Source organism: Paenarthrobacter sp. DKR-5 (genome assembly GCF_018531425.1).
GTDB lineage: Bacteria > Actinomycetota > Actinomycetes > Actinomycetales > Micrococcaceae > DKR-5.
This window is the reverse complement of sequence record NZ_JAHBOI010000002.1, coordinates 169665-224551: the sequence shown is the minus strand read 5'-3', so window position 1 is coordinate 224551 and position 54887 is coordinate 169665. Positions and strand designations below refer to the sequence as shown.

Below are 54887 nucleotides of genomic sequence, written 5' to 3'. Positions count from 1 at the left end.
GCTGACGGCGATCAGCGCCGCGAGGACGTTCTTGATCACGTCCCCGGGAAGGAAGACCGCGTCCTTCACGATCGCGGTCGCGCCGTCGAGCTTGGCATTGAGGACCATGCCGGCCACCCCGAGGGTGTGGATCAGCAGCAGGCTTGCGGCCATGGCGCAGACGAAGAGCAACACACCGCGTGCCCGGCGTGTCCGGCGCAGCACAACGGCCGCGAGCCACCCGGCGAGGGCCGCGGCCAGCGGGAACGCGATGATGTAGCCGGCGGAGGGGCCGGCGAGGATGCCAAGGCCGCCGCGGAAATTGCTGAAGATCGGCAGGCCCGCGAGGCCGAGCAGGACGTAGAGTCCGACGGCGGCAGCCGCACGGCCCGCGCCGAGGACGAGCCCGGTCAGCAGCACAAACAGCGTCTGCAGGGTAATGGGCACGCCGATGTTGCCGACCGGGATGCCGGGCACGACAGCCGACCCGGCCACCAGCGCTGCGAACACGGCGATCAGTGCGAGGTCGGTGGAGTTCCAGCGGCGCCGGCCGGCAGCCTGCGGCTTCGCGTCGGAGCCGCCGGGCCCGGGCGATGCCTGCGTCGTTGCCGGCTCTTGCTTCCCGTCGGTCTTAGGCATCGGAGCCCTTTCGTTCTGGAGGTAACCAACAATTCAGGCTGGCTATGGATCGAGAATAGCGCCAGCAGGCGGGCAAGTGTTTGTCGTGTTTCTACGAAAGCGGCTGCGGAGGATTGAAAGCGGCCGCCGCCGGGCGTTGCCGTAGAATAGACAGGTTGCTCACCCACTGAAAGGCCCTTCCTGTGATCACTGTGTCCAATCTCGAGCTTCGCGCCGGCGCGCGCCTGCTGATGGACGGGGTGAGCTTCCGCGTCGACAAGGGAGACAAGATCGGGCTCGTGGGCCGTAACGGTGCAGGCAAGACGACCCTGACCCGCGTGCTCGCCGGTGAAGGCCTGCCCGCCGGCGGCGAGGTCATCCGGTCCGGGGAAATCGGCTACCTGCCGCAGGACCCGCGCACCCCGGACATGGAGCAGCTGGCCCGCGACCGCATCCTCTCCGCCCGCAACCTCGACATTGTCTCCCGCAAGCTGCACCAGACGCAGACCGAGATGGCGAGCGACGACCCCGAGGTCCATGCCAAGGCCATGCGCCGCTATGACCGGCTCGAAGCCGAGTTCCTTGCCAACGGCGGGTACGCGGCCGAGGCCGAGGCGGCAGCCATCTCCTCGAACCTGGCGCTGCCGGACCGCATCCTCGCGCAACCGCTGCGCACTCTCTCCGGCGGTCAGCGCCGGCGCGTCGAACTCGCGCGCATCCTGTTCTCCGGCGCTGAGACGATGCTGCTGGACGAGCCGACCAACCACCTCGACGCGGACTCGATCAGCTGGCTGCGGGACTTCCTCAAGAGCCACCAGGGCGGCTTGATCGTGATCAGCCACGACGTCGACCTGCTGGAGGCGACGGTGAACAAGGTGTTCCACCTGGACGCCAACCGCGCGTCAATCGACCAGTACAACATGGGCTGGAAGCGCTACTTGATGCAGCGCGAGACCGACGAGCGGGCGCGCAAGCGTGAGCGCGCGAACGCCGAAAAGAAGGCGCAGGTCCTGATGGACCAGGCCAACAAGATGCGCGCCAAAGCCACGAAGGCCGTGGCCGCCCAGAACATGGCCAAGCGCGCCGAACGGCTGCTCAGCGGTCTTGAGGCGGTCCGCGCGAGCGACCGCGTGGCGGCGCTGCGCTTCCCCGAGCCGGCACCCTGCGGCAAGACCCCCCTGACGGCCGAGGGCCTGAGCAAGTCGTACGGCTCGCTGGAAATCTTCACCGACGTCGACCTTGCGATCGACCGCGGTTCCAAGGTCGTCATTCTCGGCCTGAACGGCGCCGGCAAGACCACCTTGCTGCGCATGCTGGCCGGCGTGGACAGGCCCGACACGGGCGACGTCGTCCCCGGCCACGGACTCAAGATCGGCTACTACGCCCAGGAGCACGAAACCCTTGACACCGGCCGCACGGTGCTGGAGAACATGCGGTCGGCGGCGCCGGACCTGAAGGACGCCGAGGTGCGCGGCATCCTGGGCTCGTTCCTGTTCTCCGGCGACGACGTCGACAAGCCGGCGGGCGTCCTGTCCGGCGGCGAGAAGACGCGTCTGGCCCTGGCGACCATCGTGGCGTCCTCGGCGAACGTGCTGCTCCTGGACGAGCCGACCAACAACCTGGACCCGGCCAGCCGCGCGGAGATCCTCGGCGCCCTGCGCAACTACACGGGGGCGGTCGTTATGGTGAGCCACGACGAGGGCGCTGTCGAGGCGCTCAACCCGGAGCGCGTGGTGCTGCTGCCCGACGGCGTCGAAGACCTGTGGAACGAGGACTACCTGGACCTGGTCACCCTCGCCTGACCCGCGCAATCTGACCCCGCAACCTGACCCTGCGTTAGCAAGGCGGACCGGCGATAGGGAACTTTCCCTATCGCCGGTCCGCTTTGCTATCCGGGGTGTCCGGGCCGCTCACCGGACCTCCATCACCGTGGCCCCCGTGATGCGCCGGAGCGTGTCAAAGCTGATGGAGAACATCGACCGGTGGTCGCCTGCCCCTGCCCAGAGCACCTGGTGTGCCGCCAGGCTGGCGTCCAGGAGCGTGCGCAGCGCAGTCGGGTGGCCGACGGGCGCGACACCGCCCACCTGCTGCCCGGTGTGCTCGAGGACGAAGTCCGCGCTCGCCCGGCGCACTCTGCGGGCGCCGAGGCTCGCGGCGACGAGGCGGGTGTCGATGCGGGCTGCTCCGCTGGCGAGGACCAGCAGCGGCTCCCCGTCGAGTTCGAACACCAGGCTGTTCGCGATGGCGGCCACGTCACAGCCCAGTTCGCGGGCGGCGTCCGCCGCTGTGGGGACGTCGTTGCTGAAGCGCTGGACAGTGTCCTCGGCCCCGAGGGCGGCCAGCGCGCTGCGGACCCTGTCGACCGGGTCCGGCTGCCCCGTCACAGGCCCTGCGCGTCAAGCAGGGCGTCTTCCTCTTCCTCGGCAGTGGGGCGGCGACGACGGCGAACCGGGCGCGGACGGTCCGGCCGCACCGCCGCGTACTGCACCTCGTCGTCCTCGGCATCCTCGTCCGCGTAGAGCCGGTCCGAGATGGCCTGCTGACGCGCGGCGTAGCCGTAGCCGACGAAGAACAGCACGCCGAACGCGAACCACTGCATTGCATAGGACAGATGCGGGCCTTCGTCCAGCGAGGGCATCGGGAACTGCACCGGCATGGCGGAAGCGGCCGGAGACTCGGAGGCGAGCAGCCCGTACGCGCCGGTCATGAGCGGGTAGCCCAGTTCCTTGCCGTAGGCCGGCAGATTGATGGAGGCGAGCTGGCCGGCGGGAGCACCACGGTCAATGACCGGTTCCCCGGGCTTGAGCCGCGCGGTGACGGTGACCTGGCCTGCCGGGGGAGCCGGCACGCTGTCCGGCCGGCCGGCCTGCTGGTTTCCGATCGGCAGCCAGCCGCGGTCGATGACCACGGAGTCCCCGTTCACGAGCCGCAGCGGAACCAGCACCTCGTATCCCGGCTGGCCGTTGAACGGCCGGTTCCGCACGATCCGCTGGCCGGCGACGTCGTAGCGCCCGACCAGGCGGACCTGGCTCCATTCCCTGGACGCGTCGAGCGACTGGAACTCGCCGCGTGCCTGCTCGTAGGGGACGGGCGCAGCGGAATAGTTGCTTGTGATCCTGTTGATGTCGGCCAGCACCTCGCGGCGCCGGTCAAGCTGCCACATGCCCAGGCCGGCGCACACGAGCGCGAAAAGTGCTGTCAGGAGCAAATAGCCGATCCATTTGCCGCTCAGGAGGAATCCGTACATCGGTCGGTTACTGCTCCTCAAGGGGAAGGGTCTCGCGCCACAGGTTCCTCGTCTGGAGGTAGTCCTGCAGCCAGGCCACATGTTCGTCGCAGGCCAGCCAGGTTTTGCGGCGTTCGGGCGTGTGGATCTTCGGGTTGTTCCAGAGCAGCTTCCAGCTGGCGGCCTCACGGCAGGCCTTGCGGGAGCACATCGTGCGCGCAGGAGCGGCGTCGCCGGCAGTCCCGGGCGCACTGCCGCCGAGCATGTCGAAGAGGTTCATCGGGGCTCCCCTCCGTTCGCCCCGGGCTTTTCCTCCTCCTGGATGATCTCGCCCTGGAGCACCTCGCTGTCCGCCGGCGGAGCAGCAGGCTCGGGCCCGGCAACGGGCAGCTCGGTCAGGGGCGCTGCGTCGAGCAGGGCGTTGCTGTGTTCGTTCATGGTGTCGCTGCCTCCGTTGGCGATGATGACCGCAACCCATGGCAGGAAGACGGCGCCGGCCACGGCGATCAGCTTGAACCACCCGGGGAGGACGAAGATCAGCACCAGGCAGACCATGCGGATGCCCATCGCCACGGCGTACTTGATCATGCGCTGACGCATCTCATCCGTGTGGGCGGTGGGGGCGTCGGTGATGTTGTGCACATCGTGGGGGACTGCTGATTGCTTCTTCATTCCACTCCAAAGGCCTCCGCCAATTCTGTCACTTTCTACGGAGTAACGAAAAAGCCGGCGCCGTGGTGCCCTTGGCCGGTGCCGATAGGATGCTGTGCTGGAGACTCAGGAGGAAAGAATGACAAACGAAGCGAACCCTTCCGCGCCCGCACCGCGCAGCGTACTGGTCACGGGCGGCAACCGGGGGATCGGGCTGGCCATCGCCAAGGCCTTCCTTGCCAACGGCGACAAGGTGGCCGTGACCTACCGCAGCGGTGAGCTGCCCGAAGGGATCCTCGGGGTCAAGGCGGACGTGACCGATATGGCCTCGGTCGATGCGGCCTTCACCGAGGTGGAAGCGGCGCACGGGCCGGTCGAAGTGCTGGTGGCCAACGCGGGCATCACCCGCGACACGCTCCTGCTGCGGATGTCCGAGCAGGACTTCACCGACGTCGTCGACACCAACCTCACCGGCGCCTTCCGCGTCATCAAGCGTGCCTCCAAGGGAATGATCAGGCTGCGCAAGGGCCGCGTTGTGCTGATTTCCTCGGTCTCCGGCCTTTACGGTGCACCCGGCCAGATCAACTATTCCGCGTCCAAGGCGGGCCTGGTCGGCATCGCACGCTCACTCACCCGCGAGCTCGGCTCGCGCGGCATCACCGCCAACGTCGTGGCCCCGGGGTTCATCAACACTGACATGACCGCCGAGCTGCCCGAGGAGACCCAAAAGAGCTACCTCGCGTCGGTTCCCGCCGGCCGCTTCGCCGAGCCCGAAGAAGTGGCCAACGTGGTGCGCTGGCTCGCCTCCGACGAGGCAGCCTACATCTCCGGGGCCGTCATTCCCGTCGACGGCGGCTTGGGCATGGGCCACTGATTTTCCGCTTCACTGCAGCAACAGAAAGAGATTCATATGGGAAAGCTTGAAAGCAAGACAGCGATCGTCACCGGTTCCTCACGCGGAATCGGTGCCGACGTCGCGAAGCTCCTCGCAGCGGAGGGCGCGGCAGTGGTCGTGAACTACCGCCAGAAGGCGCCTCGCGCCAACAAGGTCGTCGCTGAGATCGAGGGGGCCGGGGGCCGCGCGGTCGCCGTCGGGGCGGACCTGACGACCCAGGAAGGCGTCCAGGCTCTGGTCAGCGCTGCGATGGAGAACTTCGGCTCGCTCGATGTGCTGGTCCTGAACGCGTCCGGTGGGATGGAGACCGGCGTGGAGGAGGACTACGCGCTCAAGCTCAACCGCGACGCGCAGGTCAACATGCTCAACGCCGCCGTCCCGGTGATGCCGGAAGGCTCCCGCGTGGTCTTCGTGACCAGCCACCAGGCCCACTTCATTCACAGCGTTCCCACCATGCCCGAGTACGAGCCGGTGGCCCGGAGCAAGCGGGCCGGGGAGGATGCGCTGCGCGAACTGGTGCCCAACCTTCAGAACCACGGAATCTCGCTGGTGGTGGTCTCCGGCGACATGATCGAAGGCACCGTGACCGCCACCCTGCTGGACCGGGCGAATCCGGGCGCCATCGAGGCCCGTCGTGCGGAGGCCGGGAAGCTGTACTCGGTCAAGGAATTCGCGGCCGAGGTCGCCGCGATGGCCACCGCCGATGTGCCGACCGGCCACACCGAGTACGTCGGCGGCGCGGAGGACTTCCGGGCCGCGTCCTCCTAGGCTGCGGATACCCCGGCGATCGCCAGGGCCACGTCGAGGTAAGGGATGTCAACCGCCGCATCGGCGGCGGCGCGGACCGCGGGCTTGGCATTGAACGCAATGCCAAGCCCGGCCGCCGCGAGCATGTCCAGGTCGTTCGCGCCGTCGCCGACTGCCACCGTGTGCGCCAGGTCCACTCCCTGCTCGGCCGACCAGCGGCGCAGCGCACTCTCCTTCGCCGCGCGGTCCACCACGTCGCCGAGCACCCGCCCGCTGAGCTTGCCGTCGACGATCTCGAGGTCGTTGGCCAGCGCGTAATCCAGCCCCAGCTCCTCGGCCAGCGGCTCCAGGATCTGGCTGAAGCCGCCAGAGACCGCGGCGACCTTGTGCCCGGCCGCCTTCAGGCCGGCGACCAGCTCGGCAGCGCCGGGCGTCAGCAGCACCTCGTGGCGCACCCCTTCGATCACGCTGACGGGCAACCCCGCGAGCACCTTCACCCGGGCGTGCAGGCTCTGTGCGAAGTCCAGCTCGCCGCGCATCGCGGCTTCAGTCACGGCAGTGACCTCATCGCGCTTGCCCGCGTAGGCCGCGAGCAGCTCGATCACTTCCTGCTGGATCAGCGTGGAGTCGACGTCGAGGATGAGGAACTTCCTGCCGGCGGTTCGCAGCGCAGAGGGCACGACGGCGACGCCGGCGCCGGCTGGCAGCCCGTGGACGGCGCGGCGGAGGGCGTCAGGTCCTTCCGGAAGGTGCACGTCGATCTCATGCACGTCGAACCGCCCGTTGCCGGTGCTGCGCTCCTCGAGCAGCACAGCCCCGGCCGCCGCGGCGGCCGCCCGCAGCTCCTTCAGCCACGATTCCTCCAGCCGGAGCCCGTAGGCGACGGCGGTGAAGTTGGCGGCGGACAGGGCGGCATCAGGGGTGGAAGTCACCGCCTCAGTTTATCGGCCCGGATACTGTTCCCCGGCATGGCGTCCGGGGCACCGGCGAACCGCGCCGGGACGTGCCCCCGCGCCGGTTCGCGGCCGGTACGGCGCGTGGCTTAGGGTCTAGTTCCATGAGTGATGTTCTGGAATTGGCCGGGGTCAGTGTGGTCCGCGGCGGTAAAACGCTGTTGAACGGGATCAACTGGCAGGTCCGGGACGGGGAGCGCTGGGTCATCCTCGGACCGAACGGCGCCGGCAAGACGACCCTGCTCCAGATCGCGGGGGCCCGGATGCACCCCACCCGCGGCGTGGTCGGCATCCTCGATGAGGTGCTCGGAGCGGTCGACGTCTTCGAACTGCGGCCCCGCATCGGCCTGGCGTCCGCGGCGCTGGCCAACCAGATCCCGGAGCACGAAAAGGTCCTCAATGTCGTGGTGACGGCGTCCTACGGCGTCACCGGCCGCTGGCGGGAACAATACGAGCGTGCGGACGAACGCCGTGCCTTTGAACTGCTTCACACCTGGGGGATGTCAACCTTCATGAACCGGCCCTTCGCCTCGCTCAGCGAGGGCGAACGCAAGCGGGTGCAGATTGCCCGGGCGCTCATGACGGACCCGGAGCTGCTGTTGCTGGACGAGCCTGCCGCCGGTCTGGACCTGCACGGCCGCGAAGACCTCGTCCGCCGGTTGACCGAGCTCGCCCGTGATGAGGACGCGCCGGCCATCGTGCTCGTGACCCACCACTTGGAGGAAGTGCCCCCTGGCTTCACTCACGCCTTGCTGCTGCGCGACGGCGGCGTGGTGGCCTCCGGGCCGCTGGCCGAGGTGCTGACCGAGGAGAACCTGAGCGAAACGTTCGGTCTGCCCCTGACGGTCACCTCCACCAACGGCAGGTACACCGCCACCGCGCGGCAATAGCGTGGAGCCGCTGCACGCCGTCCTGATCCTGCTCGGCGGCCTCTGGGCCGGAGGCATCAACAGTGTGGTGGGGTCCGGCACCCTGGTGACCTTCCCTGTCCTGGTCGCCCTCGGCTATCCGCCCGTGACAGCCTCGGTGAGCAACGCCATGGGCCTGATCGCCGGCGGTGCCGCCGGGGTCTGGGGCTACCGGCGCGAACTCGAAGGCCTGGGCGGGCAGCTGCTGCGCCTGCTGCCGGCCTCCGTCCTCGGTGCGGTGACGGGGGCGTGGCTGCTGCTGCACCTGCCCGAATCGGTCTTCGGCGTTGCCGCGCCGTTCCTGATCGTCATCGCTCTGCTCTTCGTGGTGTTCCAGCCGCGGCTGCAGCGCTGGGTACGGCGCCGGGCTGAGCGGGCCGACGAAACCGACGGCCGCAGGACTTCGCACGCGGTGCCGCTCACCCTTCTGGTCTACTTCGCCGGCGTCTACGGCGGTTACTTCGTCGCGGCCCAGGGGATCCTCCTTGTCGGGATCCTGGGCGTCTTCATGGCGGGGACCATCCAGCAGGCGAACGCGATGAAGAACGTGCTGGTGCTCGGGGTGAACGTCGTGGCGGGCATCTCGTACATGTTGTTCGCCTTCAGCCGGATCAGCTGGCCGGCCGTCGGCTTGATTGCCGTCAGCTCGCTGGTGGGCGGCTACCTCGGCTCGACATTCGGGCGCCGGCTGCCGCCGAACATCCTGCGCGCCATCATCATCGTGCTGGGCCTGGTTGCGCTGTGGACCATGGTTTCCAAGCTGGTGGCCGCGTGAGCATCATCCGCCTCACCGATCCCGCGGACCCGCGGGTGGCCGACTACACCCGGCTGACCGACGTGCACCTGCGCAAGCTCCGCGAGCCGGCGGAGGGCATGTACATCGCCGAAAGCTCCCGGGTGCTCCGCCGTGCCCTCGATGCCGGGCACACCCCGCGCTCCTTCTTCCTCGCCGAGAAGTGGCTCACCAACCTGGAGGACGTGATCACGGCGCACCCGGAGGTGCCCGTCTTCGTGGGGGAGCCGGGCGTGCTCGAGGCGGTCACCGGATTCCATCTGCACCGCGGGGCCCTCGCCGCGATGAACCGGCCGGCTCCGGTGCCGCTGGACGAGCTGCTGGCGGGCGCCCGACGGATCGCCGTGCTCGAAGACATCGTGGACCACACCAACGTCGGCGCCATCTTCCGGTCCGCCGCCGCGCTCGACGTCGATGCCGTCCTGGTCTCACCGCGCTGCGGGGACCCGCTTTACCGGCGCAGCGTGCGCGTCAGTATGGGTACCGTGTTCCAGATCCCGTGGGCCCGGCTGCAGTCCTGGCCGGAGGACATGGCCGTGCTGCGCCGGCACGGCTTCACGACCGCGGCGCTGGCCCTTACCGAGCAGTCCGTCAGCCTGGACGAGCTCGCGGCCCGGCGGCCGGAGCGGCTGGCACTGATTCTGGGCACCGAGGGTGAGGGCCTGTTGCCGCGCACGCTCGCCGAAGCGGACCTGACGGTCAAGATCCCGATGCGCCGCGGTGTGGACTCGCTGAACGTCGCCGCGGCCAGCGCCGTCGCGTTCTACGCCTGCAGGTGAGCGTTTCGCAGATTCCGCCGGTTCCCGCTAGACTGAGTTGCTGGCGATTTCCGCCGCACCTACTTTCAGCCTGTGGCCACAGCCACTAAACGAGCTCCTGGCAAAATCCAGGAGCGGATCAAGGTAAAACTGTGAAGAGCGACATCCACCCGAAGTACGAAACCGTTGTCTTCAACGACCTGGCTTCCGGCACCAAGTTCCTGACCCGTTCGACGGTCGGCTCGGACAAGACCATCGAGTGGGAGGACGGAAACACCTACCCGGTCATCGACGTCGAAATCTCCTCGGAGTCGCACCCGTTCTACACCGGCAAGCAGCGGATCATGGACTCCGCCGGCCGCGTGGAGCGCTTCAACGCCCGCTTCAAGAACTTCGGCAAGAAGTAAGCGAGCTGCACACCGCTTCCGCGAAGGCGTCCACCCGTCCAGGGTGGGCGCCTTCGTCCGTTCCCGGGCGATTAGAGTACCCGGGCCGTTAAAGTAAAGGTATGGCAGTGGAGAACAACGGACGCCGGCACGGCGAGTACAAGGTTCCGGGCGGCAAACTGGTGGTGGTGGACTTCGACGTCGACGGCGGCCACCTCGCCAACGTCTCCGTCAGCGGAGACTTCTTCCTCGAGCCCGACGACGCCCTGCTCGACATCAATTCCGCCCTCACCGGTCTGCCGGTCGGCGCCCCGGCCGGGACAGTCACCGAAACCGTGTCCGCTGCCCTTGATCCCGCTGCCAGCCTCTTCGGCTTCAGCCCCGGGGCAGTGGCCATCGCCGTCCGCCGTGCGTTGGGGCGCGCCACCGGGTGGGGGGACCACGAGTGGGAACTGATGCTTCCGAAGACCCTGCCGACGCCGGTGAATGTCGCCCTGGACGAAGTGCTCACCGAGCAGGTTGGTGCGGGCGTCCGGAAGCCGACCCTGCGCTTCTGGGACTGGGAGGAACCGTCCGTGGTGATCGGCAGCTTCCAGTCCTACCGCAACGAGCTGGACCCTGCAGGGGTGCAGAAGCACGGGATCACCGTGGTCCGCCGGGTGAGCGGCGGGGGGGCGATGTTCATGGAGGCGGGCAACTGCATCACCTACTCCCTGTACTTGCCGCAGACCCTGGTGGACGGACTGAGCTTCGCCGATTCCTACCCTTTCCTGGACAGCTGGGTTATGGAGTCGTTGGAGAAGCTCGGCATCAAGGCCTGGTACCAGCCGCTGAACGACATCGCGACGGACCAGGGCAAGATCGGGGGAGCGGCGCAGAAGCGGTTCAGCAGCGGTTCGATGCTGCACCACGTCACCATGTCCTACGACATCGATGCGGACAAGATGGTCGAAGTCCTGCGCATCGGCAAGGAAAAGCTCTCCGACAAGGGCACGACGAGCGCGAAGAAGCGGGTGGACCCGCTCCGCCGGCAGACGGGCATGGCCCGCTCGGCCATTATCGCGACGATGGCCGAAACCTTTGCCGAGCGCTACGGCGCGGCCGCCGCCGAGCTGGACGCGGAGGTCCTCGATGCGGCCCGGGAGCGCGTGAACGCCAAGTTCGGCACCCCTGAATGGCTTCGCCGCGTGCCGTAGCGCGCTTCACCCGCTGCGCCGGCTCCGCCGCTTAGACCGCGGCGAGCTGGGCGCGCAGGGCCACCAGCAGCAGCGCCCGCTGTTCCAGCAGAATCCGCCGCAGGGCAGCCGGCGCGTCCGGGTGCGTCGTTAGCCAGTGGTCGGTGATGACCACCACCGGGTGGTCCTCCGCGGCCGTGCCGGGCCGCACGTCGGCGTCCGAGGGATAGAGCCCGCCCACGATGCGGCCTGCGATCTCAATACTGCGCGAGGCCCACACCGACTCCAGGGCCTCGAAGTACCGGCCGCGGAAGCCTTCCCTCAGCTCCGCCGGGCCCTGCCGGTAGCCCTCGATGGCCGCGCCCAGGAGCTCATTGGACAAGTCCCTCCCGTGCAGGATCCGCTCCCAGGCTGCCTCCTTGACGCTCACGGCGGGGCGCGCGGTCACCGCTGTCAGATGCCCGGCGCGCCCCGAGGCTGTTTGGTCGCGGGCCAGCTCGCCGTCGAGCTCGGGGACCTCTGCCCCGCCGTTCGCGGCCAGCGCCTGCCACAGCCGCCAGCGCAGGTCCGCGTCGACGGCGAGGCCGGAGGGCGTGCCCCGGCCCGCGAGCAGGTCCCGCAGGAACCGGTTGGCTTCGGGAGTGCGGCGCCCAACGGCGGCGACAGTCCGCGCCCAGGCCAGTTGCTGGTCGGAACCGGCGGCCGCGTTGCCGAGTTCGCGGACCGCCGCGGCGAGGAACCGGGCGCGCAGCTGTGCGCGCTGTACCGCCGGCGCATACCGTTCCACGGCCGATCCGGCCTGGTCGAGGATCATCTGCAGCACCCCGATGTCGGTCTCCGCCGCCGCGGCCCGGTCGACGGCGTCGACAAACGCCGCCGCGGGCAGCACGGCGTCGCGGGTGGCGTTCCACAGGGCCGACCAGACCAGGGCCCGCGCCATCGGGTCCCGCAGCGCGCCCAGCTCCGCGAGGGCCGTGGCGGCGGAGGCGTCGTCAAGGCGCACTTTGGCATAGGTGAGGTCCTCGTCGTTGAGGAGCAGCAGTGCCGGCCGCGGCAGCCCGGCGGCGCCGGGGACTTCCGTCAGTTCGCCGTCGACGTCGAGTTCGAGGCTGTGCGAGCGTTGCAGCGTGCCGTCAGCCGTGCGGTCGTAGAAGCCGATCCGCAGCCGGTGCGGGCGCAGGTTCCGGCCTCCGCCGAGCGGGTCCGGGGCTTCCTGGTGCACCGCCAGCGAGGTGATTGTCGCTCCGTCGGTTTCAATCACCGGCGTCAGCGTCGGCAGGCCGGCGGTCTGCAGCCACCGGGTGGACCACCCCGTCAGGTCGCGGCCCGAGGCGGCCTCCAAAGCGGTGAGCAGGTCCTGCAGGGTGGTGTTGCCGTAGGCGTGCCGCCGGAAGTACCCGCGGGCACCGGCGATGAACCCGTCAAAGCCGACATAGGCCACCAGTTGCTTGAGCACCGAAGCGCCCTTCGCGTAGGTGATGCCGTCGAAGTTCTGCTTAGCTGCCTCAAGGTCGCGGATGTCGGCGACCACCGGGTGCGTGGTGGGCAGCTGGTCCTGCAGGTAGGCCCAGGCCTTGCGCTGGTTGGCGAAGCCGACCCACGCGTCCTTCCACTGGGTGGATTCGGCGACGGCGAGGGTTCCCATGAAATCGGCGAAGGATTCCTTCAGCCACAGGTCGTCCCACCACTTCATGGTGACCAGGTCGCCGAACCACATATGCGCCATCTCGTGCAGCAGGGTGTTGGCTCGCCGCTGGTACTGGGCGTCGGTGGCCCGGGACTCGAACACGTATTTCTCGGTGAAGGTGACGAGGCCGGGGTTCTCCATGGCTCCGAGGTTGTACTCGGGGACGAACGCCTGGTCGTACTTGCCAAAGGGGTACGGGAACTCGAAGAGCTGGTGAAAGAAATCCAGGCCCTTGCGGGTGTGCTCGAAGATGCGCGCGGCGTCGAAGTGGGGCGCCAGGGACGCCCGGCAGAAGGCGGCCAACGGGACCTCGAGGCGCCCCGCGGGGAGGTCGGCCGTCCAGAGGTCCTCAGCGCGGTGGTAGGGGCCGGCCAGGACCGAGGTGATGTAGGTGGAGATGCGCTTGGTCCGGGCGAAGTCCCAGCGTTCCGCGCCGGCAGCAGAAGCACTTTTCGCCGCGAGCGTCCCGGCGCCGTTGGAAGCCACCTGCCAGCCGGCCGGGGCGGTGACATGGAAGGTGAATTCTGCCTTCAGGTCGGGCTGCTCGAAGTTGGCGAACACCCGGCGCGCGTCCGCGGGCTCGTACTGCGTATAAAGGTAGGTCTCACCGTCCGCCGGGTCCACGAACCGGTGCATGCCCTCGCCGCTGCTGCTGTACCAGGCGGTTCCGGTGACCGTGACCCGGTTGGAGGTCGCAAGGTCCCGCAGATGGATGCGCGGGCCGTCGACGACGTCGTCCACCGCGAGGTCCACGCCGTTGAGCACCACTGCGTGCACCTCGCCGATGAAGTCGAGGAACGTGTCCGCGCCCGGCTCGGCCGCGGTGAAATCCAGAGTGCTCACCGTCGCGAACCCCGGAACGCTGCCGTCCCGGGCACTGCTCAGGTCGAGGCTGACATCGTAGGCCGACACGCTGACGAGCAAGGCCCGCCGGGCCGCTTCGTCGCGGGTGAGATTCGCAGTGGACACCCCGATATTCAACCATGGTGGGGGGCTCCGGCCGTGCCTTCGGCCGAGGAGCAGGGCCGGTAACGCCCCGGCAATCAGCCCGTGATGTAATCGGGTGGAATCAATGAAAGGCTAAGGGAATGTCAGATCTCTTCGAAGACTATTCGCTGGCTGCCGGGCGCACCCGGGCGTTCGACGAGATGTTCGCGCCGGGCCAGCTCCCGCGCCAGTCCTACCGGCAGGTAGCCAACGCCCTGGGGGAGCTGACCCTCGCCGATGTGACGGCCCGCGCGGACTCGATGGCGCGCACCTTCCTGGACCGCGGCGTCACCTTCGACTACGCCGGCGAAGAGCGGCCGTTCCCGCTGGACATCGTCCCGCGCGTGATCGCGGCGGACGAGTGGAGCGACCTCGAGCGCGGTGTCGCGCAGCGGGTCCGGGCACTCGAGGCTTTCCTCAACGACGTGTACGACAAAATGGCAGTGGTCTCCGACGGCGTCATCCCGCGCCGGCTGGTGACTTCCAGCGCGCACTTCCACCGCCAGGTCTCCGGGTTCGAACCGGCCGGCGGGGTCCGGGTCCACATTTCCGGGATCGACGTCGTGCGCGACGAATCCGGGACTTTCCGCGTGCTCGAGGACAACGTGCGGGTGCCCAGCGGTGTCAGCTACGTGCTGGAGAACCGGCGGGCGATGGCCAAGGGCCTGCCGGAAGCCTTCGGCCAGCAGCGCATCCGGCCGGTGGAGGAGTACCCGCGGCGGCTGCTCTCGGCGCTGCGCAAGACCGCGCCCTCCGGCGTGGACGATCCCACCGTCGTCGTCCTGACCCCCGGCGTCTTCAACAGCGCCTACTTCGAGCACACCCTGCTGGCCGGCCTGATGGGCGTCGAACTCGTCGAGGGCCGCGACCTGATCTGCCGCGGCAACCGCGTGTACATGCGCACAACGGCGGGGGAGCAGCGCGTGGACGTGATTTACAAGCGGATCGACGATGAGTTCCTCGATCCGCTGCAGTTCCGCTCCGACTCCATGCTCGGCTGCCCTGGGCTGGTCAACGCCGCCCGCGCCGGCGGGGTCACGATCGCCAACGCCGTCGGCAACGGCGTCGCCGACGACAAGCTGGTCTACAGCTACGTGCCGGACCTGATCCGCTATTACCTGAGCGAGGAACCGATCATCCCGAACGTGGACACGTTCCGCCTCGAGGAGAAGGAAGCCCGCGAACATGTGCTGGACCGGCTGGACGAGCTGGTGGTCAAGCCGGTTGACGGGTCCGGCGGCAAGGGCCTGGTCATCGGCCCGGATGCCAGCAAGGAGGAGCTCGAAACGCTGCGCAAACTCGTCATCGCCGACCCGCGCGGCTGGATCGCGCAGCCGGTGCTGCAGCTTTCGACGGTGCCCACGATGTCCGGCGGGAAGTTCAGCCCGCGCCACGTGGACCTGCGCCCGTTCGCGGTCAACGACGGCGACGACGTCTGGGTGCTCCCCGGGGGCCTGAGCCGGGTGGCCCTGAAGGAAGGCTCGCTAATCGTGAACTCCAGCCAGGGCGGCGGCTCGAAGGACACCTGGGTGCTCTCCGGCTCGGCGCAGGGCCCGGTGGAAAACGTCCCGAGGCCCAGCATCAATGTCCGCGAACGGGTCTCCGTGTGGCCGATCGAAAGCAACTGGCAGGATCGCCAGGCGGAACAGCAGCAGCAATGACGGCCTGTTTCACACTCTTCAAGCCACGCTTCAAAGCAACGACAGGAGGGAATCTGAGTGCTTAGCCGGATTGCCGAATCCCTTTTCTGGATCGGCCGCTATGTCGAGCGCGCCGACGGTACCGCGCGCATCCTCGACGTTCACCTCGAACGCCTGAACCACCTGCCGCAGGACGAGCAGCGCAACGTCGCGCAGGAACTGCTCGCCGTGATGGGCACGCGGCCGCAAAGCGAGGAGTTCGGGCTGAACGAGCTGCTCCAGACGCTTGCCTACGACCGGCAGAGTGCGACGTCGATCGCCGGCTCCCTGGGGGCGGCCCGCGAGAACGCCCGGCGGGCGCGCGAGACAGTCTCCTCCAGCCTCTGGGAGTGCCTGAATACGACGTACTACGGGCTCAACCAGCACCGCAAGGACGTGGTGGGCACCTACCGCTTCTGCCAGTGGGTGCTCGAGCGCACCGCGATGGTCAGCGGCCTGGCCGACACCACCGTCAGCCACGACGAGAGCTGGCTCTTCCTCGTGCTCGGCCGCAGCCTGGAGCGGGCGGACATGACCGCGCGCATGCTCTCCACCCGGGACGTGCACACGGCCGGCATGTCATGGGTGAACATGCTGCGCTGCGCCGGCGCCTACGAGTCGTTCCTGCGCACCCGCCGGGCGGCCTTCGGGGACCAGCACGCCGCCGAGTTCCTCCTGCTGGACCGGCTGTTCCCCCGCTCGATTGTCTACGCGCTCCGCGACGCCGACGAGTGCCTGGCCAAGCTGGACCCCACGGCCCAGCGCGTGGGCTTCCTCAACGATGCGCGCCGCATCGTCGGTCAGGCCCGCACGTTCCTGGAGTTCCACCGCACGGACGACCTGATGTCCGAGCTGCCCGAGCACATGGAGCGGGTCCAGAAAGCCGTGGCCCAGGCCTCGGACGCCATTTCCCGCAAGTATTTCTCCCAGGCAGCGGACCTGTCCTGGGTTGGAGAGGTGTCATGACCCGCCTGCGCATCGTGCACAAGACCGGCTACAACTACAACAAGCGGGTCACTCTCTCCTACAACGAGGCGCGCCTGACGCCGCTGACGGACCCGTACCAGGTGGTCCTCGAGACCACCGTGAAGGTGCTCCCGTCGCAGGCGGCCGTCAGCACCTACCGCGACTACTGGGGCACCCGTGTGACCGCGTTCGACATGCAGATGCCGCACGACTATCTGGACGTGACCGCTACGACGACCGTGGAGGTGCACCGCGCGGACCGGACCGTCGTCAGCGACGAGGTGGTGGACTGGGAGACGCTGCGCTCCGACGAGGTGACCGACCGTTTCAGCGACTGGTTGCCGCAGTCGCAGCTCAGTGCCCCCGGCGAAGAGGTGCTGGCCATCGCCCGCGGCATCGCGCAGGGCCGCAACCCGCATGAGACGGCCATGGCGGTGTTCGCCTGGCTCCGTGAGGAGATGGAGTACGTCAAAGGCATCACCGGCGTTCACACCAACGCCGAGGAAGCCTGGCAGGAACGCAAGGGCGTGTGCCAGGACCTGGCGCATCTTGCGGTCGGTGCGCTGCGCGGCCTGGGCATCCCGGCACGGTACATTTCCGGCTACATCCACCCGCGGTCGGAGGCCGGCATCGGCGAGGTCGTGGCCGGGCAGTCGCACGCCTGGCTGGAGTGGTGGGACGGCGAGTGGCGCAGCTGGGACCCCACCAACCACAAGCCGGCAGGGGACTTCCATGTCTCAGTGGCCCGCGGCCGCGACTACCGCGACGTGCCGCCGCTCAAGGGAATCCTTTCCGGCGGCGGCGGGTCGGCCCTGAACGTCACGGTCGAGATCACCCGCCTCGCCTAAGGCCTGCCCCGGCACCACGCGAACGGCCAGGTACGGCGGCCTTTCCTCACGGAAAGCCGCCGTACCTGGCCGTTCGTCGTGCTCCGGACAGCGGGTTTGCTCCGGATAGCGGGTTACGGCATCACCACGGGCTGGGCTTGTAGTCCTTGAGGAAGCAGCCGTACAGGTCCGTGCCCTCTTCGCCCTGGACGATCGGGTCGTAGACCCGCGCGGCGCCGTCGACCAGGTCCAGCGGGGCGTGGAAGCCTTCCTCCGCCAGGCGGACCTTCGTGTAGTGCGGGCGTTCGTCGGTGATCCAGCCCGTGTCGACCGCCGTCATCAGGATCCCGTCCGTCGTGAGCATTTCCTCGGCGCTGGTGCGGGTCATCATGTTCAGTGCCGCCTTGGCCATGTTGGTGTGCGGGTGGCCCGGGCCCTTGTAGCGGCGGCTGAACTGGCCCTCCATCGCGGAGACATTCACCACGTACTTCCGGCGGGCGGCCGAACGCGCCATGGCCGGGCGCAGCCTGCTGACCAGCAGGAAGGGCGCGGTGACGTTGCACAGCTGCACCTCAAGCATCTCAAGCGGGTCCACCTGCTCTACCGCCTGGGTCCAGCTGTTGATGGTGTCCAGATCCGGCACGAGGCCGCCGGCGTCGATCGCGGTGCCGGCCGCGATGCGCTCCAGCGAGGCCGACCCGGTGGACAGGGCCAGCGCGGTGACCTCGTCGGCGGCGAGTGCCGGGTGCCCGGAGAGCGACCCGGCGATGGCGATCGGGTGCTTGTCGTGCGCGTGGCCGAACGTCACCAGCTCCGGTCCGCCGTTTTCGGCCCGGGCGACGGCGGGCAGCGGCGCGTCCTCGGCGTCCACCAGCGGCTGGTAGGCGTTGGGGGAGCGCCGCACCGTTTGGGCGGCGTTGTTGATGAGGATGTCGAGCGGACCGGCCTCGGCCACCGAGTCGGCCAGCGCGATGACCTGGGAGGGATCGCGCAGGTCGATCCCGACGATCCGCAGCCGGTGGATCCAGTCGGCGCTGTCCTCCATGGCGGCGAACCGGCGGGCGGCGTCCTTCGGGAAGCGGGTGGTGATGGTCGTGTGCGCACCGTCGCGGAGCAGCCGCAGCGCAATGTACATGCCGATCTTGGCGCGGCCGCCGGTGAGCAGGGCCCGCTTGCCGGTCAGATCGGTCCGGGCGTCGCGCTTGGCGTGGCTGAACGCGGCGCACTCAGGGCAGAGCTGATGGTAGAAGGCGTCCACGAGCGTGTAGTGCTGCTTGCAGATGTAGCAGGCGCGGGAGCGCTGCAGGGTGCCGGCGACCGCGCCGGTGGCCGAGGAGGCGAGCTTGTTGCCGCGGGTCTCGTCGTCTATCCGGTCCGGTGCGGCGGTCGCGGTCAGGGCGATTACGGCGCGGTCCGCCGCGGCCATTTCATCCCGCTTCGTGGTGCGGCGGTGCTTCTTGACGGCCTTGAACATCTTGCCGGTGGCGCGGCGGACGGCGACGTAGTCCGGGTGGTCCTCGTCCAGGACATGGATCTCGGACAGGACCCGCAGACAGGTCTGGATATCGTCGTCGGAAAGCTCGGAACTGTTGGTGCTGCTCATGGGTGCGTGGCCGCTTCTGCTGGAGTGCTCGTGGGGGCACGAAAAAGTGCCCCCACAATGTTACCGCTCCCCGGAGCCGGGCCGCCGCGTTAGAGCTGGTCGGGCGAGAGGACTTCCTGGCCCTTGCTCAGCACTGTCAGTCCCGAGTCGGTGACCTTGAAGCCTCGGCGTCGGTCCAGGTCGTGGTCGACGCCGATCTTGGCGTTCTCCGGCACCCGGACGTTCTTGTCGATGATGGCGTTCTTCACGACAGCGCCCTTGCCGACCTGCACGTTGTCCATCAGCACGGAGCCGGTCACCTGGGCTCCGTCGTCGACGAAGACATCGGTGGACAGGACGGACTTGTCCACCGTGCCCCCGGAGATGACGACGCCGCTGGAGACGATGGAGTCGTAGGCGGTCCCGTCCGAGTGGTGCTCTCCGCGGACCATCTTGGCCGGCGGCGAGTTGGTCTGCCGGGTGTAGATCGGCCACTCGCGGTTATAGAGGTTGAAAATCGGCAACGGCGAAATCAGGTCCATGTGCGCGTCGTAGAAGGACTCGATGGTGCCCACGTCCCGCCAGTAGGTGCGGTCCCGGTCGGTGGAACCGGGGATCTCGTTCGTGGTGAAGTCGTAGACGCCGCACTCCCCGCGCTCGACGAAGTACGGCACGATGTCGCCGCCCATGTCGTGCTTGGTGTCGAGCCGTTCGGCGTCGTGGTGCAGCGCCTCCACCAGTGCATCGGCGTTGAAAACGTAGTTGCCCATCGACGCCAGGAACTGGTTGGGGTCATCGGGAAGGCCCGGCGTGGTCTGCGGCTTCTCCACAAAGGCCTTGATCCGGCCGGGTTTGTCCGGGTCCGTCTCAATGACGCCGAACTGGTTGGCCAGGTTCAGCGGCTGGCGGACGGCCGCGACGGAGGCCAGCGCCCCGGAGTCCGTGTGGGCGTTCACCATCTGGGAGAAGTCCATCCGGTACACGTGGTCCGCGCCGACGACGACGACGATGTCCGGCTGCGCGTCGTGGATCAGGTTCAGCGACTGGTAGATGGCGTTGGCGCTGCCCAGGAACCAGCTCTTGCCGACGCGCTGCTGCGCCGGCACCGACGCCACGTAGTTGCCGAGGAGGGTGGACATGCGCCAGGTTTCCGAAATGTGGCGGTCCAGGCTGTGCGACTTGTACTGCGTGAGGACGACGATCTGCAGGTAGCCGGAGTTCATGAGGTTTGAAAGTGCGAAGTCGATCAGCCGGTAGCTGCCCGCGAACGGAACCGCCGGCTTGGCCCTGTCCGCCGTCAGCGGCATCAGCCGGTTACCCTCGCCACCCGCCAGAACAATTGCCAGGACATTTCTTCGCGCCATCGTCTATACCCCTGCCCGTTACTGCTCTGCTCCCACCGGCGCCCGCACCGGTGCCGTCATGTTCACACTAGAACACAACCGTTGCAAGCACTACCTTGAAGAAATGCGTATCGACATTGTGACCAAGGAGTTTCCGCCGGAGATCTATGGGGGAGCGGGCGTGCACGTCGCCGAGCTGTCGCGGGTGCTGGCACAGCACGTGGACCTGAAGGTGCGGGCATTCGGCGCGGAGCGTCCCGCGGACTACCACGGGGCGGACGTGAGCTCGTATTCGGTGCCGGAGGACCTTGGTGCGGCGAACGCCGCGGTCCAGACGCTTGGCGTCGACCTGCGCATCCTGCCTGACCTGGCCGGGGCGGACCTGGTCCACTCGCACACCTGGTACGCGAACATGGCCGGCCATCTGGGTTCCCTGCTGCACGGCATCCCGCACGTGCTCAGTGCCCACAGCCTTGAGCCGCTGCGCCCGTGGAAGGCCGAACAGCTCAAGGGCGGCTACGCGCTCTCCTCCTGGGTGGAAAAGACCGCCTACGAGGCGGCGGCGGCGATCATTGCTGTCTCCGACGGCATGCGCAACGACATTCTCCGCTGCTACCCGGAGGTGGACCCGGCCAAGGTCAGGGTCGTGCACAACGGCATCGACGTGTCCATGTGGCAGCGCGACGAGGACGATGCCCTGGTGCGCGGGCTCGGGATCGACCCGGAGCGTCCCAGTGTCGTCTTCGTCGGCAGGAACACCCGGCAGAAGGGCGTGCCGTACCTGCTGCGCGCTGCCGAGAAGCTGCCGCCGGAGGTCCAGCTCGTGCTCTGCCTGGGTGCCGCCGACACGCCGGAACTCGCGGCCGAAACCGCCGAACTGATCGCCCGGCTGCGGGCCGAACGGGACGGCGTCGTCCTGATTGAACGCATGCTGCCCCGCAACGAGCTCATCCAGGTCCTCAGCCACGCCACCGCCTTCGCGTGCCCGTCGATCTACGAGCCGCTCGGCATCGTGAACCTGGAGGCAATGGCCTGCGGCGCCGCCGTGGTGGCCAGTGCGACCGGTGGCATTCCCGAGGTCGTGGACCACGGCACCACGGGCCTGCTGGTGCCGATCGAGCAGGTCACGGACGGCACCGGAACGCCGCTGGACCCGGACAAATTCGTCTCCGACTTCGCCGCGGCCCTGGCGGAAGTGGTGGCCGACCCGGCCCGTGCGCGCACGATGGGGCAGGCCGGCCGGCGACGGGCCGAGGAGCACTTCTCCTGGGACTCGATCGCGCAGACCACCCTGGACGTCTACCGCTCCGTGCTCTGACGACGGCAGGGCGGCCGGCGGGGCGGCCGGAAGCCGCGGCGGGTCCGGGAGCCCGCAGGTTCCCGGGCCCGCCGGCGCACTACTTCCGCTTCGCCGCGGCCTTCTTGTGGGCCAGCGCAACCTTCTCGTCCATCGGGGCGGAGCCGCTGGCGCGCATCCGCCGGTTGTAGGCCGCCGCCTCGTCCTGCCGCTCTTTCTCGGCACCGGTGGCGATGGCGGCGCGCAGGTGCTCCTGTCCGTAGCCGAAGGCGTCGACCAGGTCCAGGGTGTGCGGGCGCAGTTTCGTCAGCAGCCGGTTGATGTAGCCGCCCACTGTGCGGGCCCGCTGCATGGAGAGCCGCCCGTTCATCAGGTACCAGGCCAGGTGCTTCTCGATCAGGGACAGGCCGAACAGGTCCCGCAGCCAGGTCAACACCTTGCGTGTCCCCGGGTCCTGAACCTCCCCGAGCGCAGCGGTGAACGCTTCCCACTGCAGCAGCTCGGCGTGCGCCTGGGCCGCCTCGATGAGCTCGTGCTGGTGCTCGTTGAACACGGCAGCCGCTTTGGCCTGGGGCAGCCTCGCCGCTCCGCGGAGGGCGTTGCCGGCTTCGGCGACCATCGTGGAGACGCGGTCTGTGAGCAGGGCGCGCTGCGTGTCCTGGTCCCGGAGGGCGACGGCGGACCGGCGGCCGGCCCCGGTGTCCCGGATGACCTGGCCCACGGACCTCAGCCCGGTGCGGTGCAGGGTGAGGTCCGCGGCCTGTCCCGCGACGTAGCGGGCCAGGATGCCGAAGTCCACCTTGCGGAACTCTTTGGCGTAGTCGGCCAGCAGACGCTTGGCCACCAGCTGCAGCAGGACCGTGTTGTCCCCCTCGAAGGTGACGTACACGTCCAGGTCGGCGCGCAGCGAGGCGAACCGGTTCTCGATCAGGAATCCGGCGCCCCCGCACGCCTCCCGGCATTCCTGCAGCGTCTCGAGCGCATGCCATGTTGAAAGGGACTTCAGCGCGGCGGCCAGCGTCTCCAGGTCCTGTCGGTCCTCGTCCGTGTCGTGAACGCCGGAGAAGACGTCGTCGAACTTGCGCAGCAGCTCCTCATGCGCGAACGAAGCCGCGTAGGTGGTCGCCAGGAGCGGCAGCAGCCGGCGCTGGTGGCGCTGATAGTCCAGCAGCACCTCCTCCTCGGTGTCGGACGCCGCGTTGAACTGCCGGCGCTCCGAGGCGTATTGGAGGGCGATTTTCAACCCGACCTTGCTGGCCGCCACCGCCGCGCCGTCGAGCGAGACACGGCCCTGCACCAGGGTGCCCAGCATCGTGAAGAACCGGCGTCCAGGGCTGGCGATCGGCGAGGAGTAGGAGCCGTCCTCGGCGACGTCGCCGTAGCGGTTGAGCAGGTTGCGGCGCGGCACGCGGACGGAGGAGAAGTGCAGCCGTCCGTTGTCGATGCCGTTCAAGCCGCCCTTGACGCCGTCGTCCTCCCCGCCGATGCCCGGGAGGAACTCCTTCGTGGCGGGGTCCCGCAGCGGCACGTAGAACGCATGGACGCCGTGGTTGATGCCCTTGGTGATCAGCTGGGCGAAGACGACCGCGGCGAGCCCGTCGACGGCCGCATTGCCGATGTAGTCCTTCCAGGCGGCACGGAACGGGGTGTTCAGCACGAACTCGCCCGCGGCTTCATCGTAGGTTGCGGTGGTGGCGATGCTGGCGACGTCGGAGCCGTGGCCGGTTTCAGTCATCGCGAAGCAGCCGGGCACGTCCAGGTCCATGATGCCGGGCAGGAACCGCTCATGGTGCTCGGCTGTGCCCAGGTGCAGCACCGCGGCGCCGAAGAGGCCCCACTGCACGCCGGCCTTGATCTGCAGGGACGGATCGGCAGTGACGAGTTCCTCGAACCCTGCAATGTTGCCCCCATGGTCGTTGGTGCCGCCGACCTCCTCCGGGAAGGCCCGGTGCACCGCCTTGTTCTCGACCAGGAACTTCAGCTGCTCAAAGGTCCGCGCCCGGTGTTCGGTGTGCGTCAGTCCTTCGATCTTATGGACTTCTTCGCGGCCCGCGAGCTCGCGGGCCGCCCGCCGTACGTCCGCCCATTTGCCCAGCAACTGCTCGCCCAGGGCGGCGACGTCGACTGTGGGTGCGGGCGCGTGCTGGGCGTGCTTGCCGGCAACGGGGGCGGGCGCTGCGGGGACGTGCCGGCGGGCGGCGAGATCGGTCATGCTGTTTCCTTCGTTTGAGTCAGGGTCGGGGAGGCGGGGGCAGCGATGTCGGGGAGGATCCCGCTCGTCAGCCAGTTCGTGATCAGTCCCGCCATGGCCACATGGTCGGGTTTGGCGGGGGAGGCGGGGGTGGCGAGCCAGAGTTCGCCGGCACTGCGGACCAGCCCGATGGCGGCGGTGGGCCAGTACATGACCTGCGGCGAGTCCGCGCTGCCCAGGAGTTCACGCATGGGGACGGTGATCATCGCGGTGATCTCATCGAAGAAGTTGCCCAGGGCGTTGCCTGCCGCAGCAGCGGAACCGGCGGCGTCGGTGCTGCGGGTGACGAACACGTACACGTTCGGAGAGGTCTCGGCCATCTGCAAGTAGGCGGACACCATGGCGGAGAGACCCTGCTTGGCCGTCGTCGCACTCTTGGCGGCGGTGAGGATCTTTTCCTGCATCTGCGCTATGACGATTTCACCGACCGCCTGCTGGAGCCCGGCCTTGTCCCCGAAGTAGCGGTAGAAGACCGACTTCGACGTCCCGGCTGCGGAGGCGATGTCCTCCATCGAAACGTCGGGGCCGAGGCGGTGCACGGCACGGCGCGACTGGCTGATCAGCTCGCGGCGCCGTTCCTCGCGGTGCACCTGCCACCGAGAGGAACGCCCGTCGAGCTGCTGGGTTGCGTTCACGATACCCAGCGTATCAGGTACGCTTGGTATCGGTAATGATCTTCTACGTCGAGGAGTACTGCTCATGGCGCCCCAAGGCTCGAACCCCGCTCCGCTCCCGCTGCGCAAGGCCGTGGTGGTCGGCGGCAACCGGATCCCCTTTGCCCGTGCCGGCGGCCCCTACACGCGCAGTTCCAACCAGGACATGCTCACCGCAGCGCTCGACGGCCTGGTGGCCCGCTTCGGCCTCCAGGACGAACGGATCGGCGAGGTGGCAGCCGGTGCCGTGCTGAAGCATTCGCGCGACTTCAACCTGACCCGCGAGGCGGTCCTGGGCTCGGCGCTGGCCCATGAGACCCCCGCCTACGACCTCCAGCAGGCCTGCGCGACCGGCCTCGAGACGGTCGTAGGGCTTGCCAACAAGATCAAGCTCGGGCAGATTGACTCTGCCATTGCCGGCGGCGTGGATTCGGCGTCCGACGCGCCGATCGCGGTGAGCGAGGGACTGCGCGAAGTACTCCTGGACCTCTCCCGGGCCAGGACGGCCAAGCAGAAGCTCGCGGCGCTCTCGCGGCTGCGGCCAAAGGACCTGGCCCCCAACGCTCCGTCGACCGGTGAGCCGCGTACGGGACTGTCGATGGGCGAGCACCAGGCGCTGACCACGGCCCAGTGGAAGATCACCCGTGAGGCGCAGGACGAGCTGGCGCTGGCCAGCCATCGAAATCTTGCGGCAGCATACGACCGGGGCTTCTTCGATGACCTGCTGACGCCGTACCGCGGCCTGACCAGGGATTCGAACCTGCGCGCGGACACGTCCGCCGAGAAACTCGCGAAGCTCCAGCCCGTTTTTGGCCGGTCCCTGGGCGCGGAAGCGACCATGACCGCGGGCAACTCCACGCCGCTCACCGACGGCGCCTCGACCGTCCTGCTGGCCTCCGAAGACTGGGCCGCTGCGCACGACCTCCCGGTGCTGGCCGACGTCGTCGACGCCGAAGCAGCCGCCGTGGACTTCGTGCACGGCAAGGACGGCCTGCTGATGGCACCCGTATTCGCGGTGCCGCGCCTGCTGGAACGCAACGGCCTGACCCTGGCCGACTTCGACTTCTTCGAGATCCACGAAGCGTTCGCCGGGACCGTGCTGAGCACCCTGGCCGCCTGGGAGGATGAGGAGTTCTGCCGGACACGGCTGGGGCTCGGCGGGCCGCTGGGCAGCATCGACAGGGCAAAACTGAACGTGAACGGCTCGTCGCTGGCGGCCGGCCACCCGTTCGCCGCCACCGGCGGCCGGATCGTCGCCACACTGGCCAAGATGCTGCACGAAAAGGGCAGCGGACGCGGCCTGATCTCGGTCTGCGCCGCGGGCGGCCAGGGCGTCGTCGCCATCCTGGAAGCGCGCTGAGGGGAGCACCATGACGGACACCTACACCCAACTGGTCAACAGCGGCCCCGGCCGGACCATCGCCCGCAGGCTCGGCCTGCCGCAGCCGGCCGTGCTGCGCCGCTACCGCCCGGGCGAGAAGCTCGCCTCCGCGCCGGTGCTCGTGCTGGGCGGCGGCTCCGGCGCAGACAGCGTTGCGGGCGCGCTGCTGGACTGGGACCTCGACGTGCGGCGGCACGCGGCCCCTAAGGAAAAACTCGCGGCGATCATCCTCGTCCTCGACGGCCTGACCCGGCCGGAGGACCTTTCTGCGCCCCTGCTGGCGGCCGGGGCGGCGCTCCGCGGCCTGGTGCCGGGGGGACGCGTGGTGACGATCTCGCGGCCGGCGGCCGCCTCCGACGCCCCGGAACTCGCCGCAGCCCGCCAGGGCGTGGACGGGATCCTTCGCTCGCTGGCCAAGGAACTGCGGGCAGGCGCCACCGCCAACGGCATCCTGCTCGGCGACGGCGTGGGAGCCGTGTCGCCGTCGGCGCTTGGAACCCTTCGTTTCTTCCTCTCCGGCCGATCAGCCTTTGTCGACGGGCAGTTCCTCGCGGTCTCCTCGGACGCCGGGCCGGCCCCGCAGCACTGGGACGCCCCGCTGGCCGGGAAAGTTGCGGTCGTGACCGGGGCGGCGCGCGGCATCGGCGCGGCAATTGCCCGCACCCTGCACCGCGACGGCGCGACGGTTATCGCCGTCGATGTTCCGGCGGCCGGAGACGCACTGGCGGCGGTGGCCAACGAGGTCCGGGGCACGGCCCTGCAACTGGACATCACCCGCGAGGACGCCGGCGAGCGGATCATCGAGCATGCGGTGCAGAGGCACGGCCGGCTGGACATCGTGGTGCACAACGCCGGCATCACACGGGACAAGCTGCTGGCCAACATGGACGCCGCCCGCTGGGACAGCGTGATTGCCGTGAACATCGCGGCGCAACTGCGCATCAACGACGCGCTCCTGGCGGCCGACAGCTTCCGTGAAAGCCCGCGGATCATCTCGGTCGCGTCCACGAGCGGGATCGCCGGAAACCGGGGCCAGACGAACTACGCTGCCTCCAAGGCCGCAGTGGTGGGCATGGTCCGGTCGACGGCGCCGCTGCTGGCCGCGCACGGGGGCACCGTGAACGCGGTTGCACCCGGATTCATCGAGACCGAGATGACGGCAAAGATTCCGTTCGCCACCCGCGAGGTCGCCCGGCGCCTGAACAGCCTGCAGCAGGGCGGACGACCGTCCGACGTCGCCGAGGCCATTGCATTCTTCGCCAGCGGACCGGCGGCCGGCGTCACGGGGCAGGTCCTGCGCGTCTGCGGCCAGAACCTGGTGGGGGCGTGAGCGGCAGGGAGGCCGTGCTGCTCGGGGAGATGCCGTCGCTGTCCAAGCTCTACCTCAACGCTGCGGCCGTCGCGGCGCGCAGCAGGGTGCTCGGGTCCGGTTCAGTCAAGACTCTGCCGGAGGCGGTCCACGAGGTGCGCGGGGTGCGGGCCGACGCCGAGAAGCTCACCGCTTTCCAGCACCTTCTCGGCCTACCGGCGCGTGACTGGATGCCAGCCGGCTTCGTGCACGTCCTCGGCTTTCCGCTGGCCGTGAGCGTGATGAGCCGGGAGGACTTCCCCCTGCCGCTGCTGGGGATGATCCACCTGAGGAACCGGGTGGAACAGTTCCGCCCGGTGCACTACACCCGGGACCTCACCCTCCGGTCCTGGGCCGACAATGTGCAGGGCCACCGCGTGGGAACCCAGGCGGACCTCGTCGTCGAGGTGCGCGATGGGACCGGGGGAGAACTGCTCTGGCGGGGGGTCTCCACTTATCTGGCGAGGGGCGTCTTCCTGCCCGGCGTGGATAAGCCGGCACCGCGCCGGGAACCCGACGACTTCAGCCCCCCGGACCCGACGGCGCTTTGGCGGCTGGGCCCCGGCACCGGTCGCGACTATGCAGCGGTGTCGGGCGACTTCAACCCGATCCACCTCAGCACCCTGACCGCCCGTGCCCTGGGAATGCGCGGAATGCTCGCCCACGGCATGTACCTGGCGTCGCGGGCGCTGGGCGAGGCGCTGCCGAACGACGAGCGAAGCTTCACCTGGGACGTGGACTTCGGGGCACCCGTCTTCCTGCCGTCAACCGTTGCCCTGCATTTCGCCGATGCAGAGGACGCCAGCGGCAGTTGGGTCCGCTCGGACTACGCCGCGTGGAACGCGCGCACCGGCCGGAAGCATTTCTCCGGCTCGGTGCTGCCGCTCGGGCCTGGGAGCGGCAGCACGGAATAGGCAGGCTGCCGGGGCCGTTGCCGCGAGTATGAGCAACCCGAACCGCCCTGAACCGTCGTCAACCCCAACCGGACGCACCGCCCTGGTCGTCGGCGCCAGCGGTATTGCGGGCTCGGCCCTGCGGGACCTGCTGTCCGCTTCCGGGTGGGAGGTCCTCGCGCTGTCCCGCTCAGCGGCAGCCGGGCAGACGAATGTTCGCCACCTCCAGGCGGACTTGACGTCGCCGTCGAGCCTGCGCCAGGCGCTCGCGGCCGAGAACCCCTCGCATGTCTTCTTCACGGCCTGGTCCCGGCAGCCGACGGAACAGCAGAACATCGAGGTCAATGCCGGCATGCTGCGCGATTTGCTGGCGGCCCTTGAGGGCAAGGAAGTGCAGCACGTCGCGCTGATGACCGGCCTCAAGCACTATCTTGGGCCGTTTGAGGCCTACGCAGCGGGCGAGATGCCCGACACTCCTTTCCGCGAGGAAGAGCCGCGGCTGCCGGTCGACAACTTCTACTATGCGCAGGAAGACGAACTCCGGGCAGCGGCCGAGAAAGCGGGCTTCACCTGGTCCGTGCACCGTGCCCATACAGTCATCGGGCACGCCGTCGGAAACGCCATGAACATGGGCCTTACCCTGGCCGTACAGGCAGCCCTGTGCCGGGAGCAGGGGCGGCCGTTTGTGTTCCCCGGATCCGAGACGCAGTGGAACGGTCTCACCGACATGACCGACGCCGGGCTGCTCGCGGAGCATATGCTCTGGGCCGCCACACACCCGGCCGGCGCCAACGAGGCGTTCAACGTGGTCAACGGCGACACCTTCCGGTGGCGCCGCATGTGGCCGCACCTGGCCGCATATTTTGGCGTCGAAGCCGAGGGCTACCGCGACGCCCCCAGGCCTCTTGAGGTTCAGATGGCCGGAATGGACGAGGTCTGGCAGCAGATGGCGCAGCGGTACGCTCTGGCCGAGAACCGCCTGGACCGCGTGGCATCCTGGTGGCACACCGACGGGGACCTGGGCCGCAACATTGAAGTCGTCACCGACATGAGCAAGAGCCGCCTGGCGGGCTTCTCCGGGTACCGGCGCACCGCGGACGCCTTCACGGCGCTGTTCGACCGGTACCGGGACGAACGCCTGATTCCCTGATTCCTGTCCCGGGTTTGCTCTGCGGCACGCCGGCGGCGGGAGGGCTACGCTGGTGCCCATGAACCATCCCGCAGCCCTCCTGGACCGCGCGCGCTCGCTCGACGCGGCGGACCCGCTCGCCGGCTACCGCGACCGCTTCCTCGGCGCCGACGATCCGGAAGTGCCCAGCTACCTCGACGGCAATTCGCTGGGCCGGCCGCTGAAAGCCACTCTCGAGCGGCTCTCGAGCTTCATCACCGAGCAGTGGGGCGGACGGTTGATCCGTGGCTGGGACGAGGGCTGGCTGACGCTCCCGGGCCGCATTGGAGATGAGCTGGGCCGGGTGATGCTGGGCGCCGCGCCCGGGCAGGCCACGATCGGCGATTCGACCACCGTGCTGCTCTACAAGCTCTGCCGCGCCGCGGTGGCAGCGCGGCCGGACCGTTCGGAAATCGTCATTGACCGGGACAACTTCCCCACCGACAGGTTCGTCCTCGAAGGGATCGCAGCCGAGTGCGGACTGACGCTGCGGTGGGTGCAGACGCCTTTCGACGGCGGTGTCACGGCCGAGTCCCTGGCTCCGGTGCTGGGCCCGGCGACCGCCCTGGTGGTCCTGAGCAACGTGGCCTACCGGTCCGGGTACCTGGCGGACGTGGCCGGCATCACCGCGCGCGTGCATGAGGCCGGCGCGCTGATGCTGTGGGACCTGTGCCACTCGGCAGGCGTCGTGCCGATGCAGCTTGATGCCTGGAACGTCGACCTGGCCGTGGGCTGCACCTACAAGTACCTCAACGGCGGCCCCGGTTCACCGGCTTTCGCCTACGTGCGGGCGGACCTGCAGGAGGTTCTGCGGCAGCCGATCCAAGGCTGGCTCGGCAGCGCCGATCCGTTCGGGATGGGGGAGTCCTACCAGGCCGCGCCGGGCATCCGCGGGTTCACCAGCGGCACACCCCCGATCCTCGGCATGCAGGCCATGCGGGACATGATCGAGTTGATCGACGAGGCAGGGATGGGCGCGGTCCGGGCCAAATCCGAGGCACTGACCGGCTACGCCGTCGAACTCTACGATGCCATCCTGGCGCCCTTGGGGGTCCAGCTCTCCTCGCCGCGGACCGCGGAGCGGCGCGGGAGCCACATCACCGTGGACCACCCGGCCTTCCGCGGCCTCACCGCCCGGCTGTGGGAGCGCGGCATCATTCCCGACTTCCGCAACCCGCACGGAATCCGGATCGGGCTGTCCCCGCTGTCCACCAGCTTCGAAGAGGTCCTGGCGGGCGTTGCGGCCATCGCCGCCGAACTGGGCTGAGCGCGCACCGGAAAAGCCGGGCCGCACACGGTGCGGGCTCAGTGGGCGGGCTCTCAGTGCGCGGGCTTGCCGGGGTAGATGGTGACAGCTGCCGCCTTGACGACGAATACCGCGGGCGTGCCCGGGGCCAGTTCAAGTTCTGCCGCTGCCGCAGGGGTCACGTCGGCGGCAAGGTCTCCGGCGCGCACGCGCAGCTGGTCCCCGTGCGGTTCCACATCCGTGACCGTGACGTGGAAGGTGTTCCGCGGGCTCCCGGCGGGGGCCTGCGTGTAGACGGCGACGTCCGCCGGGCGGAATACCGCCACACCGTCGTCCCCCGCCGCGGCAGTCGCGTCGATGCTGCCGCTGACGGTCCCGCTGCCGGCGGCGAGGCCGACGTCGGTGATGCGGCCATGGAGCAGATTCAGGCCGGCCATCCCCGCCGCGAACCGGCTTCGCGGCCGTTCCAGCACCGCGTCGGTCGTGCCCTGCTCCACGACCCGGCCGCCCTCCACAACCACGATGCGGTCCGCCAGGACGAGGGCATCCATGACGTCATGCGTGACGATCACGGAGGGCCGGCCTTCCAGCACCCGCTTGAGCAGGCGCCTGACCAGCGGGGCGGCCGACTGGTCGAGCGCGGCGAGCGGCTCGTCGAGCAGCAGGAGGCGGGGCTCGGCGGCGAGTGCGCGGGCGACGGCGATGCGCTGCGCCTGGCCGCCGGACAGCTGGCCGGGCCGGCGGCCGGCAAGGTCCAGGGCCTCCACCTGCTCGAGCCAGTGCGAGGCGCGACGTCTGGCTTCACTCCTCCCGGCGCCGGCGCTGCGGGGGCCGAAGGCCACGTTCTCCAGCACGCTCAGGTGCGGGAAGAGCAGTGCGTCCTGGCTGAGCAGCCCCACCCGGCGGTCCTGCGCGGGGACCCAGGTGCGGGCCCGGTCCCCAAGGTCGAACAGCGTTTCTCCGTCGAGGCGTCCGCTCCCGGACGCCGGCCGGTGCAGTCCTGCGATGACGTTCAGCAGGGTCGACTTCCCGGCGCCGTTCGGGCCCAGCACGGCAACCGTCTCGCTGTCGGCGACGTCGAGCTGCAGGTCCGTCCCGCGCGCGTCGTCGACAAAGCTCACCTGCAGGCTCATCGTGGCGCGCCTGCCCGGCTCCAGGACAACAGGGTCCGAAGGCGTGCGGATCCGCCTCTGCGCCCGTGGGCCACGCCGACGACGCCGACAGCCACAGCGACCAGGACGAGCGAGAGAGCCACTGCCGCGTCCGGATCGGTCTCCCGCTGCAGGTAGATTTCCAGCGGGAGCGTCCGTGTGCTGCCCTGCAGGCTGCCGGCAAACGTCAGCGTCGCGCCGAATTCGCCGAGTGCACGGGCGAAACTCAGCATCGCGCCGGAGACGAGGCCGGGGAGTACCAGCGGGAGCGTCACCCGGCTGAGCACGGTGCCGGGGCGGGCGCCCAGGGTTGCGGCCACCGCTTCGAACCGCTGGCCGGAGGTGCGCAGGGTCCCTTCCAAGCTGACCACCAGGAACGGCATCGCCACGAAGGTCTGGGCGATCACGACCGCCGCCGTGGAAAAGGCGACCTGGACACCCAGCAGGTCAAGGCTTTGCCCGAGCAGGCCCCGGCGGCCGAAGGTGTACAGCAGGGCGATGCCGCCGACGACAGGCGGCAGGACCAGCGGGAGCAGCACCAGCGGCCTGAGCAGGCGTTGGCCCGGGACCGTGTCCCGCGCCAGGGCGAGGGCCATCGGTACACCGAGCACCACGCAGAGCAGAGTGCTGACGGCGGATGTCCGCAGGCTCAGGCCGAGGGCCGCGAGCGAGGAATCGGAGGTGACCAGCGGGACGAACCTCGGCCAGTCGATGCGCAGGACCATTGCTGCCAACGGCAGCAGGACGAACCCGGTGCCTACAGCGGCCGCAGCGGTAACCCAGCCGGGCAGGGCGTGACCTTGGTGGCCCGCGCTCACGGGGCGCCGAAACCAGCGTCGCCGAGCACCTTGCGGCCCTCGGCGCCGGCAACCAGGGCGACGAACTCGGCGGCCAAAGCCTTGTCCGCGCTGCTGCGGAGCGCGGCGATCGGGTAGAGGTTGCGGGCGGCCGAGGACGCGTCAAAAGACACCGAGCGCACCGTGCCGCCGGCCGCCTTGGTGTCCGTCACGTAGACGAGCCCGGCATCCGCCTCCCCGGAACTGACCTTGCCCAGCACATCGGTGACCGACAGTTCCTCGCTGACCGGGTGAAGCGCCACCCCGGCGGCACGTTCGACGGTCCGTGCCGCAGCCCCGCAGGGCACCTGGCTGGCGCAGACCACCACCTTGGTGCCGGGCCGGGCCAGGTCGGCCAAGGATGTGACGTGCGCCGGATTGGCGGGGGGAACCGCGATGGTCAGGACGTTGCTGGCAAAGACGACTGGCTTGCCCTCGACGCCGGCGGATGCTTCCACCTTGGCCATGTTGGCCTGGTCAGCAGAGGCGAAGACGTCGGCCGGTGCCCCCTCGTTGAGCTGGGCCGCCAGCTCCGACGAACCGGCAAAACTTAGCTTTACGGATGTGCCGGGGTGTGCGGTCTCGAAGCGGTGCGCCAGTTCGGTAAAGGTCTTCTTCAGCGACGCGGCCGCGAAGACCGTCACGGTCCTGGAGGGCTCGCCAGCTTGCCCGGCGGCCGGGGAGCACGCAGAGAGCAGTCCGGCCAGCAGCCCGGCTGCGACGGCGGCTGCGGCGGCGCGTGCCCGGCGGCCGGTCACGGGGCTGCCTTGCCGGAAGGGGTTTCGATGATCACGGTGGTCGCTTTCACGACGGCGGTGGCCACGGACCCTCGTTCCAGGCCGAGTTCGCGCACCGCCTCGCTGCTCATCAGCGACACCACCCGGTGCGGGCCGCATTGCAGCTCGACCTGTGCCATGACGGTGTCCATCACGATGTTCGTCACCAGCCCGACGAACCGGTTCCGCGCAGACCGGCCGACGTCCGTCGGATCGGCAGGCAGCACGGCATTCGACTTGGCCAGCCGTGCCAGCTCAAGGCCGTCCACCACCGTCCGTCCGGCGTCGTCCCGTGTTCCAGCCAGGGCGCCGGAGTCGATCCAGCGCCTCACGGTGTCGTCACTGACCGCAAGGAACCTTGCAGCCTCGGATATCCTCAAATGCGGCATGTCACCCAATATAGGCACGCAAATGCGGAACCGCCAGCCACGGCCTGGGCTGGATGAGGTCAGGCCCCCTTCTTCTTGCCGGCCGCCCGGGCCGTCGATCTGCCGCCCGGGGCGCCGGTCCGGGGCTTGCCGCCTTCCGGTGCGGCGGCTTTGCCCTTTGCATCCTTGCCATCGTTCTTGCCACCGCTCTTGGTGCGTTCGACGCTGCGCCGCAGCGCCTCCATCAGGTCAAGCACCTTCGCGCCTTCTTCCTCATTCGCCGGCTCGCCGAAGGTGGCTTCGGTGTCGATGGCGTCCCCCTGGGCGATCTTGGCCTCAAGCAGCTGCCGCAACTGGACCTGGTAGTCGTCCTCGAACTCCTCCGGCGCGAAGTCCTCCGAAAAGGAGTCCACCAAGGCGGCGGACATCTCCAGCTCCTTGGCCGAAATCCGCGGCTTCTCCTCCAACGAGGGGAACGAGGCCTCCCGGACCTCGTCGGCCCACAGCAACGTCTGCAGCATCAGCACGTCCCCGCGGACTCTGAGCGCCCCCAGCCGGGTCTTCTGCCGCAGCGCGAATTTCACGATGGCAGTCCTGTCAGTCTTTTCCAGCGTCCTCCGGAGCAAGGTATAGGCCTTCGTCGAGCTGGAGTCCGGTTCCAGATAATAGGAACGGTCCAGCATGATGGGGTCCAGCTGCTCGCTGGGGATGAACTCCACGACCTCGATCTCGCGGCTCTTCTCAGCCGGCAGGGACTCCAGATCCTCGGCGGTGAGGATGACGGTGTGTTCGCCGTCGTCGTAGGCCTTGTCGATGTTGGCGTAGTCCACGACCTTGCCGCAGACCTCGCAGCGGCGCTGGTAACGGATCCGGCCGCCGTCCTTGTCATGCACCTGATGCAGCGCCACGTCGTGGTCCTCGGTGGCGCTGTAGACCTTGACCGGCACGTTGACCAGCCCGAAGGCGACCGCGCCCTTCCAGATTGCTCTCATTCCAATAGTGAACACCAAGCATGCTTACTAGGTATAGCCATGGCCTGTATTTCAGGTAAGACTGACGGTATGGCCACCACCTCGGGCACGGGTTCGAACCGTCAGATTGTCGACATTGAGGGCCGCAGGCTCAGGCTGACCAACCTGGACAAAGTCCTCTACCCGGCGACGGGCACCACCAAGGCGGATGTGCTGTCCTATCTTGCCGCTGTGGCTCCGCTGCTCATCGCGCACGCCCGGGACCGGCCGGTGACACGCAAGCGCTGGGTGCACGGCGTCGGCACGGCGGACCAGCCCGGCGCCATGTTCTTCCAGAAGAACCTGGACAAGTCAGCGCCGGAGTGGGTCCCCAGGGTGACGCTGCAGCACAAGGAACACGTCAACACCTATCCGCTGCTGAACGACCTGGCGACACTGACCTGGCTCGGGCAGATCGGCGCGCTGGAGATCCATGTCCCGCAGTGGACCGTCGACGAGGCGGGGCAGCCGCGAAATCCCGACCGGATGGTCCTGGACCTTGACCCAGGGGACGGCGCGGGGCTGGCCGAATGCGCAGAGGTTGCGCGCCTGGCGAGGGCCATTCTGGGCGGCATGGGACTTGAGCCGGTGCCGGTGACCAGCGGCAGCAAGGGAATACACCTTTACGCGGCGCTGGACGGCGGGGAGACGTCGGACCAGGTCAGCGCCGTCGCCCACGAGCTTGCCCGGGCACTCGAGGCCGATCATCCGGACCTGGTCGTCAGCGACATGAAGAAATCACTGCGCGCGGGGAAGGTGCTGGTGGACTGGAGCCAGAACAGCGCAGCCAAGACCACGATCGCACCGTATTCGCTGCGGGGACGGGTGCGGCCCATGGTCGCCTGTCCGCGGACCTGGGCCGAGCTCGATGACCCCGACCTTTCCCACCTCGATTACCTGCACGTGCTCGAGCGGATCAAGCACGTGCAGGACCCGATGGCTTCGCTCAGCCCCGGGCACCCGGGAGCCGTTGCGGAGCCGGACCGGCTCCACCGGTACCGGACCATGCGGGACGCGGAGCGGACGCCCGAGCCGGTTCCGGATACCGCACCCTCGGCGGCCGGAGGAAACAGCTTCGTGATCCAGGAACACCACGCCCGCCGGCTGCACTGGGACTTCCGGCTTGAGCATGACGGCGTGCTGGTCTCCTGGGCCGTGCCCAAGGGGCCGCCGGACTCGCCGAAGCAGAACCACCTCGCTGTCCAGACCGAAGACCACCCGCTGGAGTACGGCACGTTCGAAGGACGGATCCCGAAGGGTGAGTACGGTGCGGGCGACGTCGCCATCTGGGACGCCGGCACGTATGAACTGGAGAAATGGCGCGACGGCAAGGAGGTCATCGCGACCCTGACCGGCCGCGCCGACGGCGGCCTCGGGGGAGGGCCGCGGCGCTTTGCGCTGATCCGCACCGGGGGCGGAGGGGAGCAAAAGAACAACTGGCTGATCCATTTGATGAAGGACCAGCACCCGGACGCGGCAGCGGAACCCACGGCCGCGGACGGGGCCGCCGGCCAGCCGTCCCGTGCCGACCACGGCGTCCTGCCGTCGCATGCGCCGATGCTTGCCACCGCCTCCAATCTGCAGGAACTGGAGGGGGAGGCACTCTCGGATGAGGACTGGCTGTACGAGATGAAGTGGGACGGCATCCGCGCCGTCGCCGCTGTGCAGGACGGCGGTGTCCGCCTGCTCAGCCGCAACGGCAACGACCTGACCGCCGGCTACCCCGAACTCCAGGAACTGGCCGGAGCCGTACGGGAACCGGTGCTGCTGGACATGGAGATCGTGGCGCTCGACCGCAAGGGCCGGCCCGACTTTGGCCTCCTGCAGCAGCGCATGAACCTCGTGAAGCCTGCGGAGATCGAGGCGGCGACACGCCAGGTGCCCGTTCATGCTTTCGCCTTTGACATCCTCAACAGGGGCGGCAGGTCCCTCCTCAAGATGCCTCTCCGCGAGCGACGGAAGGAGCTGGAGGACGTGCTGCGGCCCGCCGCTGCGGACCGCGTCCAGCTTTCGCCGCTTTTCGAGGGGCCGCCGTCGCACGTGCTGGCAATCAGCGAGGAACACGGGCTCGAAGGTCTGCTGGCGAAGAAAGCGGGGAGCAGCTACCTGCCCGGCCGGCGCTCCCGAAGCTGGCTGAAGGTCAAGCACGCGCGCACGCAGGAGGTCGTCATCGCTGGCTGGCGCCCGGGCGGGGGCAGGAGGGCCGGTACAGTCGGGTCCTTGCTGCTGGGCGTGCCGGCGGACGGCGACTTGCGCTATGTCGGGCGGGTGGGAACCGGGTTCCGGGAAAGGGACCTGGAGGACCTCTCCCGCCTCCTGGCGCGGCTTGAGCGAAAGACCAGCCCGCTGCGCGACGTTCCGGCCGCCGACGCACGCGACGCGCACTGGGTCACCCCCCGCCTGGTGGGCGAAGTGACGTTTGCCGAGCGCACAGCTACCGGGCGCCTGCGCCATCCGTCCTGGCGGGGCCTGCGCCCCGACAAGGAACCGGCCGACGTCGTGCCCGAGTAAGGCCGGTGGTCTCTTCCGTTCTGTCAGTGCCCGCGACTACGGTCGGCCTCATGCAGCATGGAAGTCGAGGCGCGGCGAGCGCAGGGGACAGGATCGTAACGGCACGCATCATGGGCGCGGCCAACCGGTTGTCAAAGGAACGCCCCTTTGACCTTGAGGCGGCGGTCGCGGAGGTTCGGCACGTCGCTGACGGGCGCCCCGATCTCCTGGCCGAGGCCGCCGGCACTTATTTGGGAACGGTGCAGTCCGACCCGTTCTCCTGGCATTACCCGCTGGCGGCCCAGATCTGCCTTGACGCCGGCGCGGACCGCACTGCCGTCTCCCTCTGGGTGGAGCGTGCCCGCGACCGCGCCCGGCACACGTGGGGCGGCATTACGATTCCGCACGAAACGGTGCGGCCAAAGGCCTGACGGGACAGGTTCGCTCCGACCGATGCGGTCCCGCCGGCGCACAAGGCTATCCGGCGGGACCAGCATTGGAGAGTACGCCCCGGAAGAAAAACGAGACCACCATCGGGACGGAATGCAAGGATCGTACCAAGGTTTGTTGCCTCAGGCCATACCTTTTTGCCGCCGTTTTGGGGCTGCGCGGACCGCTGGCCGTAGCGGGAGCCCGGGTCAGTCCTCGTCCGCCGGTTCGAGGCGGTCTTCGCCAAGCTCCTCCAGGAGTGCGTCGATGGTCAGCTGACCCTCTAGCTCGACGATCGGAAAGCCGCTTTCGCTTTCCGCGACGGACGGAGCCGGTGTGTTCATGAATCGAGCGTAAGCGGAGCCCGGCGCGGACGCCGGTAGCAACACACGCCCCGCGCCAAGCCGGTGCAAGAGGGGGCGCACACGGGCCCAAAGCCTCTAGCGGGCTGGGCCCGCCCGGCCTATTTTCCCATTGTCACGAGCCAGACCCTTCCGGGAGGAACCATGCTCAAGGACGCCAAATCTCTCACCACCCTCCCCGCCGCCGACATGGAACGTGCCAAGCGGTGGTATCAGGACAAACTCGGGCTTGAGCCCGTTGAGGAAATGACCGGAGGTAACCGTTACGAAACCGCGGCCGGCACCGGTTTCACCATCTATCCCACGCCCAACCCGGACCGAGGCGGTCATACGCAGCTGGCATTCGGCGTCGCCGATCTGGACTCCGAAGTCACGGGACTCAAAGGACGCGGCGTCGTGTTCGAGGAATACGACATGCCGGGCCTGAAGACCGTGAACGGCATCGCCGAATTCGACGGGCAGCGCGGAGCCTTCTTCAAGGACAGCGAAGGCAACATCCTCGGCATCGTCCAGATGGACTGACGCCTGCACACAGCAGAACCCCCGCAAGCCTCGGCTTCCGGGGGTTCTGCTGTGTGCGCGGTTCCTGCTGGTGCGGGTGCCGTCAGGACGCGTGCCGGCGCGGGGGCTTCTCGGCGGCCAGGGCCTTCACCCATTCCGGCGTGACCTTGCCAAGCCGCCGGTCGGTCACCAGGCGGAGTTTGGCCGCGGCGATCTGCACGGCCCGCTCGTCCGGGTCGAAGCCAGGGGCCGGCGCCTGGTCAGTGGCCGGGGCAGCGGCGTGGGCGCCTTGCCGACGGCTCGTGTGCTGCGTCATGGTCATCGTCACCCTCCTACCTGCTTCCGCCATCGTTGGCACTATTCTCGCCCGGTTCCGGTGGCGCGTCCACCGCAGCCCCGGTGTGCGGTGCCCCCTCGCCGGACGCATCGAGCGCAAGCTCTGCGTTTTCCAGCGGTTCTTCCCAGGCGACGGTGAGGATTTCGAGTTCCTCCCGGCGGGCCAGTTCGCTCTCCGCCAGCACGGACATGATGCCAAGACCCACTTCAGCCCGCTTCGTGTCCGCTGACAGCGCGGCGTCAAGGGCCCACTGGGCGCGGGACCACCACTCGGACCGCATGTCCGCTTTCGAGCGCTGCCGTAGCGTCAACAGCCCTACCGAGGCTGCCACCACGGCCGCAATGAGCACCGCCAACGGGCTCAGCGCTGAGAGACTCTGCCACCACTGGGCGGGTGCGTCGGCGATGGCCGTCGCGGAAGGAAGTGCTCTCACCCGCCCAGCCTAAGTGCCGGCACCGACGATCATCGTCGTCCGCCGGACCGCGGGGACCGGTGTGACCGGCGGGGTGCCTGGTGATCCAGTGACAGATCGGACAGCTGTGGCATACGATGCGATCGGTTTCCTCCACACCCCGGCGCTGGGCCGGGACGACCGGTGCGCCGGCACAGGGGAGGCCGTCCCGAAACCAGTTTCCTGGAGGTCTCAGATGTCTTCTTTCCGTCGACTCGCGCCGGCAGCGATGCTGCTGGTCGGTCTGCTGTACGCGCCCGGCGGTGCGGCCAGCGCCGCCACCGGCGGCAACACCGCCCCCGCTCACGAGCACTACGCCAGCCACCCCCTGCGGGCCAAACCCAACACCACGTCCGCGCCGGCCGGCCTGTCCCCGGCGACGGTGAAGTCCGCCTACAACTTCCCCACGGCACTGACCGCAGGAGCCGGGCAGACCATCGCGATTGTGGATGCGTATGACGATCCGACTGCTGAAGCCGACCTCGGCGTCTTCAGCAGCCAGTTTGGCCTTCCCGCCTGCACGAAGGCCAACGGCTGCTTCACCAAGGTGAACCAGAACGGCGGAACCAAGATGCCGCGGAGCGACGGGGGATGGGCACTGGAGATTTCGCTGGACGTCCAGTGGGCGCACGCCGTCGCGCCAGGCGCCAAAATCCTCTTGGTGGAAGCATCCAGCTCCAGCTTCACCAACCTGATGGCGGCTGAGGACTACGCCTCCTCCCACGCGCAGTATGTATCCAACAGCTGGGGCGGGTCTGAATTCAGCGGGGAATCGTCCTACGACACCCACTTTTCCCGGGCCGGTGTCAGCTATTTCGCTTCCTCAGGCGACAACGGCGCTCCGGCCAGCTACCCCTCCGCGTCGCCGAAGGTGATCTCGGTGGGCGGCACGACGCTGCACTTTGGCAGCACCGGCGCCCTGACCGGCGAGACCGGCTGGAGCAGCTCCGGCGGCGGCTGCAGCGCCTATGAAACGGCCGCAGCGGCGCAGGCCGCGTTCAGCCAGTATCCGCAGGTCAACTGCGGCGGCAAGCGGGCCACTCCTGATGTCTCGCTGGATGCGGACCCGGCCTCGGGCGTCTCGGTGTATGACTCCACCCCGGACAACGGCCAGACCGGCTGGTTCACCGTTGGCGGGACCAGTGCCTCGTCCCCGATGTGGGCCGCGCGCTCCGCTGACGCCGGCGCGGTGGTAGACGCCAGCTATGTCTATGGCAGCTCGGTGGCGTACCGCGACATCACCAGCGGCAACAACGGCCTGCCCTGCACCACCGGGCTGGACCTGGTGACCGGGCGCGGCAGCTGGGTCGGCTAGACATATTCACCCGGTGTTCGGGAAGCCCCGTACCAGGGGTCTTTCCCGAACACCGGGCGACGCTCTAGGCTGCGCGGTGCGCGCGGTCTTTGAGATAGATCTTGTCGACGACCGCCCACTCGTGTTCTTCTGCCACCATGCGGTCGGCCAGACGGTAGGCGGCGGTTTCGTCGTCGAGGATCTCAGTGACGGTGCGGTTGCAGCGGTCATCAAAGTAGCTGACGTGGAACTCCACGCCCACGCCGTCGTCCTGAGCTGGGGAAGAGGTTGTTTCGCTCATATCTCCAGCATGCGCCCGGACGCCGGGCGGGATGCTCCGGGCGCCCGGCGTGTCCGGAAAACGGGCTAGGCCGCCGATTCGGCGTCCGGACCGGTGAGGAGATCGAGCAGTTCGGACTGGGAGAGACCGCAGGCCTCGGCCACGTCGCCCAAGGACGCATCTCCCGCCGCCAGCACGGCTTCCGCCGCCTCGGCCAGCGCGACCTCGGCGGCGTCGAGCTGGAACTGCAGCGTTTCGATTCCGGCGGCAGCTGCCGCGAGGGGGCGCAGGTCGTCGTGCATGGAGGGTCCTAACGTCGGTCGGGCCGGCGACGAAGTGTCCCGGTGACCGCATGGTACCTGTCGAAAGTGTCTGGAAAATTGACTGCGGCCGGGTGAGGAACAGGACTTCCTCACCCGGCCGGGCCATGCCGGGTCACGACTCCGGCTTTCACTCACTCGCACCCTGGAGGGATGTCTGCGACGTTACGCACCGACCCTGAGGATCGGCTGGGTCCTGGCTCTGAGCTTCCTGCGACAGTCCTGCCGGGCTGTCCCGGTCCTACTTAACTGAACCGGTGAAGATGAGCGGCGCGGTGTACTCCGGCAGCGAGTATTCCAGCCGCAGGTCCGAATACCCCTCCGGGGGAATGCCCCACCCGGTCTTGACAATCTCGGACTGTCCCGGCGCGAGCAGCCCCGGCATGTTTTCGCCGCTGCCGAGGAGATCGGTGTCCGTCGCGGCCCCGGCGGGTTGGCGCCCCGCACCGAAGCTCACGTTGGGGTAGCCCATCAACCCGACGGAAAGGGCCTTGGTCCCTTGGTTGGTGATGGTGGTGGTCACCACGACGATCTTCCCGTCGACCTCTCCGTCCGCATACTCGCCGGCCTCCGCCAGCCTCGCCTTCGCCTCGATGCGCACGCTGTTGGGCACCGTGACGGTGTGCCCCAGCGACGCAGGCGCGGGAGCGGCGGCGGCGCGCAACGGAACGGGCGCCGCACTCGGCCGTCCTGCGCTGCTGGCCGGCACGGGCGCAGGAGAACCTGAGGCGGCGCATCCGGTGGCCGCCAGGGCGACGGCCAGTACGGCGGCTGGCAGGTATTTCACATCAGCACCCCTCGGACAAGCGGCTGGACAAGGCTCGACGCCGGAGCCGGGCCGACAAACACACGCTAGTCCCGTCGGCCGCAAAACACCTGAGTCTTAAGTACCCGTTCCGGTGCGGCCGCCATCCTTGACCGTCAGCGGCCGTTGGCGTACACCTATTGGCAGGAAGCGGACACCGGCAGAATCGCAGCGTGATGACGAGCCAGATCCCACGAGCGGCCGGCGGGGCACTGCCTGCCGACGCTCCTGCCGAGGGACCGACGCGCGGGCCCCTCACAGTCGAAGAACTAGGGCTGGCGGCGCGGAACCACGCGATGCCGCTGGAAGCACTGCACGAGGAGATCACGCCGCCCGGGCTGCACTACATCCTCACCCACTTCGACATCCCGTACCTCGATCAGACGGCGTGGCGGCTCCGCGTCGGCGGAGCGGTGCAGCACACGCTTGAGCTGAGTCTCGCGGACCTGCTCGAAGGGCCCGTGGTGACAGTTCCCGTGACCATGGAATGCGCGGGCAACGGGCGTTCACTGCTGATGCCCAGACCGCTGAGCCAGCCCTGGCGGCTGGGAGCTGTCGGGACGGCCGAATGGCAGGGTGTGCCGCTGGGGTACGTTCTCGGGATGGCAGGGATTGACGCCGATGCCCTCGAGGTGGTGTTCACCGGGGCCGACGCCGGCATCCAAGGTGGAGTGGTGCAGCGGTACGGGAGGAGCCTTCCGGTGTCCGAAGCGATGCGCCCGGACGTCGTGCTGGCCTACCGGATGAACGGGAGCGCACTGCCGCCGCAGCACGGCTTTCCGGTGCGCCTGGTGGTTCCCGGCTGGTACGGGATGGCGAGCGTGAAATGGCTGGCGGCCATCGACGTCGTCGTGAGCCCCTTCGAAGGGTTCCAGCAGTCCGTCGCCTACCGTTACCAGGAGGGCCCCGAGGATCCGGGCACGCCCGTCACGCGGATCCGCGTGCGCTCGCTCATGGTGCCGCCGGGTGTCCCCGACTTTTTCACCCGGCGTCGTACGGTCCCTCCCGGTCCTGTCCTGCTGCAGGGCAGGGCCTGGTCGGGAGGGGGAACGGTCGAGCGGGTCGAGGTCGGGATCGACGGACAGTGGATCCCGGCGGGGCTCAAGGAAGCCCCGGGACCGTTTGCCTGGCGGCCGTGGTCCTGCGAGTGGCTGGCAGAACCGGGAGAGCACGTGCTGATGTGCAGGGCCACCGACTCCACCGGCGCGTGCCAGCCGCTGGACCAGGCCTGGAACTACCAGGGGATGGGAAACAACACCGTGCAGAAGGTGCATGTCATGGTGGAGGAAGCCGCCGGTCCGCTCAGTCACCCTTGACGTTGACCGCCTGGCGGAGCACGTGGCGGATGCCGACAAGCTGGCGGGAGTCGTCCATGACGGACCGGATGTCCTTGTAGGCCGCCGGAATCTCATCGACGAAGGCGGCGGAGTCGCGGTACTCGATGCCTTCCATCGCCTGCCGGAGCTGCGCCTGGTTGAACATCCTGCGGGCCGCTCGGCGGGAGTAGCGCCGCCCGGCACCGTGCGGCGCCGAACGCAGGGAAGGTGCGAAGCCTTTGCCTTCGACGATGTACGACGGCGTGCCCATCGACCCCGGGATCATGCCGGCGACGCCTGTGGCGGCGTCGATCGCGCCTTTGCGGGTCACCCAAAGCTCCCGGCCGTAGTGACGTTCGCGGACGGTGTAGTTGTGATGGCAGTTGATACGCTCCAGTTCATGGACCGGAAGGCCGGTCCACCGCCCGACGGCGGCCACGAGCCGGTCCATCATCTCTTCCCGGTTGGCCAGCGCGAATTCCTGGGCCCAGCCAAGCTCCGCCACGTAGCGCGCAAACTCCGGGGTGCCCTCCCTGAGGTAGGCCAGGCCCGGGCCTGGAAGCACGATGCCGCGGGCATCGCAGTATTTCTCGGCCACGCCGATGTGATGCTCGGCGAGCCGGTTGCCGACTCCGCGCGAGCCCGAATGCAGGAAAAGCCAGACCTGGCCGTTCTCGTCCGAGGAAACCTCGATGAAGTGGTTGCCCGAGCCCAACGAGCCGAGCTGCAGCCTCCAGTTCGCGGCATAGACGCCTGGATCAAAGCCGGCGGCGGCGGCCCGGCCCTCCAGTTGCGCGATTCTGGCCTGCGCCGTGGGCGTCACCGCCGTGTTGAAGTGCCCCGCGGAGAGGGGAACCTGATGTTCGATGTCCCGGCGGAGGTCGGAGCGGCCGCCGCGGGTGATGAGCCCGCGGCTGAACTGCGTCCTGACGGCGACCATGCCGCAGCCGATGTCCACTCCGACGGCGGCCGGCACGATGGCCCCCTCCGTGGGAATGACGGAACCGACAGTGGCGCCGAGACCGACGTGCGCGTCGGGCATGAGCGCCACATGCGGGTGGACGAACGGCAGCGACGCGGTGCGTTCGGCCTGCAGCTTGGCCTCCTCGTCAAGAACAGACGCGAAATTGAGGAGTTTGTCGTTGATCCATTCCATGCCCGCCTCCGCTGATGAAGGTGCGCCCATCATGGCTGGCCGGAGCAGGCGGAAGCAAGGGCGCGCCGGGAGCCGCGGCGCCGCAACCTTGAGCGCACCTTGAGCGGCCCCGGAGGAAGTCTGAAGGGTCGGATGCGACAATCCGTGCAGCGCCGCCGGCAACCTGCGACTGAGACCAGGGCACGTTGCCGTGCGGCGGCCTGCCGGACCCCAAGCCGGCAAGGTAAAGGGCCCTGCACCCTAGACCAGTGTGGGGTCCTTTCATGTGGCCGGTGCCGAGCCGTTGGGAAAGCTGTGGAGGACTACTCTTAGCTATGACGACAAATTATGTCCGGGGCGCCTCCATTAGCAGCTCGGCATTCCGGGCGGAGATCCAGGCGATGCTCACCGTTTATGGCGCCGCTGGCTTCCGCTGCGGATTGGAAGACGGGCGCGCGGCAATCGTCTTCATCGCGGGTAAACGTCAATTCCGCTTCATTCTGCCGCTCACGGGCCCGGTCGGGAGTTCATCGGGCACGACGGGGGACCCCCTGCAGCCAAGGAGCAGCGACACGGCCGGCAAGGCCAAAGAAGACGCGGCCCGGCGCCAGTGGCACCAGCTGTCCTTACTGATCCGGGCCAAGCTTGATGCCGTGGCGGCAGGAATCACGACCTTCGACCAGGAATTCCTCGCCTACATGGTGCTGCCCGGCGGAACGACGGTCTTCGACGCCGTGACGCCCGCGGTCAGCAATGCGTACACCCCCGGCGGCCGGCCGCCGCTCAGCGCCACATAGGCGCGGCACCGCTCAAATGTCGTGTGGCCGCGCGGTGGAGAGCACTCATGAGACGAGCGGGGCCAGCAGTGCGGAAAGCGGCCCTTCCGCCGTTGGGCCGTGACCCGGAAGGATGACAGTCGCGTTGAGCTCTGCCAAAGCGCTCAACGAGGTACGCACAAGCTCTGGCTCGTGGTGGAACATCGGGTGCAGGAGCTGCACGCCCGCACGTCCGCTGGTGGGGTGGCCGGTCACCACGGCGTCGCCCGTGGCAATCGCACGGGCCCTGGGCAGCAAATAGGACGTGTGGCCCGGGGTGTGGCCGGGGGTCGGCACGGCAACCGGACCGCCAGGGAGTGCGGCAAGCAACTCCGGATCCCAAGGCCGGCCCTGGACATCGTTCTTCTTTAAGCCGCCCGCCCGGACCGCGTGCACCAGCCACGGCAGGGTGGCGCCGCGGCCGGCGGACGCAAGGACCTGGGGCACGGTTACCCGGTGCTGCTCCTCGCCCGCCAGGTGGGGCAGTTCAGCCGGAGCGGCCAGGATCGGTGTGCCGAAGAACCTGGAGAAGTGCGAGGCGGACCCGACATGGTCCGAGTGGGCATGGGTGATCAGCATGGCGGCGGCACGGCGCGGCTGCAGGCCAAGGGCGCGGATGGATTCCATGAGCCGGAACCCGTCGGCCGGGTAGCCCGAATCGATGAGGATGAACTCGTTGCCCTCGCGGACGATGGTCCAGTTCGACGCGGGACCCTCGACAAAGAAAACGTCTTCGCGGACTTCGGAAATCGACGGGCTCTCGCGGAGACCGCTTCGGCGGCGGCCCAGCAGGGCCAGGTGTTCGAAGATCAAGCTGCACTCCCGGATAGGTCCGGCCGCGCAGGCGCGGGCGGACGACAAAGAAACGTCCAGTACAGCCGTCGGGCATCCGCCAGAGTGGGCTTTCCTTGGAATAATAAGTCACATTTTTCGCGCCGCAAAGCGCGCCCCATACGCATCGGGGTATATTGACGTCGCGCTCGCATCGGCGAGCGTCGGGAAGGACCAGGCGGCCAGTGACTCACGAGATGCGCAACCAGTGGGTGCTGGTGGAGCAGCTGAACCGCGACGAAAGCGGCCTGCTCGCGATCGGTTCCGAAACCTTTGCCGGAGCCAGTGTGCGGAAGAACCTCGATGCCCTGGGCCGTGACCTGCTGCTTGAACCGCTGCGCGCCGCGGCGCAGGTACCCCGGCCGACCGACTGTGAGGTCACGCACCGCAACGGCACGCGTTACAGGATCATTGTCGACCCGATTCTCTCGCCCCTTACGGGAACCCTGGTGGCCTGCCTGGCTCTTTATGCCGAAGCTGGTGACGTCGTCGCCCGGCGTCCGAAGGTTGGCGCGACGGAGTGGAGGATTGCGGCCGATGGCGGGATCGAAACCGCGTGGAACGACGACCTCCATGAGATCTACGAGCTGCCCCGCACCGGTCCGAGCCCGGTGGCGGGCATGAACGAATGGATCAGCCGGTTCGTCGCGCCTGAAGACCGTGCGCGGATGAAGGTCACGATCGATGCTTCCATCAGCTCCGCCAACACCCGCCGTTACCTTGTCCCGTACCGCATCGTGACCGCGCGCGGCATGGCCGTGCCTACGGTCAAGAATCTCCAGGCCTGCGGCAGGGTCATTCCCGGCGTGGAGCCGGGCACTAAATGGCTTCGTGCCATCACCCGGGAAGTGAGCGAGGTACCTGCCTGCCCGGTGACCCCAGAGTTCGGGGATTACGAGTCCAGCAGCCTGCTGCGGGCCGCGTTCGACCTGGTCATCGACCGCGTCCTCATGGCGGTGGACACGGCCTGTTGGCAGACCTTCATGGTGTCCGACAACTGGGGGCGGTTCGGACTTGAGCGTGCCCGGGACGGTTACCTGGAGCCGGTGGTCCACCCCGGGGACTATCAACTGTTCCAGGCAATCGTGGCGTTGCCTGTGCCGGCACGGCGCGCCGTCGTCCGCTTCCTGCACGCCGATGGCCGCTATCGCCCGTACACGGTCACCGCGAGCACCGGTCGTTGCGGGGCGGCGCCGGCCGAGGCGCCGAACGGTGCCCCGGAACGCTACGTGGTGGTGAAGCTCACCCCGGAATGAGGGCGGCCACGGCGGCTGGCCGCAGGCGGATCCCGCCTACTGGCGACATTTCGGCGCCGCTGTGCCATGATGCGCTGCAGTATCAGGTTCGGCAGACTGGGGGGCGCCGTGCAGGACGATCAGGGCGACATTGTCGCGTACACACGGGAGGACCTCCACGCGGTCCTCGCCGCACAGCTGGGCACTTTCGCCGGGGACGGGCGCATCCGGGCCCTGTACGAGGAAATGATCAGCGAGTGGGTTCAGACCTCGGATGACCCGGGCGGCGAGTACGCGCGGTACTTCGACGGCGGTCCCATTGCCACGCGGGCGGATCTTACTGCGGCGATGATGTGGGCCAAGGGCCGGACGATCTGAGCACAACGAACCAAACGAAAAAACCCCGGAGAGTCAGTGACTCTCCGGGGCCTTCCCTTTGTGCGCGAGGGGGGACTTGAACCCCCACCCCCTATACGAGGACTAGCACCTCAAGCTAGCGCGTCTGCCTATTCCGCCACCCGCGCAGGTGGACTTTTGCCCGTCCGATCCGCGGATCAAACGCTCAAAAGCAGCGAAAAAAACTCTAACACGGTTTTGCCCGAACTATTGAATCGGCCCCGCGGCGCTGCCTGCGGACCGCCGCCGACGGAGGGTGACGCGCCGCTGCGGTGCGCTCAAAGGCGGGCTGGGTAGGCTGGGGAGTACCGCAAACGTATAAGGAGATTGCTGTGGACCAGATGCTGCCCGAGGACGAAGTTGTCCGTATCTGCCAGGAGCTCATTCGTTTCGACACCTCGAACTTCGGAGACGGCAGCGGACCGGGGGAGAGGGCGGCCGCCGAATACACGGCTGGTCTGGTCGAAGAGGTGGGCCTGTCGGCGGAAATCTTCGAAGCGGCGCCCGGCCGCGCGTCCGTGGTGACGCGCCTGGCCGGAGAGGACCCGTCCGCCGGGGCGCTGGTCGTCCACGGACACCTCGACGTCGTCCCCGCGCAGAAGGCCGACTGGAGCGTGGACCCCTTCGGCGGCGAGGAAAAGGACGGCCTGATCTGGGGCCGCGGCGCTGTGGACATGAAGGACATGGATGCGATGATCCTGTCCGTGCTCCGGGACTTCGCCCGCACCGGCCGCAGGCCCAAGCGCGACCTGATCTTCGCTTTCTTCGCTGACGAAGAAGCCGGCGGCAACTACGGCGCCTCCTGGGCCGTGGACAACCGGCCGGACCTGTTCGAGGGTGCCACCGAGGCCATTTCCGAAGTCGGCGGCTTCTCCGCCACCATCGGCGGACAGCGCGCGTACCTGCTGCAGACTGCTGAGAAGGGGCTGTCATGGTTGCGGCTTGTGGCCCATGGCCGGGCCGGGCATGGTTCCCAGATCAACACCGACAACGCCGTCACGCGCCTGGCGCGGGCCGTGGCGAGGATCGGCGACTACCAGTGGCCGCTTGAGTTGACCGAGACGACGCGGCGCTTCCTCGACGGCGTCACTGAGCTGACCGGAGTCGAGTTCGACAAGGACAACCCGGACATCCTGCTCAAGGAACTCGGCACCGTGGCGCGTTTTGTCGGCGCGACGCTCCAGAACACAGCAAATCCCACCCTGCTAAGAAGCGGCTACAAGCACAACGTGATTCCCGGGACCGCAGAGGCCTTCATCGACGTGCGCACCCTCCCGGGCCAGGAAGAGCAAGTCCTGGAAATCATCCGCGGGCTGGCGGGGGAAGGCATCGACATCAGCTACGAGCACAAGGACGTTTCGCTGGAGGTGCCGTTCGCCGGGAACCTCGTCGATGCCATGGTCGACGCGCTCCACGCCGAAGACCCGGGGGCGAAGGTGCTGCCGTACACCCTCTCCGGCGGCACCGACAACAAGTCACTGAGCCGGCTGGGTATCACAGGCTATGGCTTCGCCCCGCTGCAGCTTCCCGACGAGCTCGACTTCACCGGCATGTTCCACGGTGTCGACGAGCGGGTTCCCGCTGAGTCCCTCAAATTCGGCAGCCGGGTCCTCGGCCGGCTGCTCGCCAGCTACTAGGGCAGCCGGCGTGACCACCGTAGAGGACCTCCTGCCCGATGCGCTGCTCGAACGCCTGCGTGCACGCGCTGGCGGCTACGACGAACGCAACGAGTTCTTCTCCGAGGACCTGGAGGAGCTTGCCGCCGCCGGCTACCTGAAGATGTTCGTCCCTTCGGAGCAGGGCGGACCCGGGTTCGGGCTGCCCGAGGCGGCACGGGCGCAGCAGCGGCTCGCGACAGCCGCACCGGCGACGGCCCTGGCCGTGAACATGCACCTGGTCTGGAACGGGGTGGCACACGCCATGGCAGCGCGCGGCGACGACTCGCTGGGCTACGTGCTGCGGGAGACGGCGGAGGGGGAGCTCTTCGCCTTCGGTGTCTCCGAAGGCGGGAACGACCTGGTGCTGTTCGATGCCCGCACGACGGCGGTGCCCCGGCCCGGTGGCGGCTACGCGTTCAGCGGGACGAAGGTCTTCACCAGCCTCTCACCGGCCTGGACCAGGCTCGGCGTCTTCGGCAGGGACGACAGCGGCGAGGAAGCCCGGCTGGTCTGGGCATTCCTGGACCGCACGGCGGAGGGCATCGCCGTAGCTGACGACTGGAACACCCTGGGCATGAGAGCCAGCCAGTCCAACAGCACGGTACTCGACGGCGTTTTCGCTCCGCCCGAGCGCGTGTTCCGGATCCTTCCGCCCGGTCCCAACCCGGATCTGCTGATCTTCTCGATTTTCTCCACCTTCGAGGTGCTGCTCTCGGCTGTGTACGCGGGTATCGGGCAGCGGGCGGTGCAGCTTGCGGTTGCGAACGCGCAGCGTCGGCGGTCAATGAAGAGCGGCAAGAGCTACGCCCAGGACCCGGACATCCGCTGGAAGGTTGCCGAGGCGGCGATGCTGATGGACGGGCTGTATCCGCAGATCGCCGGGCTGGCGGCCGACGTCGAGGACCGCGCGGACCATGGTCAGTTCTGGTTCGCCCGGCTCGCCGGGCTCAAGGTCCGGGCCACGGAAACCGCCCGGTCGGTGGTCGACCTGGCCATCCGTGTTTCCGGCGGCTCAAGCTACTTCCGGGGCGGCGAGCTCGAACGGCTTTACCGGGATGTCCTGGCAGGGATGTTCCATCCCTCGGATGATGAATCGGCGCACGGCACTGTAGCGAGCGCGTGGCTGGGGCCGCTGGAGGACTAAGCCGTCCGCTCGATCCGCATCACTTTGCGGCGCAGCCAGAACTTGCGGCCGCCGCCGAGGTAGAGCCTGCTTCGTTCGAGCTCCCATTTTCCGTACTCGGCGTGTTCAGTGAGCAGCCTGCGGGCGTCCGGCAAGGAGTCTTCGCGTCCGAGCGTCACCACCAGGTATTCGTACTGCCGGGCGTAGTCACGCTCCCGGCTCACGGATCCCTTCAGAAACTGTTCCTTCAAAAGTCCTCCATGTCACGGTGAGTGGGCGCAGTCCGCGGGCAGCGGGCCGCTCCCGATGATGACCAAGATAAACCCGTGGCGGCGATCCTGCTCCAGTGATTCTACCGGCGCGCCCCTGCGGGACGTGCCGGAGGATGCCGGCCCCGGGGCCCGCAGCAGCGGTTGCGGGGACCTACCCGGGGCAAAAGGGGCCTGCTAACGTCTATCCCATGAGCATTGATCCGCGCGTCGCCCTTCAGTCCCTGACGGCCGCTCTGGAGGAGCACCTGGCCGCTTCCTCGGCGCGCCGGGGCGACGACGATCCGGCGGTGGAATCGGCCTATTTGGCAATCGCCGACGCCTTCGAGGTGTACGAAGAAGCGCTCTATGACACGTACAGCGAAGTCACACCGCTGGTCATCTACGAAGAGGATGACGACGAGGACGAGGACGGCGGCGAAGAGGACGAGGACGACGAGGACCTCGAGCCGATCAGCCAGTAGGGTCCGCCGGTCCGGGGCCCCGTCAGGCGGGAAGCGCCGAGACCTCGTCGAGGACCGCTGCGATCTGCGCCGGAAGGTCGGTCAGCTTGGCCGAAAGGATCTGCTTGAGCTGGACCTCCGTGCGCGCGCCGACAACGGCTGACGCCACGAGGGGCTGGCCCAGCACCCAGGACAGCGCGACGTCGAGCGGCTCCCGGTCCAGCCCGTTGGCGGCCGTGGCCACCGCCTCGACGATGCGTGCAGGCCGGCCTGCGAGATAGGGCTGGACGTACGCGGCGAGCTCGTCGCCGGCTGCCCGCGAGTCCGCCGGCACATGACCGCGGTACTTGCCCGTGAGCACCCCGCGCCCCAGCGGGGCCCAGCACACCATGCCCAGCCCGGCGTCTTCCGCGGCCGGCATCACGTCCCGCTCTGCCGCGCGCTGGACCAGCGAGTACTCGTGCTGGCACGCTGTGAGCCCGGCGCCCGAAAGCGCCGCCGCCTTGGCGGTCTGCCAGCCGTTGAAGCCGGAGACGCCGGCGTAGCGGACACGACCGGTGGCCACGGCGTGGTCAAGGGCACTCAGTGTCTCCTCCAGCGGGACGTTCCGGTCCCAGGACTGCGCGAACCAAAGGTCCAGGTGGTCCGTGCCCAGGCGGGCAAGCGTGCCGTCAAGCGCCTGCAGCATGGCCCGGCGGGACGTGTCCACCTCGCGCCGGCCGGCTGTGGTCGCCGTCCCGGCCTTGGACGCGATGACCACCTCGCTGCGCGCCACGACGTCCCCGAGGAGGGATCCCAGCACGGCCTCGCTGCGGCCGTCGGCGAACCCGGCGGAGGTATCCAGGAAGGTGCCGCCGGCGTCGAGGAAGCTGCGCAGCTGCGACTGCGCGCCCGACTCGTCCACTTCCGCGCCCCAGCTCATCAGTCCGAGACCGATGCTGGACACCTTCAAACCGCTGCGCCCGACGTACCTCTGCTCCATAAGTTCAAGCTTACGTGCGCGGGGTGGGTCCGTACCGTAGGGTCGGACACGTGACATGGATCCAAGCTGCCTTCCTGGGCCTGATTCAGGGCCTGACCGAGTTCCTGCCAATCTCCTCCAGCGCGCATCTGCGCATCGTCGGGGCACTGCTGCCGGACGTGGCGGACCCGGGGGCGGCCTTCACCGCGATCATCCAGTTGGGCACCGAAGCCGCCGTGCTGGTGTTCTTCTGGCGCGACATCGTACGCATCATCCGCGCCTGGTTCGGCTCCCTCCGCGGCCGGGTGCCCCGCGAGGACCCCGACGCGCGGATGGGCTGGCTCGTGATCCTGGGCAGCATCCCGATCGTGGTGCTCGGACTGCTCTTCCAGGACGCCATCGAGTCCTCACTGCGCAACCTCTGGATCGTCGCCACCACGCTGGTCGTGTTCGGCGTCATCCTCGCCGTGGCCGACGCCGTCGCCCGCCACGTGCGCACCTTGGACCAGCTGACGTACAAGCACGGCCTCTACTACGGCCTCGCCCAGTCGCTGGCGCTGATCCCCGGGGTGTCGCGGTCCGGCGGCACCATCACGGCCGGCCTGTTGATGGGCTACACCCGGGAGGCGGCCGCCCGCTACTCGTTCCTGCTGGCCATTCCTGCGGTTTTCGGCAGCGGTTTCTACGAGCTGTACAAGGTGGTGGGCAAGCACACCGGTGGCGCAGCGGAACACTTCAGCCTCGGGCAGACGGCCCTGGCCACCGTGATCGCTTTCGGGATCGGCTACCTGATCATCGGCTGGTTCCTGAAGTTCATCTCGACCCGCAGCTACCGGGCCTTTGTGTGGTACCGGATCGGGCTCGGCGCGGCGGTGTATCTGCTGCTCGGTTTCGGAGTGATCAGCGCCTAGCACTAGGGTTGAAAACGTGAAGACTTGGAAATCCCGCCCTGTCGCAGAACTGCCCGGTGAAATGCCGGCCATCTCGTTGTTCAACACGCCGCAAGGCGCGGTTGAACCGTTGCCGGACGAGGCGGAGGCCGGCCTCTACGTCTGCGGGATCACCCCCTACGACGCGACCCACATGGGCCACGCCGCCACTTATGTGGCCTTCGACCTGCTCAACCGCGCCTGGCGGGATGCCAAGAAGACCGTGCACTACGTCCAGAACGTCACCGACGTCGACGACCCGCTGCTCGAACGCGCAGAGCAGAACGGGGTGGACTGGCGGGAACTCGCCCGGGAGCAGACCGAACTGTTCCACGCGGACATGGAAGCGCTGAACGTCCTCGCGCCCGACCACTACATCGGTGCCGTCGAAGCCGTGGGCTGGATCGTTCCCGCTGTGGAGTCACTGGTGGACCGCGGGCTCGCCTACCGCGTCCCTGCGCTGGGATCGGAGCCGGCCGGCGACGTCTATTTCGACGTGGTCGCTGCCGCCGCGGATCCGTCGGCCTGGTCCGATACCGCACCGTGGTGGCTGGGGCAGATCTCCGGCCTGACGGCCGAGCAGATGCTTCCGCTGTTCGCCGAGCGGGGCGGGGACCCGGACCGTGCCGGCAAGCGCCACGCGTTGGACCCGTTGCTCTGGCGCGCAGCCCGCGAGAGCGAGCCCAGCTGGGACGGCGGGCGCCTCGGCGCCGGACGCCCGGGCTGGCACATCGAATGCACCGTGATCTCCGGGCGTTTCCTTCCCTCGCCGTTCACCGTGCAGGGCGGCGGCTCCGACCTCGTCTTCCCGCACCACGAAATGGGCGCTGGACATGCCTACGCGCTGTCCGGGGTGCCGATGGCCCGCCGCTACGCCCACACGGGCATGGTGGGCCTGGACGGGGAGAAGATGAGCAAGTCCCGCGGCAACCTCGTGCTCGTCTCCAAGCTGCGCGCCGCGGGGGAGGAGCCTGCGGCCGTCCGGCTCGCCATCCTCGCCCACCACTACCGCAGTGATTGGTTCTGGACGGACGAGGTGCTCGTGGCAGCCAAGGACCGCCTGGCCCGCTGGCGCCATGCCTTGGGGAATGCGGCCGAAGCCTCGGCCGCTCCGCTGCTTGCGGAAGTGCGCGCGGCATTGGCCAACGATCTGGATGCGCCGGCCGCCCTTGCCGCAGTGGACAGCTGGGCGGAGTCCTGCGCCGCCAGCGGGGAGGGCTCAGCAGCGGACGCGGCCCTTGCGGGCGACACCGTCAACGCACTGCTCGGCGTCGAGCTCTAGGCCGCTCCGCGGGCTTACTCCTTGCCGCGCCGCTTGAGGTAGCGCTCGAATTCGCGGGCGATCGACTCACCGCTGGCCTCGGGAAGGTCCGCGGTGTCCTTCGCTTCCTCCAGTTGGCGGACGTAGGCCGCAATTTCGGGATCCTCGGTCGCGAGCTCGTCGACGCCCCGCTCCCAGGCAGCGGCGTCTTCGGCAATTTCGTGCGAGTCGAGGGGAACCTGCAGAAGCTCCTCGATCCGGTTCAGCAGCGCCAGCTCGGCCTTCGGCGAGGGGGACTGGGCCACGTAGTGCGGCACGGCAGCCCAGAGCGAGATCGTGGGCAGGCCGGCGAGCAGCGCCACTTCCCCGAGCACCCCCACGATGCCCACCGGGCCCTCGTACTGCGACGCCTCAAGGTTCAGCCGTTCGCGCAGTTCGTCGTCGTCGCTGGTCACGGTCACGGGAATCGGACGGCTGTGCGGCACGTCCGCGAGCAGCGCCCCGACCAGGATCACGTAATTGACGTTGAGCTTCTGGGCCTGGGTCAGCAGTTCGGCGGTGTAGGCGCGCCATTTATAGGACGGTTCGATCCCGTGCACGAAGACGATGTCGAGGTCGGTCCCGGGAACGGAGGCTTTCGCCAGCTTCGTCGTCGGCCACTTGATCTTGCGTTTGCCCGAGGCGGTGCTGCGCACCGTCGGCCGGGTG

Annotated in this window: 56 protein-coding genes, 1 tRNA gene and 1 pseudogene (2 of these 58 cut by a window edge); 30 read left to right on the top strand and 28 right to left on the bottom strand. The window is 68.5% G+C overall.

Translation table 11 applies throughout. The features are described from left to right. Positions 1–618, bottom strand: partial view of a biotin transporter BioY gene (locus tag KIH31_RS04415; protein ID WP_214425873.1) — the 5' portion only. Its footprint begins 45 nt before the window's first position; the window shows 618 of its 663 coding nt (coding positions 1–618); it begins with the start codon at positions 616–618; its stop codon lies beyond the left edge, outside the window. Between the two features lie 182 nt (positions 619–800). Here KIH31_RS04415 and KIH31_RS04410 point away from each other — a divergent pair, with 182 nt between their 5' ends. Further along, on the top strand, positions 801–2399 hold the full coding sequence (locus KIH31_RS04410) for an ABC-F family ATP-binding cassette domain-containing protein (RefSeq protein ID WP_214425872.1): 1599 nt from the start codon (positions 801–803) through the stop codon (positions 2397–2399). Positions 2400–2507: 108 nt separating this feature from the next. Here the strand turns inward: KIH31_RS04410 and KIH31_RS04405 are convergent, their stop codons facing one another. The 4 genes from KIH31_RS04405 to KIH31_RS04390 are packed head-to-tail and all read right to left on the bottom strand — an operon-like array spanning position 2508 to position 4495. Next, a complete protein-coding gene (locus KIH31_RS04405) occupies positions 2508–2981 on the bottom strand; it encodes a YbaK/EbsC family protein (protein ID WP_214425871.1) in 474 nt (157 codons plus the stop codon). After that, entirely contained in the window at positions 2978–3844 is an 867-nt protein-coding gene (locus tag KIH31_RS04400; RefSeq protein ID WP_214425870.1) for an SURF1 family protein, read from the bottom strand. Before KIH31_RS04400 ends, KIH31_RS04405 begins: the two co-directional genes overlap by 4 nt. 7 nt (positions 3845–3851) lie before the next feature. Beyond that, a complete protein-coding gene (locus tag KIH31_RS04395; protein ID WP_214425869.1) occupies positions 3852–4103 on the bottom strand; it encodes a hypothetical protein in 252 nt (83 codons plus the stop codon). Further along, complete coding sequence (locus tag KIH31_RS04390) at positions 4100–4495, bottom strand: DUF3099 domain-containing protein (protein WP_214425868.1); 396 nt, start codon at positions 4493–4495, stop codon at positions 4100–4102. The genes KIH31_RS04395 and KIH31_RS04390 overlap by 4 nt, the downstream gene beginning before the upstream one ends. Positions 4496–4613: 118 nt before the next feature. On the opposite strand from KIH31_RS04390, the gene KIH31_RS04385 reads away from it, so the two are divergent. After that, on the top strand, positions 4614–5348 hold the full coding sequence (locus KIH31_RS04385; protein WP_214425867.1) for a beta-ketoacyl-ACP reductase: 735 nt from the start codon (positions 4614–4616) through the stop codon (positions 5346–5348). Positions 5349–5384: 36 nt separating this feature from the next. Further along, the gene (locus tag KIH31_RS04380) at positions 5385–6137 is read left to right on the top strand and encodes an SDR family oxidoreductase (protein ID WP_214425866.1); all 753 of its coding nucleotides are present in this window, start codon (positions 5385–5387) and stop codon (positions 6135–6137) included. Here KIH31_RS04380 and serB read toward each other — a convergent pair. Then, the gene (serB, locus tag KIH31_RS04375; RefSeq protein WP_307857539.1) at positions 6134–7048 is read right to left on the bottom strand and encodes a phosphoserine phosphatase SerB; all 915 of its coding nucleotides are present in this window, start codon (positions 7046–7048) and stop codon (positions 6134–6136) included. The two genes, KIH31_RS04380 and serB, sit on opposite strands and share 4 nt — an antisense overlap. Positions 7049–7173: 125 nt before the next feature. Between serB and KIH31_RS04370 the strand changes: the two genes are divergently transcribed. The 5 genes from KIH31_RS04370 (at position 7174) to KIH31_RS04350 (ending at position 11110) form a co-directional block, all read left to right on the top strand. Continuing rightward, entirely contained in the window at positions 7174–7959 is a 786-nt protein-coding gene (locus tag KIH31_RS04370) for an ABC transporter ATP-binding protein (RefSeq protein ID WP_214425865.1), read from the top strand. Position 7960: 1 nt separating this feature from the next. Then, the gene (locus KIH31_RS04365) at positions 7961–8752 is read left to right on the top strand and encodes a sulfite exporter TauE/SafE family protein (RefSeq protein WP_214425864.1); all 792 of its coding nucleotides are present in this window, start codon (positions 7961–7963) and stop codon (positions 8750–8752) included. Then, positions 8749–9549 (top strand): RNA methyltransferase, encoded by an 801-nt coding sequence (locus KIH31_RS04360; RefSeq protein ID WP_307857538.1) that lies wholly within the window; start codon positions 8749–8751, stop codon positions 9547–9549. The genes KIH31_RS04365 and KIH31_RS04360 overlap by 4 nt, the downstream gene beginning before the upstream one ends. 131 nt (positions 9550–9680) lie before the next feature. Next, a complete protein-coding gene (locus KIH31_RS04355; RefSeq protein WP_214425863.1) occupies positions 9681–9935 on the top strand; it encodes a type B 50S ribosomal protein L31 in 255 nt (84 codons plus the stop codon). A gap of 101 nt (positions 9936–10036) precedes the next feature. Continuing rightward, positions 10037–11110 carry a lipoate--protein ligase family protein gene (locus KIH31_RS04350; RefSeq protein WP_214425862.1) on the top strand — a complete coding sequence of 358 codons (1074 nt, stop codon included), beginning with the start codon at positions 10037–10039 and terminating at the stop codon, positions 11108–11110. 31 nt (positions 11111–11141) lie between these two features. Here the strand turns inward: KIH31_RS04350 and pepN are convergent, their stop codons facing one another. After that, a complete protein-coding gene (gene pepN, locus KIH31_RS04345; protein ID WP_214425861.1) occupies positions 11142–13745 on the bottom strand; it encodes an aminopeptidase N in 2604 nt (867 codons plus the stop codon). 119 nt (positions 13746–13864) lie between these two features. On the opposite strand from pepN, the gene KIH31_RS04340 reads away from it, so the two are divergent. From KIH31_RS04340 to KIH31_RS04330, 3 genes are read left to right on the top strand one after another with little or no spacing between them, the layout of a single operon-like run. Beyond that, a complete protein-coding gene (locus tag KIH31_RS04340; protein WP_214425860.1) occupies positions 13865–15424 on the top strand; it encodes a circularly permuted type 2 ATP-grasp protein in 1560 nt (519 codons plus the stop codon). 57 nt (positions 15425–15481) lie between these two features. Next, entirely contained in the window at positions 15482–16408 is a 927-nt protein-coding gene (locus KIH31_RS04335; RefSeq protein ID WP_214425859.1) for an alpha-E domain-containing protein, read from the top strand. Then, a complete protein-coding gene (locus tag KIH31_RS04330; RefSeq protein ID WP_214425858.1) occupies positions 16405–17256 on the top strand; it encodes a transglutaminase family protein in 852 nt (283 codons plus the stop codon). The genes KIH31_RS04335 and KIH31_RS04330 overlap by 4 nt, the downstream gene beginning before the upstream one ends. A gap of 121 nt (positions 17257–17377) precedes the next feature. Here KIH31_RS04330 and KIH31_RS04325 read toward each other — a convergent pair whose 3' ends face one another. Continuing rightward, complete coding sequence (locus KIH31_RS04325) at positions 17378–18838, bottom strand: SDR family oxidoreductase (protein WP_214425857.1); 1461 nt, start codon at positions 18836–18838, stop codon at positions 17378–17380. A gap of 95 nt (positions 18839–18933) precedes the next feature. Continuing rightward, positions 18934–20181 (bottom strand): annotated as a pseudogene (gene glgC / locus KIH31_RS04320) (glucose-1-phosphate adenylyltransferase); the annotation flags it as partial. A gap of 103 nt (positions 20182–20284) precedes the next feature. Here glgC and glgA point away from each other — a divergent pair. Further along, positions 20285–21478 (top strand): glycogen synthase, encoded by a 1194-nt coding sequence (glgA, locus tag KIH31_RS04315; RefSeq protein ID WP_214425855.1) that lies wholly within the window; start codon positions 20285–20287, stop codon positions 21476–21478. A gap of 79 nt (positions 21479–21557) precedes the next feature. Here glgA and KIH31_RS04310 read toward each other — a convergent pair whose 3' ends face one another. Both KIH31_RS04310 and KIH31_RS04305 read right to left on the bottom strand, forming a co-directional pair. Further along, on the bottom strand, positions 21558–23669 hold the full coding sequence (locus tag KIH31_RS04310; RefSeq protein ID WP_214425854.1) for an acyl-CoA dehydrogenase: 2112 nt from the start codon (positions 23667–23669) through the stop codon (positions 21558–21560). Continuing rightward, positions 23666–24409 carry a TetR/AcrR family transcriptional regulator gene (locus KIH31_RS04305; protein ID WP_214425853.1) on the bottom strand — a complete coding sequence of 248 codons (744 nt, stop codon included), beginning with the start codon at positions 24407–24409 and terminating at the stop codon, positions 23666–23668. The genes KIH31_RS04310 and KIH31_RS04305 overlap by 4 nt, the downstream gene beginning before the upstream one ends. On the opposite strand from KIH31_RS04305, the gene KIH31_RS04300 reads away from it, so the two are divergent. From KIH31_RS04300 to KIH31_RS04280, 5 genes are read left to right on the top strand one after another with little or no spacing between them, the layout of a single operon-like run. After that, positions 24408–25721: an acetyl-CoA C-acetyltransferase gene (locus KIH31_RS04300; RefSeq protein WP_214425852.1), complete on the top strand. Its 1314-nt coding sequence runs from the start codon at positions 24408–24410 to the stop codon at positions 25719–25721. The two genes, KIH31_RS04305 and KIH31_RS04300, sit on opposite strands and share 2 nt — an antisense overlap. A 10-nt stretch (positions 25722–25731) precedes the next feature. Then, the gene (locus KIH31_RS04295) at positions 25732–27072 is read left to right on the top strand and encodes a 3-oxoacyl-ACP reductase (protein WP_214425851.1); all 1341 of its coding nucleotides are present in this window, start codon (positions 25732–25734) and stop codon (positions 27070–27072) included. Continuing rightward, positions 27069–28004, top strand: coding sequence for a MaoC/PaaZ C-terminal domain-containing protein (locus KIH31_RS04290; protein ID WP_214425850.1), 936 nt, complete (start codon positions 27069–27071; stop codon positions 28002–28004). The genes KIH31_RS04295 and KIH31_RS04290 overlap by 4 nt, the downstream gene beginning before the upstream one ends. A 28-nt stretch (positions 28005–28032) precedes the next feature. Continuing rightward, positions 28033–29133, top strand: a complete 1101-nt coding sequence (locus KIH31_RS04285) for an SDR family oxidoreductase (RefSeq protein ID WP_214425849.1) — start codon at positions 28033–28035, stop codon at positions 29131–29133. A 58-nt stretch (positions 29134–29191) separates the two neighbouring features. Continuing rightward, complete coding sequence (locus KIH31_RS04280) at positions 29192–30418, top strand: kynureninase (protein WP_214425848.1); 1227 nt, start codon at positions 29192–29194, stop codon at positions 30416–30418. Positions 30419–30471: 53 nt separating this feature from the next. Here the strand turns inward: KIH31_RS04280 and KIH31_RS04275 are convergent, their stop codons facing one another. The 5 genes from KIH31_RS04275 to KIH31_RS04255 are packed head-to-tail and all read right to left on the bottom strand — an operon-like array spanning position 30472 to position 34520. Beyond that, positions 30472–31530 carry a sulfate/molybdate ABC transporter ATP-binding protein gene (locus tag KIH31_RS04275; protein ID WP_214425847.1) on the bottom strand — a complete coding sequence of 353 codons (1059 nt, stop codon included), beginning with the start codon at positions 31528–31530 and terminating at the stop codon, positions 30472–30474. Continuing rightward, complete coding sequence (locus KIH31_RS04270) at positions 31527–32366, bottom strand: ABC transporter permease (protein ID WP_214425846.1); 840 nt, start codon at positions 32364–32366, stop codon at positions 31527–31529. Before KIH31_RS04270 ends, KIH31_RS04275 begins: the two co-directional genes overlap by 4 nt. Further along, positions 32363–33142, bottom strand: coding sequence for a molybdate ABC transporter substrate-binding protein (gene modA, locus KIH31_RS04265; RefSeq protein ID WP_214425845.1), 780 nt, complete (start codon positions 33140–33142; stop codon positions 32363–32365). The genes KIH31_RS04270 and modA overlap by 4 nt, the downstream gene beginning before the upstream one ends. Further along, positions 33139–33549: a molybdopterin-binding protein gene (locus tag KIH31_RS04260; RefSeq protein WP_214425844.1), complete on the bottom strand. Its 411-nt coding sequence runs from the start codon at positions 33547–33549 to the stop codon at positions 33139–33141. Before KIH31_RS04260 ends, modA begins: the two co-directional genes overlap by 4 nt. A gap of 59 nt (positions 33550–33608) precedes the next feature. Beyond that, positions 33609–34520 (bottom strand): Ku protein, encoded by a 912-nt coding sequence (locus KIH31_RS04255; RefSeq protein WP_214425843.1) that lies wholly within the window; start codon positions 34518–34520, stop codon positions 33609–33611. Positions 34521–34589: 69 nt separating this feature from the next. Here KIH31_RS04255 and KIH31_RS04250 point away from each other — a divergent pair, with 69 nt between their 5' ends. Beyond that, complete coding sequence (locus KIH31_RS04250; RefSeq protein WP_214425842.1) at positions 34590–37049, top strand: ATP-dependent DNA ligase; 2460 nt, start codon at positions 34590–34592, stop codon at positions 37047–37049. A 50-nt stretch (positions 37050–37099) separates the two neighbouring features. After that, the gene (locus KIH31_RS04245; RefSeq protein WP_214425841.1) at positions 37100–37459 is read left to right on the top strand and encodes a hypothetical protein; all 360 of its coding nucleotides are present in this window, start codon (positions 37100–37102) and stop codon (positions 37457–37459) included. Between the two features lie 207 nt (positions 37460–37666). Here KIH31_RS04245 and KIH31_RS18290 read toward each other — a convergent pair whose 3' ends face one another. Next, complete coding sequence (locus KIH31_RS18290) at positions 37667–37801, bottom strand: hypothetical protein (protein WP_284675942.1); 135 nt, start codon at positions 37799–37801, stop codon at positions 37667–37669. Between the two features lie 162 nt (positions 37802–37963). Here KIH31_RS18290 and KIH31_RS04240 point away from each other — a divergent pair, with 162 nt between their 5' ends. Continuing rightward, positions 37964–38341, top strand: coding sequence for a VOC family protein (locus KIH31_RS04240; RefSeq protein WP_214425840.1), 378 nt, complete (start codon positions 37964–37966; stop codon positions 38339–38341). 82 nt (positions 38342–38423) lie between these two features. Here KIH31_RS04240 and KIH31_RS04235 read toward each other — a convergent pair whose 3' ends face one another. Both KIH31_RS04235 and KIH31_RS04230 read right to left on the bottom strand, forming a co-directional pair. After that, the gene (locus tag KIH31_RS04235) at positions 38424–38642 is read right to left on the bottom strand and encodes a hypothetical protein (protein ID WP_214426271.1); all 219 of its coding nucleotides are present in this window, start codon (positions 38640–38642) and stop codon (positions 38424–38426) included. A 10-nt stretch (positions 38643–38652) separates the two neighbouring features. Continuing rightward, positions 38653–39090 carry a hypothetical protein gene (locus KIH31_RS04230; RefSeq protein ID WP_214425839.1) on the bottom strand — a complete coding sequence of 146 codons (438 nt, stop codon included), beginning with the start codon at positions 39088–39090 and terminating at the stop codon, positions 38653–38655. 214 nt (positions 39091–39304) lie between these two features. On the opposite strand from KIH31_RS04230, the gene KIH31_RS04225 reads away from it, so the two are divergent. Continuing rightward, complete coding sequence (locus tag KIH31_RS04225; RefSeq protein ID WP_214425838.1) at positions 39305–40423, top strand: S53 family peptidase; 1119 nt, start codon at positions 39305–39307, stop codon at positions 40421–40423. Between the two features lie 64 nt (positions 40424–40487). Here KIH31_RS04225 and KIH31_RS04220 read toward each other — a convergent pair whose 3' ends face one another. From KIH31_RS04220 to KIH31_RS04210, 3 genes are all read right to left on the bottom strand, one after another. Then, positions 40488–40703: a hypothetical protein gene (locus tag KIH31_RS04220; RefSeq protein WP_214425837.1), complete on the bottom strand. Its 216-nt coding sequence runs from the start codon at positions 40701–40703 to the stop codon at positions 40488–40490. 65 nt (positions 40704–40768) lie between these two features. After that, positions 40769–40984 carry a hypothetical protein gene (locus KIH31_RS04215; protein WP_214425836.1) on the bottom strand — a complete coding sequence of 72 codons (216 nt, stop codon included), beginning with the start codon at positions 40982–40984 and terminating at the stop codon, positions 40769–40771. 259 nt (positions 40985–41243) lie between these two features. Next, on the bottom strand, positions 41244–41789 hold the full coding sequence (locus KIH31_RS04210; protein ID WP_214425835.1) for a hypothetical protein: 546 nt from the start codon (positions 41787–41789) through the stop codon (positions 41244–41246). A 194-nt stretch (positions 41790–41983) separates the two neighbouring features. Between KIH31_RS04210 and KIH31_RS04205 the strand changes: the two genes are divergently transcribed. After that, positions 41984–43123: a sulfite oxidase gene (locus KIH31_RS04205; RefSeq protein ID WP_214426229.1), complete on the top strand. Its 1140-nt coding sequence runs from the start codon at positions 41984–41986 to the stop codon at positions 43121–43123. On the opposite strand, the gene KIH31_RS04200 is transcribed toward KIH31_RS04205, so the two are convergent. Next, a complete protein-coding gene (locus KIH31_RS04200) occupies positions 43110–44279 on the bottom strand; it encodes an RtcB family protein (RefSeq protein WP_214425834.1) in 1170 nt (389 codons plus the stop codon). The two genes, KIH31_RS04205 and KIH31_RS04200, sit on opposite strands and share 14 nt — an antisense overlap. Before the next feature lie 314 nt (positions 44280–44593). Between KIH31_RS04200 and KIH31_RS04195 the strand changes: the two genes are divergently transcribed. Beyond that, on the top strand, positions 44594–45055 hold the full coding sequence (locus KIH31_RS04195; protein ID WP_214425833.1) for a hypothetical protein: 462 nt from the start codon (positions 44594–44596) through the stop codon (positions 45053–45055). 45 nt (positions 45056–45100) lie between these two features. On the opposite strand, the gene KIH31_RS04190 is transcribed toward KIH31_RS04195, so the two are convergent. Continuing rightward, entirely contained in the window at positions 45101–45886 is a 786-nt protein-coding gene (locus KIH31_RS04190; protein ID WP_250545481.1) for an MBL fold metallo-hydrolase, read from the bottom strand. A 203-nt stretch (positions 45887–46089) separates the two neighbouring features. On the opposite strand from KIH31_RS04190, the gene KIH31_RS04185 reads away from it, so the two are divergent. Then, on the top strand, positions 46090–47160 hold the full coding sequence (locus KIH31_RS04185) for a hypothetical protein (protein ID WP_307857536.1): 1071 nt from the start codon (positions 46090–46092) through the stop codon (positions 47158–47160). A 108-nt stretch (positions 47161–47268) separates the two neighbouring features. Further along, a complete protein-coding gene (locus KIH31_RS04180) occupies positions 47269–47517 on the top strand; it encodes a hypothetical protein (RefSeq protein ID WP_250545480.1) in 249 nt (82 codons plus the stop codon). 61 nt (positions 47518–47578) lie between these two features. Here the strand turns inward: KIH31_RS04180 and KIH31_RS04175 are convergent. Continuing rightward, positions 47579–47663: transfer RNA gene (locus tag KIH31_RS04175), tRNA-Leu, on the bottom strand. Positions 47664–47876: 213 nt separating this feature from the next. On the opposite strand from KIH31_RS04175, the gene KIH31_RS04170 reads away from it, so the two are divergent. Continuing rightward, positions 47877–49172, top strand: coding sequence for a M20/M25/M40 family metallo-hydrolase (locus tag KIH31_RS04170; protein WP_250545532.1), 1296 nt, complete (start codon positions 47877–47879; stop codon positions 49170–49172). A 10-nt stretch (positions 49173–49182) separates the two neighbouring features. Continuing rightward, the gene (locus KIH31_RS04165; RefSeq protein WP_214425831.1) at positions 49183–50337 is read left to right on the top strand and encodes an acyl-CoA dehydrogenase family protein; all 1155 of its coding nucleotides are present in this window, start codon (positions 49183–49185) and stop codon (positions 50335–50337) included. On the opposite strand, the gene KIH31_RS04160 is transcribed toward KIH31_RS04165, so the two are convergent. After that, positions 50334–50567, bottom strand: a complete 234-nt coding sequence (locus KIH31_RS04160) for a DUF5703 family protein (RefSeq protein WP_214425830.1) — start codon at positions 50565–50567, stop codon at positions 50334–50336. The genes KIH31_RS04165 and KIH31_RS04160 overlap by 4 nt on opposite strands. 209 nt (positions 50568–50776) lie before the next feature. Between KIH31_RS04160 and KIH31_RS04155 the strand changes: the two genes are divergently transcribed. Next, positions 50777–51049, top strand: coding sequence for a hypothetical protein (locus KIH31_RS04155; protein ID WP_214425829.1), 273 nt, complete (start codon positions 50777–50779; stop codon positions 51047–51049). Between the two features lie 22 nt (positions 51050–51071). Here KIH31_RS04155 and KIH31_RS04150 read toward each other — a convergent pair whose 3' ends face one another. Continuing rightward, entirely contained in the window at positions 51072–52010 is a 939-nt protein-coding gene (locus KIH31_RS04150) for an aldo/keto reductase (protein ID WP_214425828.1), read from the bottom strand. Positions 52011–52060: 50 nt separating this feature from the next. Here KIH31_RS04150 and KIH31_RS04145 point away from each other — a divergent pair, with 50 nt between their 5' ends. Next, positions 52061–52900 carry an undecaprenyl-diphosphate phosphatase gene (locus KIH31_RS04145; protein WP_214425827.1) on the top strand — a complete coding sequence of 280 codons (840 nt, stop codon included), beginning with the start codon at positions 52061–52063 and terminating at the stop codon, positions 52898–52900. Positions 52901–52916: 16 nt separating this feature from the next. Continuing rightward, a complete protein-coding gene (gene mshC, locus KIH31_RS04140; protein WP_214425826.1) occupies positions 52917–54200 on the top strand; it encodes a cysteine--1-D-myo-inosityl 2-amino-2-deoxy-alpha-D-glucopyranoside ligase in 1284 nt (427 codons plus the stop codon). Between the two features lie 14 nt (positions 54201–54214). On the opposite strand, the gene KIH31_RS04135 is transcribed toward mshC, so the two are convergent. Next, a protein-coding gene (locus KIH31_RS04135) for a PAC2 family protein (RefSeq protein WP_214425825.1) crosses the window boundary here: on the bottom strand, positions 54215–54887 show its 3' portion. The gene runs 212 nt beyond the window's last position; the window shows 673 of its 885 coding nt (coding positions 213–885); the start codon falls outside the window, past its right edge — the gene reads right to left on this strand; the stop codon is at positions 54215–54217.

What these genes read in the sequence shown, in the direction of transcription:
- KIH31_RS04400 (WP_214425870.1), bottom strand. Translation starts at nt 3,844, where the DNA reads ATGTACGGATTCCTCCTGAGCGGCAAATGGATCGGCTATTTGCTCCTG.
- KIH31_RS04395 (WP_214425869.1), bottom strand. Translation starts at nt 4,103, where the DNA reads ATGAACCTCTTCGACATGCTCGGCGGCAGTGCGCCCGGGACTGCCGGC.
- KIH31_RS04390 (WP_214425868.1), bottom strand. Translation starts at nt 4,495, where the DNA reads ATGAAGAAGCAATCAGCAGTCCCCCACGATGTGCACAACATCACCGAC.
- KIH31_RS04385 (WP_214425867.1), top strand. Translation starts at nt 4,614, where the DNA reads ATGACAAACGAAGCGAACCCTTCCGCGCCCGCACCGCGCAGCGTACTG.
- KIH31_RS04380 (WP_214425866.1), top strand. Translation starts at nt 5,385, where the DNA reads ATGGGAAAGCTTGAAAGCAAGACAGCGATCGTCACCGGTTCCTCACGC.
- KIH31_RS04370 (WP_214425865.1), top strand. Translation starts at nt 7,174, where the DNA reads ATGAGTGATGTTCTGGAATTGGCCGGGGTCAGTGTGGTCCGCGGCGGT.
- KIH31_RS04350 (WP_214425862.1), top strand. Translation starts at nt 10,037, where the DNA reads ATGGCAGTGGAGAACAACGGACGCCGGCACGGCGAGTACAAGGTTCCG.
- KIH31_RS04340 (WP_214425860.1), top strand. Translation starts at nt 13,865, where the DNA reads ATGTCAGATCTCTTCGAAGACTATTCGCTGGCTGCCGGGCGCACCCGG.
- KIH31_RS04330 (WP_214425858.1), top strand. Translation starts at nt 16,405, where the DNA reads ATGACCCGCCTGCGCATCGTGCACAAGACCGGCTACAACTACAACAAG.
- KIH31_RS04325 (WP_214425857.1), bottom strand. Translation starts at nt 18,838, where the DNA reads ATGAGCAGCACCAACAGTTCCGAGCTTTCCGACGACGATATCCAGACC.
- glgA (WP_214425855.1), top strand. Translation starts at nt 20,285, where the DNA reads ATGCGTATCGACATTGTGACCAAGGAGTTTCCGCCGGAGATCTATGGG.
- KIH31_RS04310 (WP_214425854.1), bottom strand. Translation starts at nt 23,669, where the DNA reads ATGACCGATCTCGCCGCCCGCCGGCACGTCCCCGCAGCGCCCGCCCCC.
- KIH31_RS04300 (WP_214425852.1), top strand. Translation starts at nt 24,408, where the DNA reads ATGGCGCCCCAAGGCTCGAACCCCGCTCCGCTCCCGCTGCGCAAGGCC.
- KIH31_RS04305 (WP_214425853.1), bottom strand. Translation starts at nt 24,409, where the DNA reads ATGAGCAGTACTCCTCGACGTAGAAGATCATTACCGATACCAAGCGTA.
- KIH31_RS04295 (WP_214425851.1), top strand. Translation starts at nt 25,732, where the DNA reads ATGACGGACACCTACACCCAACTGGTCAACAGCGGCCCCGGCCGGACC.
- KIH31_RS04285 (WP_214425849.1), top strand. Translation starts at nt 28,033, where the DNA reads ATGAGCAACCCGAACCGCCCTGAACCGTCGTCAACCCCAACCGGACGC.
- KIH31_RS04280 (WP_214425848.1), top strand. Translation starts at nt 29,192, where the DNA reads ATGAACCATCCCGCAGCCCTCCTGGACCGCGCGCGCTCGCTCGACGCG.
- KIH31_RS04275 (WP_214425847.1), bottom strand. Translation starts at nt 31,530, where the DNA reads ATGAGCCTGCAGGTGAGCTTTGTCGACGACGCGCGCGGGACGGACCTG.
- KIH31_RS04260 (WP_214425844.1), bottom strand. Translation starts at nt 33,549, where the DNA reads ATGCCGCATTTGAGGATATCCGAGGCTGCAAGGTTCCTTGCGGTCAGT.
- KIH31_RS04255 (WP_214425843.1), bottom strand. Translation starts at nt 34,520, where the DNA reads ATGAGAGCAATCTGGAAGGGCGCGGTCGCCTTCGGGCTGGTCAACGTG.
- KIH31_RS04250 (WP_214425842.1), top strand. Translation starts at nt 34,590, where the DNA reads ATGGCCACCACCTCGGGCACGGGTTCGAACCGTCAGATTGTCGACATT.
- KIH31_RS04245 (WP_214425841.1), top strand. Translation starts at nt 37,100, where the DNA reads ATGCAGCATGGAAGTCGAGGCGCGGCGAGCGCAGGGGACAGGATCGTA.
- KIH31_RS18290 (WP_284675942.1), bottom strand. Translation starts at nt 37,801, where the DNA reads ATGAACACACCGGCTCCGTCCGTCGCGGAAAGCGAAAGCGGCTTTCCG.
- KIH31_RS04240 (WP_214425840.1), top strand. Translation starts at nt 37,964, where the DNA reads ATGCTCAAGGACGCCAAATCTCTCACCACCCTCCCCGCCGCCGACATG.
- KIH31_RS04235 (WP_214426271.1), bottom strand. Translation starts at nt 38,642, where the DNA reads ATGACCATGACGCAGCACACGAGCCGTCGGCAAGGCGCCCACGCCGCT.
- KIH31_RS04225 (WP_214425838.1), top strand. Translation starts at nt 39,305, where the DNA reads ATGTCTTCTTTCCGTCGACTCGCGCCGGCAGCGATGCTGCTGGTCGGT.
- KIH31_RS04220 (WP_214425837.1), bottom strand. Translation starts at nt 40,703, where the DNA reads ATGAGCGAAACAACCTCTTCCCCAGCTCAGGACGACGGCGTGGGCGTG.
- KIH31_RS04215 (WP_214425836.1), bottom strand. Translation starts at nt 40,984, where the DNA reads ATGCACGACGACCTGCGCCCCCTCGCGGCAGCTGCCGCCGGAATCGAA.
- KIH31_RS04205 (WP_214426229.1), top strand. Translation starts at nt 41,984, where the DNA reads ATGACGAGCCAGATCCCACGAGCGGCCGGCGGGGCACTGCCTGCCGAC.
- KIH31_RS04200 (WP_214425834.1), bottom strand. Translation starts at nt 44,279, where the DNA reads ATGGAATGGATCAACGACAAACTCCTCAATTTCGCGTCTGTTCTTGAC.
- KIH31_RS04195 (WP_214425833.1), top strand. Translation starts at nt 44,594, where the DNA reads ATGACGACAAATTATGTCCGGGGCGCCTCCATTAGCAGCTCGGCATTC.
- KIH31_RS04170 (WP_250545532.1), top strand. Translation starts at nt 47,877, where the DNA reads ATGCTGCCCGAGGACGAAGTTGTCCGTATCTGCCAGGAGCTCATTCGT.
- KIH31_RS04155 (WP_214425829.1), top strand. Translation starts at nt 50,777, where the DNA reads ATGAGCATTGATCCGCGCGTCGCCCTTCAGTCCCTGACGGCCGCTCTG.
- KIH31_RS04150 (WP_214425828.1), bottom strand. Translation starts at nt 52,010, where the DNA reads ATGGAGCAGAGGTACGTCGGGCGCAGCGGTTTGAAGGTGTCCAGCATC.